This is a genomic window from Streptomyces sp. NPDC086766 (genome assembly GCF_044746005.1).
Lineage (GTDB): Bacteria > Actinomycetota > Actinomycetes > Streptomycetales > Streptomycetaceae > Streptomyces.
Genome location: NZ_JBIVBI010000027.1, coordinates 1 through 42,238, shown reverse-complemented (window position 1 = coordinate 42,238; position 42,238 = coordinate 1). Strand labels below are relative to the sequence as shown.

Here is a 42,238-nt window from a genome sequence, read left to right as displayed (position 1 = left end):
GCGTGACCGCTGCGGCCAGGATCTGCGGCGGCATGCTCGGTCGTCCGTTCGCCGACGGGTACATGTCCGCGAACATCTCCGCCGGGAACAGCGCACCACGGTGCTCGGCCAGAAACGCGAACACGCTTCCGGTCGGGATCAACTCCCGGCAGATCTCCCACACATCCGGCCCGACCGTCTGTCCGGCCCATTCCCCCATCACCACGAAACGAGTCTGGCCCCGCCGCTCACGCGGCGGGGCCAGAACCCCAAGATCTTCATGAGCCTTCTAGGGCCGGAAGCCGGGGCCGGACAGCAGCGACCGGGAGGAAAGATTTCGGGACATGGCGAAGGCCCGGACACCTGGTCCGGGCCTCGGCTCGTTGTAGTAAGGGAGTCGGCAACCCCACGCACACATGGGTTATGGGGCGTCAGCCCTGGAATGTTTGCGTCGGCGGTCTACGTCCACCGCATCCCGATCGCGGACAGCTGTTCCACCCGCTCCGGCGCAGCCCGCGAGCGCTGGTTCCCGATCCACGCCCCGAGCCGGAGCTCCCGCTCCTCGTGGTCCTCGCCGACGATGATCCGTTCGACGTGCTTCCTCGGCACGCGCAGGTGCCCCTCACGCTCGAAGAACTGCTTGGCGGACTCATAGCTCATCGCCCACTTGTCGGCCTGTGTACGGCGCGGTTTGGGCTTCTCGTCCTCGGTCGCGGGCTCGATCCCGAGGACCTGCTCGCACATCCACTGCTGCACGGTGGTGAGGTTGTCCCAGCCGAGCCGGACCGACTGCACCCACACGGTCTGACGGCCTGGCTCTTCGTGGCCGGAGCGGCTTCCATCGGCGCCGTCACCGGAGCTATCACCGCGTTGGTCGCCGTCCTCACGGGACTGGGCAAGATCAACTGGCTTCTCGGACATGGTCGACGAGACGACTCGGTAAGGGAAGGACTAATGTCACGGTCTCAGTAGGCCTCCTCCGGGACCTGCCCGCGGCCTGATCATCCGCGCGCGGTCGGATAGCGGCCCCGGCCCCCATCCCCTGGGCCGGGGCCGCTGTGTGTTTGTTTGAGATCCGTCAAAGGCGTAGTGGCCGGCCGAAGAGGACCTGTTCCATGTCGAGGCGATGGGCACGCAGTTCGTACCTTCGCCGGGCGCGGTGTTCGGCGAAGTGCCGCAGGTACATCTGCGGCACCGTGTGATCGCGGGTCTTGCCGGCCGCCTGCTTCTTCGCTGCGGACTGTCTGCCCACCCGTCTTCCCTCCCCGGTTGTCCCTGCTCAGTAAATGCTGCGCTTCGTGGTGTCCGGAGACCGGGTGCTGGGGGTTGTACTGCGCTGCGAGGTAGGGCCGTTGGGAGGGTGTGCTGCGGCCCGCCCGTTGGGGCACGGAGCGGACGCTCGAAGACTCATCCGGCGATACGTTCTCGCTTCGCCCGGCATGGCAGTGGCGGGCGAAGCGAGAATTGTTCAGCGACCCCAGCGACCCCAGCGGCGCGGTAGGAGCGACCGCCAGTTGAAGCGTCCGCGACGGACGTGGGGAGAGGGTGCCTGCTGGGGTGGGTCGGGGGCGATGGGCGGCCGCGGCGGCACTGCGGCGGCAGTAGGCGGCAGCGGTACCGGCGTCGGCGCTTTGAAGGCGTCGGCCGGTTCGCTGGTGGTGGCTGTGGTGGCTGTGGTGGCTGTCGGGAGGGGGAGCTGGGTGGGAGTGGTCTGTGTGCGCTGCTGGGCATGTTCGCGGGCACGGCGGCGTCGGTAGCGTTCGCGGCCGTGTTCGGCGCGTTCCAGGGCGGACATGGTGGCGTGGGCGCTGGCGGGGCGGAAGTCGGTCCGTTTGCCTAGGGCGAGCAGCGGCTGGGGGACCAGGCCCCACCAGGTGGCGTCGTCGGCGGGCTGTGGGTGGGAGATGATCCAGTCTCGTTTCCAGGAGGCCATGTCGCCGCTCCAGTCCTCTTCGGGCTGGGGGGTGTAGGTGCGCTGGTGGCCGCCGTAGGGGAGGAGCACCGTGTCGTCGTCGAGCCAGCACACGGTGGCGCCTGCGGCGGCGAGCTGCCGCTGGGCTGGGGTAGGGCGCACTTTGGTGTGCGTGATCGTCTTGCCGTAGGGCTGGACGTTGACGGAGCCGGCCACGTCGCAGTGCAGCGCATCGTCGCGGTCGAACACCCACCAGTGCGCGGCCTTGGCTCCGTACTGGGTGCGAGTGGCGGTGAGGCGGCGTGTGACGGCGGCCGGGGTGAGCAGGCGGCGCGGTCGCTCCAGGACGACGACGTGGTCGCCGCGGCGCACGATCAGGGCGGGCGGTATGTCCCAGCGTTGTCCGGCGAGTTCGGCGTCGATGCGCAGGCTCACACTGGCATGGGGCAGGACGCGCAGCAGCTGGTCGCGCAGGGCGAGCATCGTGGTGAGGTCGGCCTGGATGTTGGCCTGGTGCTGGGCGGGGGCCGGGCAGTGGTCGGCGCCGGAGGAGACGGTGTCGTGGCGGAAGCGGGGCGTGAAGCGGGAGGCGGGGCTGGAGGGCCACTGCAGGATTAGCCTGTGGCCGCAGGCCAGGCATCGGTAGCGACCGTTGGCGCGGCCGTGCGGCAGCCGGGCGGAGGTGTCGGGGTCGCGGCGCAGGTCGATGATCCGTCCGTGGTCGGCGACGTCGACGGCGAGCTGGCCCATCCGCGGCAGCTTGCAGCGCGTGCTGCGGCGGGCGGCGCCGGCGGGCAGAGCGAGCGGGCGGGGAGGGGCACTGGGGTTGGTACTGGGGCGGGGCGAGCGGGTGGGGGTGGTGCCGGCGGCGTGGCGGGTCATGCGGGGCGACTCCAGGGTCGGGGAGGGACGGGGCGTTGAGAGAAGCCTTGCCCGGATGGAGTTGTCCGTCAGTTGTCCGGTCGCGTTTGTGCAGGTGGCGGCCGGACATGGCCGGACTGGTCCGGACAGGCAGCTGTGGTCGGACAACGTGGGGTCGCGCTCTATCGCCAGTTTCTGACTATCCGTACGCTGATCGTCGGTGTACGGCGGGGGAGAGCCGGGGGGCTGGGGGGTCATGGCAGAGAAGAAGCCGGGCGGTCGGGGATACGGCGGGTTTCACAAGGACGCGACGCCCGAGAGCATCGAGCTGGCGAAGTTCCTGCGGGGCCTGGTGAAGCGAGCGGGTAAGACGCAGCGGGACCTGGAGCAGCCCACCGGCTACGGAAAAAGCACCATCTCCTCATTCCTGAGCGGCGAGACCGTTCCTTCTCAGGCCTTCGTCCAGAAATTGGTCACCCACGTCACCCATCCCCGCCAGCAAGCGGCGTGCATGAATGAAGCCTTACGCCTGTTCGTCGCTGCCCAACGCCCGAAGCCTGCCCCGGAGCTTCCCGCGCCGCGTGCGGCAGCGGAGAACGACCCATCGGGCGCAGCTTTGGCCAGCGTCGCGGCCACCGCCCAGGACCAGGCCGCAAAAGCCCATGAACAACTCGCGCAGGCCCACGAGCGCAACCAGCAACTGATGGAAGAGCGGGGCCGTACCCAGCAGCTGGTACTGAGCCTCAGCCGGTTCACCGCCGAGCTGCAGCAGCAGGTCACGACTCTGCAGGACCAGTACGACGAGGAAAATGAGGAGAACGAGGCGCGTCTTCGCCAGCTCACCGACCAGTTAGAGGCGGCGCAACGGGAGCTGCGCCGGGCGCGGGCCAGCCGAGACGAGACCGAGGTTCTCCTGGCCAGGCTGCGGAAACGCAGTGACGAACTGGAGGAGGAACTCGCCCAGTCCCGCCGGACCGTCACCTCCTTCGAAGAGCCCAGGCTGCCGCCGCTGCCGGAAGAGCTCCAGGAGGCGTTCTTCCGCGCCGACTTCGACAAGGCCCTGCGCGCCGCAGAAGGGTTCCTCAATGACGGCCAGCAACGGCGGGACGCGGTCAGCGATGAGTGGCGTCTGATCAGGCCCCGCCGGTCGGCGCTGCACACCGTCGATCGTCTGCGGACCGGCTGTCATCTGCTGGGGCGTGCCTTGGGGTGCCTGGCGATGATGTCCGCAGCGGCGCTTTACGTGGCGGCCACCAAGTCCGGCGCGGACGGCTGGACGATCCTGCTCGACGTGCTGATGTTGGTCGGCATCGGCCTCGTCAGTGACCCGTGGAGCCCGATGGCGCAGCTGTGGCCGGCCATCCGCGCCGGAGTGCGCCGGGAGCCGATGACCCGGCCCATCACCATCAGCGCGCGGGCGATGGCCGTACGGGCAGGACGGTGCCTGATCGCCGGGCTGGCCGCGACCGGCGCCGCGTTGAGCGTGGAGTGCTCGGTGCAGTGGAGTGCCTGGTGGCTGGTTCCGCTGTTGCCGGCGACTGCCGCGTGTGCCGGTTACGTAGTGTTCGGCCACGATCAGCGTGTTGTCCTGCTGGTGCAGGAGGCCCTCGGGGAACTGGGCGCGGACTTCAAGACTCCGCCGCATCCGCATCGCTCAACGGCAGCCTCGATGGGAATGACGTCGCCGGTCGTCGTGAGCGATTCCGAATGGCTCGAGGCGCGGCGCAAGGAAATCGGGGACTCCCTGACGGGCGGCTGGCGCGAGAGCGCCGTGTGGATCAAGCTGGTCGTCCTGTTCTCGGTCTTCCTGGTCAGCATCGCCATCGTCGGGGTGCTGGCGAACACCGTGTCGCATACGGCTCGCACGTGGCATACCCCGGGCGGGTGGCACTGGCACGGTGTGGTCGCCACGATCGACGCCCCGGTCCAGGCCTACCTGACTGCGCACTCCGCCGGGCTGCCGCTCCCCGTCACCACGTTGCATCTGCTGTGGATCGCCAGCGGCTCGGTGCTGCTGCTGATGAGCTTCCTGTTCGGCGGCTTCGGGGCGCGGACGACCTGGATCCTGTGGGGTGCCGCCACCATCGTCATGGTGTGGTCGGGCACGCCGGGGGCCGCCCGCCAGGTAGCAGCCGGCCTCGCCACAGTCGCGTGGGGGATGGCGTCGATACTGGCGATGCGGGGCCTCAACCTGCGATCGATCGCGTCACAAAGCGTGGTCGTCTCGAAGGATTCCTAGCGCCCGGGCGGCGCGACCGTCCATCGGACGCAGGTCAGCCCGGTCGACTTGGGTGGGCAGAAGCACTGCGGGAAGGGGACTCTCAGAACTTGGCGAAGGCGATATCCACGCAGTCGCTGCACATGTCGGGCACATCGAAGTCCGCAGCCCGCTGACAGCGGCCGCAGATGCCTTCGAGGGGGTGCGCGCCCCACAAACACATCAGGACCTGGCCGACAGGATCATCGGCAGTCTGGGTCGGTACGACGCATGGTTCGCCCGGCGAGCACTCGGCGCACTCGTAGGCCGGCGGCTCGCCGCCCTGGGTGATTGCCTCGTAGAAGCTGCCCACGCCGTAGGCGTCCACTGCCTCCGCGACTTCGTCGAACGTCTTGCCGCACAACAGGCAGCCGACGGGCCGCTTGTCCCCATTGCCAGCCAGGAGTGCAGCGAAGTGACCGCACGACGTGCAGCGCAGTGCGTGCCCACTGGCGGGCCCGAGCTTCTCGCCTAGCGGGCCGAGCCGGCGGTCGACCAGGCCGCGGATCTGGCCGACCAGCGGCCTGATGGTCTCCATCAGCTCCCAGGCGTCTGTCGCCGCGTCGCTGTCGTCGTGGGGCAGCAGCTCCTCGTCGATGAAGGTCAGCAGCAGGTCGAGGACTGGGATGGCGCGAGCCTCCACGGCGACGGTGGTGTCGGTGGCACCGAAGTGGGTCAGACGGTTACGCAGATCGACCAGGGCCTTGAGGGCGCCGTCGTCCGGGTCGATCGGGTTTGCGATCCGCACCTCGTCACGCAGCCGCCCGAGGGCGTCCCTCGTGCCGACGCTCTTGAAGTTGCCCAGCCGGTGCAGCCGCTCATCGAACTGCCTCGGCTTCACCCAGACCAGAGCCGCGTCGTGCAGTTCCAGACGGGCCTTGAACAGGGTCTCGGCCGCGAACTGCAGGTGCAGAACCGCGTACTTCAGCGCGCGTCCTTCCGGCTCGCCGACCAGGGAGCTGACCGAACTGTGCAGGTAGTCCAGGCCGTTGATGATGACCGGGAAGTGCATGTCCCCCCGGTAGCTCAAAGCTGCCCCCTCGCAGTTCGGTGATGGTCCCCTTCTGCTCCCCGCAGGATCACCGGGACCGGTACCACCCTACGAGACCACCGGCGCCCTGGGCCGGGCGCGCAAGCAGCTCACCGCCGTGAGTGGCGCGGGCGACGTGCTTCCCCTAGGTACCGCATGCCTGCGCCGCCGGTGCCCGCCGTTCTACAGCAGGTCTTCGTCGCCAGCAGGTCTTCGTCGGCCCACACCCATCCGAAGTGCCTGGCGAGGTATGTCAGTGCTCAACGTATGAGCGCTTGGCGTTCTGGGCGGGGCATGCTGGCTGACCTGATGATCATGATGCACATCTCCGGCCCGGGGTTGCTCTCGCCGGGACCGAGGGAGCCAGGTCGATCACGTCTCCGAGAGCGGGAGAGGACCACACGAGCGCACACCCGACCTTTCACCCGTCGCCTCCCGCGCCGGAAGCTCCGGCCGGACTGCTCGCGCAACGGCGCGCCGACCCGCGGGCCAAGAGTGGGTCGCGGTCCTCAAGCGAGAGGAGACGTCAAAGGAACCGCGCCGGCCCATTCCCCTCGCCTTGCCGGGCGAGGGAACGCCGACGGGGCCGCGACGCCTGCTCGTCGCCGCCCCGTCGTCCCGGGAGGTCAGACCTGCCGGGGCCTGCTGATGACGCGCAGCGCGACGTCGTAGGCCATGCCCGCCACGGCCAGGACGACCGCCGGCCAGACGACACCGGGCTGTACGTGCCCGGTCGCGATGGCCGCAGTCAGCCCGCCGCCACTGCCCACCGCGGTCAGAGCGGGGATCGTCGGCATCTTGGGCATCTTGACGATCACCACGTGACCGGTCTCGTCCTTTCGAACCGCGGCGGTCTGTTCCATGTCACTCTGGGGGTGCATCGCTTGCTCCGTAACAGTTGCTGGTCTTGGCGGATCGGTTCGGCGCGGGGCAGTGATCACACAGGTGGTGGCCCGGAGCGTTCCTAGGCACTCGGGGCCACCACCCATCAATCAGACGTCGTCATCGGCGTCTCCTTCGTCTGGGCCGGACCGTGTGGCACGCGGCTCCTGCTGAAGTGCCTCAGCAGACGCGCCGTCTTACGTGCCTCCGAGCGCGCCTTCGTCAGCCGCAGGTTGGTCACGATCATCACAGCGGTGTTCACGACGGTCACGCCGACCGTCGCCGTCGCCGAGGTCAACGTGACCGAGCCGTACAGGAAGAGGGCGACGATCGCACCGGTCAGCAGCATGCTGGCGCCGCAGGCGCCCGCCAGCAGTACGGCGATATGCCGACGCCGCTCCAGCCGCTGCTGGGCCAGCCGCTGCTGGAGCACAGCCCGGCGGCTGCTGCGCGCCACCAGTTGACGCCGGGTCATCGTGGACGCGGGCGCGGAGTAGGCCTCCTCCAGCGCGGCGGTCTCGGCCCACCGGGCACGCAGACGATCGCCCTGCGCAGTGATCCTGCGCAGCCGCTCCGCCCGCACAGCGGCTGGCTCTGTGGCGTAGCGGGGGTCGGGCTCCCGCAGAGCTTCCGAAACTGCGCCGAGCATCAGGTCGTCGCGCTCGCCTGGGATCAGGCGAGTCAGCTCCTCGTTGCTGAAGACCCCGGGAGGGTCATCCCAGCGAGGGGCGGCCGGGGCGTCGGGAAAGCCCTCTTCAGAGCCACTCTGCCGCGGAACTTCACTGTCCGACATCACTTTCCCTCCCCCTCCTCGGCGAGTTCGTCCGGGTTCTCCGGCTCCGTCTGGCTGCCGGCTTGCTTAGGCGGCAGCCCGCGGGCGAGCAGCGCCCGCTCGAACCTGATGCGCGCCCGGTGCAGATGAGAGCGCTCGGTGCCGGGACCCACGCCCTTTATCTCGGCACGCTCCTGGGTGTCGTAGCCCTCCGCCGCGAGTGTCAGGCTCATCCGCAACGGCAGGGGAAGATCGTTCAGCGCGGCGAGGACCAACTGCGTGCCCTCCCGCTGGATGTAGAGAGCCTCTGGCGTCAACATCTCGGCGAACGCCCGCCGTGTCTGTTCGGAGAGCGCCTCCTCGCCGGCGATCTCGGGATCGGCCGTGAGCGTCTCCATGTCCAGACGGCGCCTGATCCTGCGGAACGCGTCAAGTGCGCGCCGCCGCAGGATGGTGAAGAACATCGCCTGCGGAATGGTGGTGTTGCCCCAGGACGCATGTACGTGCGAGAGGGCGTCCAACGTGGCCTCCTCCGCGTCCTGACGGCTCAGGACGGGAAAGAGCCCGCGCACGTAGAAGACACCCCGCGGGAACCAGTAGTCGTAGAAATCCTCGAACGTGAGGGCCGCGGCATGCCGGTCCTCCTGGGGAGGCGGCGTCATGGGCCGCTCCGCGAACTGCACTGCACAGTGGTGCACCCTTCTCCAGTGCGGGACGGGCCCGCTTCGCTGGAGGGGATGTCGCAAGAACTCCTCGATACGCGGCAGTTCCGCCGTGTGACGTGCGCCACATGATGCGTCTGCTCTGGTACCGGCCGGTGTCCAGGACCGCCGACCCTCGTACGGGGGATCTTCAGCGCCCGGCCGTGATGGCTAGGCGAGCGCCGGGAGTTGGCCCGGGATGAGACGACTAACCACCGCCGTGCTCGCAGTCCTGGCCCTCGTCGGCACCACGACTCTGCCCGCACACGCCGAGGCGAACGTCAAGGACAGCAAGGTCAACCTGAGCGTCAAAGGCCGCTCGACGCCCTGCTCCGGCCGGTCGTGGCACCCACGCAGCGGAGAGCCTCCTGTGCCGCCGATTCCGCTTCAGCCGTCTCGACACGTGCCGCGAACCGCGGCATGATCCGCCCCTCCATGGCCCGCACGGCCGGCCAGTCCCGCACGGCGACGCCGGTGCGTGACTGGCCGGCGTCGGCCGAACCGAATGACCGGAGCGGGCACATCGGCCAGCTGCCGGATGCCCACGTCGCTGAGGTCTCCGTGGCGGTGTGTCAAAGGCTGAGCTGAGCTGTCGCGGCGTCGATCTCTTTCTCGGTGATGTTCTCGCTGCCGCTGCGGATCGCGAGGACGGCGGCGGTGGAGATGACGTAGGCGAGGGCTTTGAAGTAGCCGCCGGTGCGCTGGTGCAGTTTGACAGCATGCTTGCTCAGGGCGTTCTCCTCCAGCCGGTACAGGCTCAGGTCGGCCTCGAAGCCTGCCAGGACGCGCCGGAAAGTCTCGTCGTCCTCGGTGTCCAGGGGCAGGGGGTGCAGCCAGGCCACCGGCAGCAGTCCAGTGGAGGAGGGGGAGTCGGGATCGGGACCCGTCGGGCGTCCGGCTTGCTCGAGCCGCCTCCGGTTCTCGTCGCTGACTTGGATGAGGTCCTGGGCCAGGATGCGGGCCTGGTGCAGGCGGTGGCTGGCGCCGGCGCCGCAGAAAATGAGCGAGATGCCCAGTTTGTCGCGCAGGTAGTCGAAGTAGGGCAGCACGTTCGCCAGGTGCTGCGGGGAGGCGCGGTCGATGTCGTCGATGAGCAGCAGACGGGTCTGCGCGTTCTCCAGGACGTAGTTGACCGGCAGGGTCACGTCCTGGTGCCTGCGCATCTCCAGGACTTCCTGAAGGTTCTTCGGCTCGGGGTTGAGACCCAGGTAGGATCCGATCTCCCAGAGCCAGTTCACCCTCAGTTCCGGGTCCGCGGGGGTGGTGATGTGCACCACCGGGACCGTGTTCTGCTGCCTGCCGTTCGTGGCGGCTTCGATCTCCCTCTGGACGGTGCGTCCCACTGCTCGCAGCAGGCAGGTCTTGCCGGTGCCCGGAGGCCCGTCGATGACATGGTCTGTCAGCCCGGCACGGTTCCCGCTGTTGCGGTGGACCGCCTCGACGACCATCTCCTGCACGTGGGACATCGCGTCGGTGGGCACCATCCGCAGATGCCGGTGGTAGGCGATGGCCTGTTCGTCCTTCTTCCTGTCCGCAGGGGGACTGCTGTCCGCCGCCAGGGCAGGTGGCTTCACTTCCTCGTCGACGAAGCTGTTCCAGCCGGTGAGCTGGAACAGCGGCAGAGGCCGCATCGGGGTGTCTTTCAGCTGCTGACGCAGACGGGCTTCACGCTGCTTTCGCAGTTCCACGGTCGCCTTCATCACGCTTCCCCTCTCGTCACGGTCCTGGCCCTCTTCGGCAGACCCGCTTCGGACCGGGAACGCGCCCCGCGCCCCGGCCGGTTTGCCGCCACGTCGTTCACGGTCTTCGCCTTCTCGGCTACGTCTGCCAGGCTTCGGGGTTGTCCTCGTCCTGGTCGCCGTCGGGATCGAGGTCGTCGAGGAGCTCCGCCTCGACGACCTCGTAGGGATCCGCCGTTTCGGCGGTGGAGGCGTCCGGCCGACTACCGTCGCCGTCGTCGGGGAAGAGCGCCGCCAGCGGATGCGGAGCCTGCCCGCTGCCTGTGTCTGCGGGCGGCGCCGGCGGGGGCGCCGTGGGGGAGATGGGCAGCGCCGGGTAGGGCCGAAGCGTCGACAGGTCGAACTCCTTCAGGCCCGCGTAGGGGTCCCGGGACGGGTCTTCCGTATCCAGCTCCAGTCCCTGGAAAGGGGGTTCGGCACCGGTGCGCCGGGGCGGAGGCCTGCGGCTGCGGCGGCGCCGGTCGCGCTGCGCCAGGGACAGGGCGATCGCCTCCTCGTCCTTCTCGCTGCCGCCGGACGTGCAGTGCCGTTCGGCGTGCTCCTGCCACATGTCCGCGGTCCACGGGTCGTTCAGCAGGTGCTGGAGCCGGAAATCGCAGGTCACCCAGGTGTCCGCCGTGTGGTCGTACAGCCACACCCGCTCGGGACGGTAGGGGTTGAAGCGGCACTCCCACCGGTTCGCCCGGCCGGGCAGTTTCGAGCCGCCGCGCAGGAGGATCTCCTGGTAGTGCCCGGCGTCCCGCGCGACGGGCTGATAGATCCGATAGTCGATCATGAAGCCGCCCTTGCCGGGGACGACCCACTGCGGCAGCAGGAAGAAGCGGTTCCGGGCGGGGGAGAGCGGCACTGGCCGGTAGCCGCTGCGGGCCACCTGGACGGCGTACATGTCGTTCGGCGACAGCACGACACGGGGCCGGAACGGGTCACGCAGCCCCGCATCGGGGGTCTGCTGGTACTCCAGCGCCACCCACTCCTGGGCCATCTGCTGGAGCTCGGCGATCGTGAACAGCGGCATCCGGTCGATGCCGCGGCCGCGCTTCTTGTGGCTACGCCCCTGCCAGCCGTGCCGCACATACTGACTGAAGCGGTGCGCGAGGGTGGTGAAGAAGTGCTCGACCAGCGGCTTGTCGGTCGGGGTCTTCTTGCGCGCCGGCCGGCGGGCGATGCGCAGCCGGTCGCAGACCTCGGTGAAATGCTCACTCACATAGGGGCTGCCCTGGTCGTAGACGATCAACTCGGGCCGGATGACAGGGCGGGCGGCAGTGGCCTCGGTGAACCGCTCGTCCGCCGCCCGCAGCGCCCCGAACGGCAGGCTGGACGCGGCCGCCGCGCTCAGCGGGTCCCAGCCGGGCATCATCGGCCAGGGCGCGAGGGCCTGCGCCAGCATCAGGGTCAGGTCGATTGCCCGGGTCGCCCGGCCCGCCCGTCCGCTCTCGGTGTCCCCGGCACGGCTGGGTGTGATCATCAGCGCGCACACGCTGTGGTTGGACACATCGATGAGCGAGGTCATCTCCGTGGCGGTGGGCCGACCGTCGTCGCCGCGGGCCAGGATCCGCAGCGGCGTGGTGTCGGTCTGGGTTACCTCTCCCGGCCGCAGCACAGGCTCGCGCCCGCCGTGAGGCAGAGGCGGGGTGGAGGCCAGGGCGGCCCGGGCTCGCGTCGGCCGGTCCAGGGCATCAGCCAGGCCGGACTCCTTCATCCTGAGGTAGAAGGTGGACCGGGAGGGCAGCAGGGCCGCCACCGCAGCCGGATCGCCGAGTTCTTTGCCGTAGCGCGCGTGCAGGAGATCCTCTACCTCCTCGCGGATCACATCGATGGTCACGTCCGAGTCGTGCGCGCGCCGGGCCACCACCTCCTGCATGGCCGTCAGGCACCGCGGATCGGTGAAGCCTCCCGGCCGTCCCTCCCGCGGCCGAGGCAGCAGGACGACCGGATTCTCCCCGGCCGCCTTCCACTTGCGCCGCTTGTCGGCAAGGGTGTGGGCGGAACAGCGGATGCCCTCGGCGGCCAGCCGCGCCGACATCGCGGCACACCGCTGAGCCAGCGTCGTCCCCGGCCCGAACCCCCGCGCAGGCTCGCTCCGGTCCGGCGCCAGACCGGTGTCGATCTCCACCATCCGCGCCTGCCACAGAGCGGCCTCCTCATCCCGGCCCTCCTGCCGTCCCCACCTGCCAAGGGCCGCATCGTCAGCAGCTGGCGCTCCACCGCCGCTGAGGACAGCGAAATCCTCCGCACCCACCAGCCACCGGTACGACACCGCCCGCGGCGTCTCTTTGCCGTCCTGCGGCACCAGCGTGACCTGCGGCCCCTGCCACGCCACCACCTCCCACTCGCGCTCCTGCCAGCGCACCCGTGCCCCGATGGAGAGCGACCCCGCATGCCTGCCCTCACTCGTTGCCGCCATGCCCGCCCCCTTCCGGTCCTTCAGGCCGTCCAGGCCAGGGCATCGGGCAGCAGCGGCTGCGCCATGTCGAACAACAGTCGTCGCTGCCAGAGCAACCGGTAGGCGAGGTCCAGACCCGTCAGCTCGTCCAGCCCGCTCGCCGCCACCCCCGTCCGCAGACCGGTCGGCTGACTGAACGCCTCCAGCAGCGCCTGTGCCTGGCCCGTCTCGGCGCCCACGGGGAACCGGTAGCCGGCCAGCCATCCCAGGTTCCGCCCGCGCAGCCCCGACGGCTCACGCACCTGCCGCACCCGCCACCCCGCTGCCCGCGCCACCTCCTCGAGCACCTCAAGCCTCGCCGCGGGCAGGCTCTTGTGGCCGGACGGTTTCAGCACCAGCACCTCACGCACGCCCTCGGCCGTGCGCGCCACGAAATCGGGGCGCCACCGGCGAAGGCAGCCTCCCACCCGCCACTGCAGTTCCACCGGGCGTGCGCTGAACGCCGCCCAGGCCGGCTCGAAGTCCAGCTCCACGGCCAGCCGCCACTGCCGCAGGCTGCCGCACACCACGGTCTGCTCCCGGGTCGCCACCGGCCAGTAGGTGATGATGCCCTTGCGGCCCCGGTAGGGCACCGGCTCACTCACCGGCCTGAACTCCTCCAGCGCAACCCCTCGAAGCCCGGCTGCGTCGCACGAGCGGACCGGTCCGTGCGGCTCGCGGTACAGGGCTACGACACCGTGCTCCGCGCCCGGCGCAGTCTCGCCTTTTGGCAGGCCGCCAGGGGACTCCGCCGTGCTCACGGGCCTACCCCCTGCCGCGCTCCCATGCCGTCTCGCGCACTGCTTTCAGCAGCTGTTCACTCAGCCCCGGCCGTTTCTTGGCCGTGACCGTCGCCGCAACTGTCCGGCTCTCCATGTTGTTCCACGTCGTGCTGGGAGAGCTTCCCCGCCTGCTGGATACGCCTGAAAGGGTGAATGGGTCTGCGGTCAGGAGAGGCTGGCCGCCCCTTTCACGTAGGGACCGTGGGGCCCAGGGCGACAAGGGGGAGGGGGCGGACCATATAGGTAACTTCTGCACTGCGGTCATGAACCGCGTGAGGTCAAAATTCAGGCCTCCATCCTGTCGAGTACTTCTCGTACAGGGACAGAGCGGCTGCCAGTTCCTCGTTGGGCTCGATCGTCCCGTCGTCGAGGGACCGGCGCAGGGACGCGACGGCTTCAGCTAGAGGTGTCTCGCCCCCGAATGCGTTCACGAGCGGGTCCCAGGCGAGCCGCTTTTCGGTCCGCACGGCCACGCTGCCCATCGTCTGGCTGTGCACCGGTGACGTCGCGCTCTCCAGCAGGCGCGCGATGACCCGCGGATCGGACAGCGACTCAAGGGGTGAAGGATCGTCTGTGCCGGTTGTCGCCGCGATGAGCGTCCGCAGCAGCATCCTTTCGCTGGCAAGGTCCTCGGGACGAGTTGTGTGAAGCTGGGAGTGAAGCTCCTGCTTCAGGGATTGGGCGGTGTCCTCCGTGATCAACCCCTGGTCGTTCGAGCCGCCCGAGACGATGCCGAGCAGAAGGGCCTTGCCGTAGAGGCTTGCGATGCTGTGGAAGAGGCTGCGGACGGTGGGGTCGACCGCGCCTTCGCTGAGGGTACGGAGCAGAGCGCTCACCGGGCTCAGGACAGCCCATTCACCGCCCAGAGACAGCATCCCGGTAGACCCCAACCGGATACGCGGCAGTTGATGCATCAGCGCCTTGGCTGTGGGCAGCACCTGCTCCTCGGACACGTCGCGGAGGTAAGGGACAAGACGCTTGAGGACATCGTCCAGCAGGGGATCCGGCACCTGGCCCAGCGCCTCGGTGAGCGCGGACTCGTCGCCGATCGTGTCTGCGACGTTGTCGATGCACCGAATCGGTGCCCGGCCTGCGGGAAGCTGTCGGTGGAGGTAGAAGTTCAGCACTCTGCTGCAGGCCACGCGGCGGCCTCGTTCCCAGGTCGGGACCCAGTCAGAGCCGTAGTTGCTGCCACCGAAGAGCCTTGCAGCGGCAGGGAACAGCAGACGGATAACCGACTGGGCGTGGCCGTCCAGGAGACGGCTGAAGTCCTCCACGAATGCCTTCTCGTGCGGATCCTGCCCAGCGTTGCGCTGATGGAGTGGGGTGGTTCCCGTGAGCAGGTCCACCGAAGTGGGCAGCAAGTCGTGTGCTGCGGGATACCGGACGCGGAGCGCCTCGAGCGCCAGGACGTCGACAAGACTCACTTCTGCGCGCAGGCTGCGGACGGTCAGAGGCACGGATGCCAAATACCGCTTCACATCCCGGATGGTGGAGAACATGGGAAGAATGACCTGCACAAACATATCCGGCCACCGCGCCTCGTCGAGCGGTCCGGCGTCGATCCCATCGAGCGCCTCGGCCAGTCCCCGGCCGATGACCGGTGACAGCGCCTGAGTGGGGAGGGGAGGCACGTCCATCGCGATCTTCACGATCTTCTCGAGGTACGCGGATCCCTCGACAGCCCCGTCCGTCAGCGCCCTCTCCACAACTGAGCGGTCAAAGCAGAGGACGTAGACGATGTTCGGGAACGACCCCGTCAGACGCACGAGCCGGAAGAGGTCGCGGATCTCCTGCTGTGACAGGCGGTCAATGTCGTCGACAAAAACCACGATCCGCCCTGGCAGATCCGCGAGGAGCGCAGTGAGCGCCACCCGCTGCTGGTGGATGGTTTCCTGCTCCTCGCCCAGGAGTTTGGACGCTCCGGTGGCGACGGCGTTTGCGCCTTCCAGAACGGCCCCGGCGCCAGGTATGAACTTCAGCGGAGACAGGGCGGACGAGTACCTGCCCAGACGCTCTGCGACTGCGCGGCCTGCGCTTTTGAGTTTGTCCTTCAGCCTGCGTTCGTCCCGCAGTTGTCCGGCGAGTTCGTCGAAGAAGAACCGCATGAGCTGGTCGGTGCCGGAGAAGAACCACGGGTTGAACTTGACGACTTGCACGTCGTCGAGCGCTTCCAAGGCGCTTGAGGTGAGGTTCAGCAGGGAAGTCTTGCCCGAGCCCCATTTTCCTGTCAGCGCGACAACCGCGCCGTGCTTCGCGGAGGTCCTGTGGATCTCCGCCGCGAACGCCTCCGCGAGCCCGGCACGCTGCAGCAAGTCTTCGCTGGCGTCCTCAATCGGGTCGTCCCCGTTGAGGAGACTGCTGACGTTGATTGAAGCGCCGTTGTCCATGCCCACCTACCCTCGGTCACCGTGGAAAGCGAGCGTAGCGGCGCCCACTGACACTGAAACGAGGGTCCGACAACGATGGTGGATCTTCGGCCTGCTTGTTCGGTACGCCTGTCGTCATGGCGTACGGTGGTCTCTACCGACGCGGGGTGGAGCAGCTCGGTAGCTCGCTGGGCTCATAACCCAGAGGTCGCAGGTTCAAATCCTGTCCCCGCTACTGCAAGGCTGCAGGGCCCGGAACCATATGGTTTCGGGCCCTCGCCCGTATGAGACCTACATCTCGGCGGCTGTCATGCCCAGTTGCCAGGGCAGGCACGAGCGCTGGTCCACGGAGCCGGTCCGGGCCGCCGCCCGGTGATGCCCCATCGCCAGCACCAGGCCATCCCCGCCCGCTGGACAGTCCGCGGTGGGCGCCTGCGTACGGTGACGTCCCAGCCACATCAGCAGTGCCTGGCGTCCTTCTGCCGCATCCACTTCCCACTGGGCCATCAGCGGTTCGACACCGGCGAGCCACTGCTCGCGGCCTGACGCGTCCCGCTGTCCCATCACTTCGAAGTCCAGCATGGCCTGTGCCAGCCATGCCGCCTCGGGGTAGATCACCAGCGGGGCCGCCCGCATCTCCCACGCGTCCAGCCCGGCCGTTTGGGCCCGCAGCGTCCAGCAGGTGGCGTCCGGTGTCCGGGTCCACCAGTACACGGCCACCTGGAAGGCGTCGGCGAACAGTTCCTCGCCCGCCGGCCCCCACCGTTCGGCCAGCTGCCGGCGCACGCGGTGCGCAGCCATTGTCTCGGGCAGATCGGCCAGATCCACGACGTCCGGGGCGCGGCCGCGGGAGTCGTCCGTCCAGAAGCCGTGGCGCAGGCACACCTGCCAGCTGTCCGGCGACATCAGCCGGACCAACGCACCCGCCCCCGTAGCGTCCCCGCACCGTGGGCAGCAGCGCACGAGATGCCCTGCCACCGGCTCCCAGGGCCACCGCCACTGCGCCGCGCCCCAGTCTGTCAGCAGCCGGTCCGCGTGCAGGCTAGGCAGGTCCCGCTGCAGGAGATCGGCCGGCAGGCCCGCCAGGACCGACAGGTAGCGCAGTCCCGCCTCGTTCACATACATCTCGGTGCACTGCGGGTACTTCTCCACGCGTCCGGGATCCGCGGACGCCTGGCCCTGCCCGACCCGGTCGAGGAAAGCGGCCAGGCCCAGACCGTTGGCGTGTGCGAGCCGGTTCACGAACGAACCCGTCGACTCGCCCTCCACCGGCCGAACGCGCATCGGCAGCGGCCTGCGGGGCCCGTACAGGCCGGGATCGTTCAGCACCGCCGCCCCCCTTGTGCCGAACCTGCCGTCCCAGCCACCGTGACCGGCCCCGCAGTAGCCGGTCAAGACCGCCCGCACTCATTCGGGTGAACCCGGCCTGACGCCTCGTCACCAGCTCCCGCACCTCTTCCACCCTGGGTGGAGCAGGTGCTCGTGCACACCGCCCCGGGGAGGGCCATGGCCACGACGACGCGCATCCGCCCAGACTCCACCACGGCATCCGCTGCGGTGCCACGGTTGAAGACCCGCCTGCGCGGCCACCAGCAGAGCGCCGCGGACACCTGCGTGAGCAGCTTCATCGAGGGCTACCGCCGCGCCACCATCCTCATGCCCACCGGCACCGGGAAGACTCTGGTGGCCCTGCACGTCGTCCACGAGACCGCACCCGGCGGCGTCTCCCTCGTGGTGGTGCCCTCCCTGCGCCTGCTCGAGCAGACCGCCGCGGAATGGCACCGCGAAGGACGTCCCGGCCGCTACCTCGGCGTCTGCTCCTCCAACGACCCGGCGGACCCGGACCTGGCCGGCATCCTCACCATGGTCGACAACGGCGACGAACTGGCCCGGCAGGCAGCCGACACCCTCGGACCGCTCAACGTGTTCTGCACCTACAGCTCCCTGGACAAGGTCGCCGACGCCCACCGCGACCACCACCTGCCCCGCTGGGACGTCCTGGTCGCCGACGAAGCCCACCGCACCGCAGGCGACTACAACAAGCCGTGGGCCCGGGTCCACGACGACGACCAACTGCCCGCCCGCCACCGCCTGTACATGACCGCCACCGCCCGCATCCTCGACAAGGAGAAGGCCCGCGCCCGCGGCACCCCCGCCGACGTCACCGCATCGATGGACGACCCGAGCATCTACGGGTCTGTCGTCTACCGCATCTCCCTCAGAGAAGCGATCGACCAGGGACTCCTCGCCGACTACCGCATCGCCGGCGTCGTCATCCGCGACGAGGACCTGCGCGGCCTCTTAAACCGGCTCCCCGCCAACACCTGGACCGGTGAAGCCCTGCGTGCCGCAGCCGCCCAGGTCGCCCTGCTGATCGCGCAGAACCGCTACGACCTGCGCCGCACCCTGACCTTCCACCCCTGCATCGCCGCAGCAGAAGTCTGCGCCAAGACCCTCCCCGAAACCGCAGCCCTCCTGCCCCCGGCCTACCAGGACCCCCTGCAGGTCGGCACCATCAGCTCTCGGCAGAGCCCCCTCGAACGCCACACCAACTACACCGCGTTCGCCGCCACCCCCCTCAACACCCCCGCCTCACAGCAGCCGCCCCGCCGAGCCGTCCTGACCAACTGCCGCTGCTGCGCCGAAGGCGTCGACATCCCCGCCATCGACTCCCTGCTGTTCGCCCACCCCAAGACCAGCTCCATCGACATCATCCAGTCCATCGGCCGCGCCCTGCGCCAGACCCCCGGCGACAACAAGATCTCCACCATCGTCATCCCCATCTACATGGCCCCCAGTGAAAGCCTCGCGGAGGCGGTCAAGAAGACCGCCTTCCACCTGATCTACCGGGTCCTCATCGACCTCGACGTCTACGACGAGCACACCTTCCACCTCGTCGACCACTTCCGTTACCCGGCCGACGACACAACCCCCCGGATCGCCCCGCCCCCGGAACGCGCCGACGAGATCATCCCCGTCCTCGACCTGAACGACGTCATGGCCCCCAACCGGGTATGGGAAGCCGGCTTCGAGATCGCCACGGACTTCCACACCCAGCACGGCCACCTCGACGTCCCCAGCCTCCACCTGCACGACGGCTACTTCTACCTCGGCTGGTGGATCGGCGTGCAGCGCTCCCTGCGCATCAACGGCATGCTCCTGCCCGAACGCATCGCAGCACTCGACACGCTCGACATGATCTGGAAGCACCCCCCGCACAGCATCGAATGCAAACTCCTCATCGCCCGCGACTACGTCAAACGCCACGGCCACCTCGCACCCCGCTACGCCGAGCACCACCAAGGCCTGCACCTGGGGCGCTGGCTGGCCGAGCGGCGAAAGGAAGCCCGCACCCGCCGCCTGCCCCACTGCTACCAGCGGGCCCTGAACGAGATCTACCCCTGGTGGAACACCCGAGGCAACGCCGAATGGAAACGCACCTACGCCCGCGTGCACGCCGCCGCACGCGACGGCACCCTGCTCTTCCCCGGTCCGCGCCAACTCACCGAAGCTGCCCCCGAACTCACCCAGTGGCTGGCCCAGCAGATCGACAACCTCGACCAGTTGGAGCCCTACCAGCGCCACCTCCTGGGCGAGCTTCCCATCGAGCATCCTCTGGCCCTTTTGCTGCGCCGCCCCCGCGGCGCCTCCCAGTGGGCCTTCGCCCGGGGCCTCAAGGCCGCCTACACCTACCGGCGCCGCCACCATCACCTCGACGTCCCCTACGACTACATCTGCGAGGACAGTTTCGGCTTCGCCCTGGGACGGTGGATCGCCGAGAGGCGACGCACGCCGCACACTCTCTCCCGGGAACAACTCGACGCGCTGGAGGCCCTCGACATGCGCTGGTCCTCACGCCAGATGGTCACCACCCGCTGAAGCCGCCGTGCGCGCACCAAAGACACGGCCGTCCTTGCGTTCCAGCCGCCGCCCGCCGCCGTACCGGATACTCCCGTCGGCGGCCGCCGCACCCCTTCGGACATCCCGGGAACCCGGGCGCACCGCCGCCCCTGCACCCGCACAACCACCGCATCCAATGGCACGACGAAACGGACACGACCCCCGGTCAGGAGCACCCCGCATCATGACGACATCACCGAAGCCATTCGCCCCGATCCCCCTCTACAACATCAGCCTCAGCCACGTCAGGCTCCCCAGCACCCAGCTGCACATCGACCGCCTGTCCAAACGCTCCACCAAGCTCGCTCTGGGCACCGACGTGGTCCTCGTCGCGCTCAGCACCTCCGCCGGCCCGGCCCCCGACGAGCCCGCCGACACCGACCGAAGCCGCTTGACCTGGCCGGCCTGGAAGGCCAGCACCGTCCCTTCGACCCACCAGGAATGGAAGGCAGTCTTCTTCACCAGGGACCGCACCTTCCGAGGCCTCTACTACGAAGCCCCCGACGCCGGCAGCTCGCAGATCCTCCACGCCGCCCCCGCCGTACTGCCCGATCCCATGTGGCAGATGCTCCAGAACACGTCCTGCGCGGTCCTGTGCACCGGCCTTGTCGGAGACCCTTCCGCCGCCGACATCAGAACCGCCCTGCTGCAGGGAAAGCTCCAAGCGCTCTTGGTGGAGGCCCTGTTCGGTTAGTCGCCGGACCGGCCCACAGACATCCCCTACCGTTGGCGGCACAGCTCACGCCCACCTCTCGGGGCCGGCGCACCGCCCTTGGCGGAGACGGATCCCGCCGCCTGTCGTTCCACCACGCACCGAGGAACCGCCCCCATGTCTTCCTCTCCAGAGCATGCGGCCAAGGCCGAGGCCGAGGCCGTCGCCGTCACGGCCTCCCGCTCCCGCCCCGCCCGGTTGCCGCTGCGTCCAGACCAGCAGCGGGCGGTCGACAGCGCGGTGCGCCATCTCGCGCGCGCCGGCACCCGCGGGCACGCGGTGTCCGCCTGCGGCACGGGCAAGACACTCACCGCGCTGCGGACCGCCGAAGCCCTCGACGCCCGGCACCTGCTGATCGCCGTGCCAACCCTGGACCTCATCTCCCAGTGGGCCCAGGCCGCCCGCGACGACCACCGCCGGGAGGCGATGATGGCCGTCTCCTCGCTGGCCGCGTCCAAGCACCCCGTCCTGGCCGGGGCAGCCGTCCACAGCACCAACAACCCGCAGTTCCTGGCGGACTGGCTGGCTAGGCACGAGCGGGCCACCGTCTTCGTCACGCTCGACTCTCTCCCGAAGATCGAACAGACCCGGCACACCCCCGCTCCCGTGCCGACCTTCGACCTCCTGATCGTGGACGAGGCGCACCGCACCGCGGGCAGCTGGGACAAGGACTGGACCCTCTTGCACGACCGCACCCGCATCCGGGCCGACCGCCGCCTCTACCTGACCGCCACCCCCTACGAATGGGACCCCCCGCGCCTGACGGAAGCACCCACCACCCGCCCCCGGCCCAGACGCACCGCAGCCACGGCTCCCGCATGGGACGACCCCGCCCTCGTCGCCTCTATGTCGGACGCCAAGACCTTCGGCCCCCGACTGCACACCTACACCCACGCGGACGCCATCGATGACGGGGTCCTCGCCGACTACCGACTGGTCGTCCCCACGATCACCGACACCCAACTGCGCACCGTCCTCACCACCCCCGACATCCACTCCGGCTTCGGCCCGACCGCCCGCCGCACCACCGCACTGCACCTCGCGGTCCTCAAGGCGATGACGGAACACGACCTCCACCACGTGATCGTGTACTTCCAGCAGGTCGCCGACGCCACCGACTTCGCCCGCCAGTTCCCCCACACCCTGCGCACCCTCACCGCCGACCAGCGCCCCGCCTGGGCGGACGACCTGATCGTCCAGTCGATCAACGGCACCCACAGCCCCGGCCAGCGCCACGACATCCTCACCGACTTCACCGGCGCCGAACGCGCCGTCCTGACCAACGCCCAGGTTCTGGGGGAGGGCGTCGACCTGCCCGCCGTCGACGCCGTCGTTTTCGCCGACCGCACCGCCAGCGTCCGCCGCATCGTCCAGGCCCTGGGCCGCGCCCTGCGCAAACCTCCCACCCTGGCCGCGAAGACCGCCAGCCTCGTCGTCCCCGCCTACATCCCCCACGGCGCCGACCCCACCGACCTCCTCGGCACCCCCTACGAAGCCCTCTGGCTCGTCACCGCCGCCCTCCGCCACCACGACCAGACCATCGCCGTCCGCGCCCCCCGCACCACCGCCAAACGCCGTCTGGAACAAGGCACCCGCACGCTCCTGGCGCGCCGGTTCCGTTTCGACTTCACCCTTGACCCCGACAGCATCGCCCGGGCGATGGATCTGATCGCCTGGCCCGCCGACGCTGCCGCCCTCTCCGCCCCCCGCAGGGCGGGCCTGGCGGCCGCGACCCGCTTCCACGCCGAACACCGCCACCTGCGCGTTCCCACTGACTATGAAGACGCCTACGGCTACCGGCTCGGCGCCTTCGTCACCGGCCAGCGCACCGCCCGCAGGCAAGGCCTCCTCACTGACGACTGGATCGCCGAACTTGACGCGCTCGGCATGATCTGGGACGATCACGAAGCCGCCTGGCAGGGCAACCTCACCACCGTCACCGCCTTCCATGCCGAGCACGGCCACCTCGCCATCCCCCAGCACGAGCCTGGCGGCCGATTCCTCGTCACCCAACGCGCCCTCGCCCGCGACAACCGCCTCGATTCCGACCGCCTCGCCCAGCTCACCGCCCTCGACCCCCACTGGGCCCTCCCGCACGGCCCCGACTGGCACCGCAAATACCACCTCCTGCGACGCCACATCGAAGCCGGCCACAGCCCCGCCTCACTCCACCGCGACATCGTGATCGACGAGGTGAAAGTGGGAGGTTGGCTGCACCGCCAGCTCTCCACCTGGAACCGGCTCGCCCCCGCACAACGCGACCTCCTCACCCGCCTGCAGCTGACCCCGGCCGCCCCCCTGCCACCCGCGAAGCGCCCGAGCCCGCCCGCAGCGAAGCGGACCCGCCGGTCCTTCGAACAGACCGCGCAGCTCCTCCAGCTCTTCGTCGAGCACTGGAACCGCCCGCCCGGCGCCCGGGAATGGATGGAGGCCGACGGAGAACGCATCATGATCGGACCCTGGCTGTGCAAGGCCCGCACCCGGCGCAAAGCCCATCAACTCACACAGAAACAAGATGAGTTGATGGCAAAGATCCTCCAGGCGGACTGGACAACCCCCACATCCGAGTAACGGCGGCCGGCCCGTACACGGAACAGACACCCCTCGGGCAGGCGTCTCCGCGTCGTCACCGAGCTTTCGCAGGGCGAGGTCACTCGCGGAACACCAAGAGCTGCGGATGCCGACAAGATGCGTCCCGTGCGGTCCCGCGAGGCCGGGTGGATCGGGAGCTGACCCAGGCGGCTCGCCAATGGGCGCGGAAGGCGGGAATCGAGGTCAGGGCCAATGGCTCGTTGGACGCTCGAGTCCTGGCCTTCTACCAGCTCCACGCTGTCGGCATGGCGAGTTTCCTCGCCACCACAGCCTCATTCCCGAGAGCGTCGTACACGGATGGGCCGATGATGAGGAGATCGCACTCGGCGCACGCGGACGTCTGCCCAGCACACCTGGCTCGGCTACGCGGCTTCTGCACTGACCCAGCTCGCGAAGGCTCCGGACGAGGACGCGCAGGATGGCTTTGTCCACGAGATCGGGCAGCACTTCGACATCGATTCGGGAGGTGGGGAGCCCACGAGCCCGGGGCGGAAGGTTCACGAGATTCGACAGCACCACCAAAGGGGCGGTCGGGGAGGCCACCGAGCCCCTGACGTACGTTCGCACCTATGACGCGCACCCTGAAACCCCGGCTGGTGGCCCAGTGAGCGGCTGGTGGGACTACTTGGAGGAACGAACCTGCCGAGAGGTCGATGCCGACGTGCTGCGCGACCGCCGGCTGTCGGCGGTCAGGTCCGTTTGGGAGGCGCTGCGCCCGCTGGGGGTGGGCCTGCACGAAGCCGAACGGGTGGTCAACGCGCGATACGAGGCTCTGGGCGACCGTGTGCAGCGCACGCCGCCCGATCCGCTGGACCTCCCCTCGCTCGCAGCCCGCGCCGCGGCTCTCCCCGGCCGTGTGGCAGCTGTGGAAGCGTTCTGGGACGGCGATACAGTCCACGACTGGTTCGTGCTCCTGGTCGCGGTCGTGGATGCCCCCGAGGGGCAGGGCCACCTGGCTACCGTCTACCACCGACGTGACGGTCCTCCTCCTGGAGTTGCCGCCGCCATGGCTGGCCGGGCGCTGGCCGACCACCTTCACGTGCCCTTCCACTTCGCGTCTCCGGACGTCCCTGATGACGACGCCCCGCGCTGGAGGGCGCGATCCAACGGTTGACGGAAGGGCCGTGACTGGCGGGCATGGACGGAGCGCGGCGACCCCAGGGAGGCCTGAACGCCTGGGCCTCCCGTTCTCATGAACATGGCCCCAGGTCCGATCCGGCTGCCTCCCTAGGCGGTGAACAACTGCTGCCGAAACTCGTGAACAAAGCCACGCAGGACATGGTGGACGGCCCGAACCAATCGTCGCTTCAGTTGCGGTAGCCACGCTTGAAGTCAGCTTCGCGCTGACAATCTTCTTCTTCGAAGATGCCGATGCGGCGTAGGGTCCGTCGGGCGCGGGCGGGCAGGCGGTTGTGGATGTGCTCGTGGTGGCGGAAAGGGTCGAAGGGCTCCCAGTCAGCGATCGCCAGGTCGGCGGCCGTGGGGATGGTGGCGTGCTGCTGGCAGCGTTGGGCGCGCCAGCGCAGTTGTTCGGCGTAGGGGATGCCGCTGAGGTCGTAGAGCGCCATGACGGCAGCGGGCAGGGCTAGCTGGCCGCTCGTGGCGGTGGCCGGAACCAGCTTCCAGATGCCGGCTGGGGCGGTGGGGGAGAGGAGGGTGCTGGTGCAGCGCTGGCGGCGGCGGGTCTGGGCGACGCATTGGATCTTGTCCACTGGGCGGGTGGCGAGGTAGCGCACGTACAGCAGTTGCACGATAGGGCGGGCCGGGCGGCAGACCGCCGAGTTCTCTCCCTGGGGTGCCGGGCCGTCTGGGGAGGCCGGGGGAGGGGCGAATACGCCGGCGTCGACGAGGCGGCGGGTGTTGACGGCCAGCGACCGGCGCAGCTCGGCCAGTTCGGGAGAGGGTGGGGGAGTGTCGCGGGCGGGACAGACGACGGCGTGCGGCACATGGCACCAGCTACTGCCGTCTCCAGCCGGGTAGGCGACACCGGAGCTGACATGCCAGCGGCACGCGGCCGGTACCCGGGCTGCCGGCAACTCGCGGGGATGGAGGCGGACGGGCCGCTGAGTGCCGCGGTGGTACCACTCGATCCGGTTGCCGCACTCGCGGCACCGGTCGCCTTGGCCGCAGCGCAGTAGCCGGCTGACGCCGTCGGGGGTGACCTGCAAGGACCGGCGCACGCGGTGGGCGATCGGACTGCCGTCCCAGTGCCGGCCTGAGGAAGGTGGTGTGGAGCGCATGCGGGCGAACCTGCCAGCCAACACGCCGGATCCACGCCAGCAGTGCCGAGAGGTCGCCCGGCCGACCTCATGTGGTGCGACTGGCGTGCGAATGCGTGTATGCGTGTTCGAGATGGTCTCGCCGGTTCGGGTGGTCCTGCGGTAGCCGCAGGAGCGGGTGTCAGTCCTGGGTGGGCCCGGGTAGGTCGTGCCCGCGGCACAGGGTGCTGAACAGCTCGTCGAACGGGGTCTCCAGGGCGTGGGCGAGAGCGTGCCAGGTCTTCAGCGTGCCGATGGTGCGGCCCTGCTCGATCTCGATGAGAGTGCGCCTGGCCAGGCCGCTGCGGGCAGCCAGCTCGTCGTAGCTCCACCCGCGCGCGGCCCGCAGACGCGCGAGCTCCAGCCGCAGCGCCTCGAGCTCCGGATCGGGCGGAAAGATCGTCACCTGTCCATCCGACGGGGCAGACCCCTGCCCTGTCAGTGCAGACCTCTGCCCTATTTGCCCAGGTGACGCCAAGTGTGGCAGGGCAGACCTCTGCACTACGGTGGGCCGCCACCCCCACACCCGAAGACGCAATGGCGCGGAAACAGCAGGAGGACCACGCGCCCATGAGGCTGCGCACAACATGCCCAGCAACGCCACGCGCCTGGACCGTGGAACTGCACCCGCACACCAGCGGGCTCATCCTCGTATGCCAACAATGCCCCAGCACCCGCATCACCGCAGCCACCGCCCGTACGGCCGCCCTGGCCCACCTCGCACGACACGCACGCGGCGATCTCCGCCCCCCACACCTGCGCATCTGCCAATGCCACGAACGCGGCTGCCACTGGCACCCCCGCCACCGCGGCTGCGCCGGCCCCATCCACCTCCTCCTCGCACGCGAACACGGCGGACGACTCTGGCGACTCGCCGACGCCTGCACCGCCTGTGCCGCAGCAACAGCACAGGCCGCCGTAGTGCCCGACACACCCCCCGCCCGAGCACCGCTGCAGCCGAGAACCGGCCAGCGACACAGACGCCGCCCCAAGGGGCCAGGCGAACAAATCCGGGTACGCGAGATCCTCAGCTACCTGGCCGCCGCACTCCCAGTGAACACCTCGGCCGCCGCACGCCTACTGGCCGTGCAATGTGCCCTTCGCATGAGCAGCAAAATGGAAGCCAGACTCTCCAAAGGCGTGCTGCGCAGCCTCCGCCTCAACACCACTCCAGACCCGTGGCACGAACTGGAATACGCGCGTTGGCTGCGCCCGCTCCCCGAAAACGCGGCCAACGAGATCGCCGTCGCACTACTCGACGCCGCCCTGCTTGGCCAAGCCCCAGCACGCCCCGACCGAATGCAAGCGGCGGACTGGGCGCTACGTGCCTCGCCAGCAGGAGCAACCGGTACGGTGCCGCAACTGGCGCATCTCTACCTCGCAGCACACACCGATCCGCAAGCCGGCAGCGGCCTGTGCGAGTTGCAGCAGATGACACGCGCCTGCGGCATCTCGCCTGCCGTACTGTCCGGCACCTTGGATCAGCTGGCATCAACTGGGTTGCTCAAATCGTGGCAGTTCTGTCCGGCTTCGGAAGACCTGCGCTGGATCCTCCACGCCGCGTCGTGACTTGCAGGACAATCACGTGCTCGACATTGAGAGCCGCCCGCGTGTCCGGCGACACCGTCGACTTCAACACGGCGAGGGGGACTGCTGCATGGTCAGGTGTCACCCAACCCTGCAGCAGTCCCGGGTCAAGGCCCCTTCAATACCCGGACGATGTGACAGGGGATGTTCGTTTTGCCGGATCCCTTGTCCAGGCCTTCTCCCGGGCTTACCGTGCAAGTCAACTGCTGCATGCGTAACGGGGGTATCCATGCACGCTGGGTTGCGCGGCACGGGGGGTGCCGCATTCATCGTCTGCTCATTGTTGCTGACTGCCGGGTGTGACTTCGGGGGCGGCAAGGACACGTCGCAGGACAAGGATGCGGAGGCGCGCTCCGCCTCGCCCTCGGCTTCGCCTTCCGCCTCTGCGACGCCGAGTCCGCTGACTGCCGGGCAGGTCAAGGCCGCCCTGCTGACAGCCGCAGAGCTGCCGTCGGGGTGGCGGAAGGACCGCACGTTCCCGGAGGACGACAACGCCGGCCAGTACGAATTCCAGATCGCCATCGCCGAGAAGGCGGCCTGCCAGCCGGTGCTCGACACCGTGGTCGGCTCCGACGACGGGCCCAAGCCGGAGAACGTCGCGGTGCGGGCCTTCACCAAGGGCCCTGACGGGCCGAACCTGCTGACCGGCATCAGCGCATACCTCCCGGACGAGGCGAGGGAGAGGGTGGACGCGTCCACGATGCCGAAAGATTGCACTGACTTCACGGCGAGGGATCAGGAGCTCGGCAAGGTCAGGGTGCGGTTCCAGAGGCTTAACCTCCCCGACGTGGGCGACGCCTCGCTGGGCACCCGGGTCAGGCTGATCCCCGCCGACAAGACTGTCTTCTCGGTGCAGTTCGACAATGCAGTCGTACGCGTGGGCGGCGCCATCGTCAACGTTTCGATGCTCAGCTACTCCAAGACCGACCAGGCATCGTTCGTGCGGGCCGTGCGGGCGTCCGTCGACAAGGCCACCAAGACCGCAGCGATCTCCTCCCCGGCCGTTGACAGCTGATCGGTCACCCCCGGCGATGCCTGCTCGTGTGACCGAGAGCGCCTCTGAGCCGAGCTGACTGACGAGTACCTTCAGGTGATCCGTAAGACCGGGGAGAACGCGGCCGCCTCCCGCAGCGGGGGAGCCCGCTCTGGATCGGTGGCCACGCCTGGCGCGCCACCCTCTCACTCGGATTGCTCGCCGTTCGGCGTGCGCGGCCCGGCGTGTGCCCCCCGGGTGACCGCCCGGCGGGTGGTGTTGGTGACCTCCACCCACTCCGAGTTCAGGGAAAGGTAGGAGCGGTCATCGCGGCCCGGGGAGTCGCACTGCACTTGGCTGATCTCGACGGCAGGCCGGGGCGCGCGGTGGTCGGCGGGGAAGGCTGGGACAGCGATCGCCGCAGTGATCGCCGCGCAGGTCAGCGTAGCAGCGGTCAGATGGCGAGTGGTCGCGGATACGAGGATGTCCGCGGCCAACAGTCGCTCACGGCTGATCTGGCTGATCTGCCCGTCCTCCGCGTCCAGGACCAGCGTGGCCGGCGGGCGGACACCAGGCAGCAGCGGACCGCCCGCCAGCCCGTACAGCACATTGCCTGGCACCCCCGGATCGAGAGCCTTGGCGAAGGTCCCGCGAATGACCGATCCAGGCGTCACCACCAGCGCCCGCCGCTGCAGGCGTGAGTACCCACCGCAAGAACACCTCCTCCAAGTAGGTCGCGCGCTGCTCATACTTGCGGTGGCCGTGCGCGCACAGTCCGGTCCGGGGACAGGCGGCCTCGCCGTGGAGGGCGGGCCGCGTGGTGCCGGACCGCAGGGGGAAGACGTGTCAGCCGCGTGCGGAGGCGTTCAATGCTGCGGGAGAGCAACCCTAAACGAGTGTCATGAGTCATGCTGGATGTCTCCAGTTCTATTGCTCAGTGCTGGATGGTCAGGGCGGCCCCGATTTCATTGGTGTGAGGTTGGGGGCCGCCCTTGGCTCAGCGGGCCGCGGGAGTGGCTGCTGCTTTTCTCGGGGGCGAGTGGCATGACGGAGCAAGCTAAAGAGTCCGGTGGCGTCTCGGCAGGGTCGTGGGGACGTTGTTGGACGCGACACGTCGAAGCGGTAGGCGAGATCGTGTTTCTCTACGGAGCCATGGCCGTACTCGCGCACCCGCTGTCAGGACTGAGCTGGGATCTGGTGCTGCCGTTACCGTCTGGCTTGGCGTTAGGTGAGATACTGAACTGGTTCCTTCAGGGGCAGTACCAGGCCACGCCTTCCATAAGGCAGCGTCTAATGCGACGTCGCAATTGAGGGTTGGCCGTGGAAGTGGTTCCGCTTGAAGACTGCTTTGCGGATGTTGACCGTGGTCCCGCCCCGACGGCCGTTCGCGCTGAACATCTGCGCGGCGATCCAGCCGCCGAAGATGACGGCGGCGAGGATGACGAGCTGGTGGATGAGCGCAGCGAGCGCGGCGATGAGCGTGGTCAGCAGGACCAGTCCGCCGCAGACGGCGCCGAACCCGATGCCGCCGAGGGCGATGTTCACCGCCGTACGTGAAACGGCCGACTTCGCCGGGGTCGGCACGGTGCCCGGATGGACGGGCACGAGCGACGCCGTGACGGTCGGCGGCGCGGGGGTGAGTGGGGTCGGTTGGTGGATGTCGACGGCCCGCAGTGCGGGCACTCGGGGGGCGTGTTCGGGGTGCATGCGGAATCCCTTCAGCACGGTGGGTAGGGAGGCAGGGACACCTCCTGCCGGGGTGGCTGTGGAGGGGGTTTCGGGGGTGCTGAGCTGGGCGCCTCCCTGGCGATCATTTGAGCTGTTCATGGCGAGGGATTTGGGTCAGGGAGTCGGTCACGGAGTTCTCCCCGCCTCCCTGACCCGTCCGGGGCGCGGCTCCCTCTACTCGGCGGTGGAAGCGGAACCGTCAGCGTCGCGCTTGGCGACGGCGCGGACGACGCGGTCGCGGCCGACGACCATCCGGCCGTCGGACTTGTACGGCTCCGCGCCGGCGGCCTCCGGCATACGCTTGAGGTCGCCGGGCGTCCACCGGCCGTAGGCGTCCTCGTTCAGAGCCGTGAGCCGCTTGAGCACATCCGCGGTGAACACGCGCGGCGCCCGGCCCAGCACGGCGCAGATGTCCGCAAGCGGGTCGCGCTGCTCGCCGCGCTCGATGACGTGCAGGATGTTAACCCCGTCCCGCAGCCGCTTCGCTCGCTCCGCGACCTCGGAGGCCTGGGCGGTGTCGATGCAGGTGATCACCGATCCAGCAGGGCGGTTGCTGTGGGCCGCGCCTGCGCTGCCCGGTGCGGTCCACGACATCAAGGCAGCGGGAACCCACGGCATCAGCGACGCCCTGGCCGAAGCCGGCGTGGAGTGCTGGACCGGACGCGTCCTTCGGGCAAGGACGCGGAGCACGGATATGGAGCCAGGTACTGCTGCAACCTCAGCGGCGACCGGTGAGTCCTAGCCCGTAACGGGGCGAGGAGGCGCAGATGAATGAGCGCAAGTCCGTACAGAGCGACGTCCAGGGAAGATACGACTCTCTCAATGGGTGGGCCTCGCTGGCAGGTGTCGCGGCCTTCGTGGTGTGGTTCGCATTCGATCCGTTTGAGCTGACGTGGCTCCAGTTTTTCGGCTGTGCGGTGGCGCTGTCCGCAGCGAGCGGTATCGCGAGACTGTTGGTACGCCGCCGGGACTGGGCTCGTCGTTGGGCCGGCCGAATTCCTCCGCCGGGCCGCCTCGTGGCTGCGTTGCTCCCCAGGCTCGGTATGCCATCGTCGCTGCTGGCCCCCCGCTGGGCCAAAGCCCGGACTGCGGCCGTAGGTTTCCTGATGGTCGCCACCTTAGCCGGAGTCATGGGATGGGAAGCCGGCCAGGAGGACCAGGTACTGCAGAACCTCCGGGCGCACGGGCACAGGACCGACGCGACCGTGGTCGGCATCGCCAGCGAGTCGGAGGAGGGCTCGGCGACCTCCTTGACCGTGCGCTTTGGTGCACCGTCCGGCACTGTACGCGCGGATATCGATGTCTCAGGCTCGGCAACCGACGCGAAGCCCGGAGCGCACGTACCTGTCGTCTACAACCCGTCGGACCCCACCGAGGTCCGCCACACTGACCATCTGGACGGACACGAGGCCGACGGAATTCGAGAGGGTTCTGTGGTGTTCGGACTGCTCGCGGCAGGAATTCTGGTGGGGACCGCCCGGGAAGTGGTGCGTGCCAAGCAGCAGCCAAAAGGCGGCAGGACGCCGCACACCCACCGACCCGTAGCCTGAAGGCCACGATGCAACTCGTGATCAAGGCCGCCCGGCCGCTCCTGCCTCCGTCCCGCCGCCCTGCGGCCGCCGCGCAAGGGGGGCTCCGAGGAACCGGACCGCGCCGGAAGGTGTGTCGGCGTTGGCAACCGCTCCGCGCATCGTTATCGCCGGCGCGGTGAAGCGTGCGGCGTCAACCGGCGGGTCGTGCGAACCCGCGGGGTGCCCAAAACAGGAACCGTCCAGCACGAGGCCGGGCAGCTGGCTGCCGCACACGCTCAGACCGTCGGGGACGAAGCACTCGACCAGCTCGACCCGCAGATCGCTGGCGATGTTCGCCAGGTCGACGCGGCCAGCGATGCGCGCCCCGCGCAGCCGCAGCCCGTGCGGGTCCGCCTCGATATCCCGGCGGCCGCGGACCAGGTCACGGATCAACGCTGCCGAGAGGTGCGGGTGCTGTCCCAGGACCGCATCGAGGCCTCGTCGACCGGCCCGTCACCGGCCAGGTCCAACATCTCGCCGTCGCGGACCGCGTCGAGCAGGCTCTGCTCCAACCAATCGGCTGCCACCCGAGCATGCTGGCCTGCCCCACCGCACGACGGCAAGCAAGCCGGTACCGCTGCCAGAGCACCCGAACACTCTCCTTGGCTTCCTGCAGGTGCTTTGCTTCTTCGCCTCCGCCGTATGCAACCGGGAGCCTCAGGATCTTCGACAAAATCGGAGTGGCACGCCGACGGGCCGCCGTCCTGGGGAGGCGGCCCGTCGGCGTGCCACAAGTGCGTGGAGGGGGCATGGCGGGCATGACATCTGCTTCAGGTACTTCCTCGCCGGTGGACGTGTTTCGTGTTCTCGCACTTGGTGCGGTCACCCGCTGCCTTCGACGGGCGGACGAACCGACGTCGAAGCCGTTTCGCCGCCTGCGGTTTGCGCGCGGTTACTGGTCAGCAGGTTGGAATGGTGGCTCCGTAGATGTCGTTGGCCTGGTCGTTGCCCTGGTTGGCCAAGTAGTAGGCCGATACGTAGTCGCGTCCGCCGGTGTCCATGTCGGTCAGCAGCCACCAGTGGTTGTAGGTGGAACCGGAGCCGACCTGCGAGCCCCAGACCTTGCAGAAGACGTAGTTGGTGCCCGCGTACAGCGTGCCCCCGTGGTCGCGGCCGGGCGCGCTGGCGAAGGTCTTCACCCAGTATTTGCCGTCGGTACCGCAGTTCGGGATGGTGTTGCCGGAGTTGTCCTTGGCTTCGTCGTTGCCCCAGCGGGACAGGTAGTATGCCGACACCCATCCCTGGCCTCCGGTGTCCAGGTCGGTGAACAGCCACCAGTGGTTGTAGGTGGAACCGGAGCCGACCTGCGAGCCCCACTCCTTGCAGAAGACGTAGTTGGTGCCCGCGTACAGCGTGCCGGCGCCGTCCCGGGCCGGTGCGTTGGCGAAGGTGTCGACCCAGTACTTGGTGCCCCCAGTGCCGCCGCCCGAGCTCCAGGAGCAGGTGGGGATGGTGTTGCCGGAGTTGTCCTTGGCTTCGTCGTTGCCCCAGCGGGACAGGTAGTACGCGGAAACGTAGTCCTGGCCTCCGGTGTCCATATCGGTGTATAGCCACCAGTGGTTGTAGGTGGAGCCGGAGCCGACCTGCGAGCCCCACTCCTTGCAGAAGACGTAGTTGGTACCCGCGTTCAAGGTTCCGCCGAGATCACGGCCGGTGGCGGCGGCGAAGGTGTCGACCCAGTACTTGGTGCCACTTGCGATGGGTCCGCCGCCCGCGCCTCCGCTGGAACCCCCGTTGCACAGTGGATCGCTGGGGTGGTCGTTATACCACTGGGCGGAGCATCCCGTAGTGCAGCCGCCCGATCCGCATCCGTTCACACCATACTTGGCTTCGGCGTTCGCGATGCGGTCGTCGACGCCACTGGCGTACTCCTGCCAGTTGGGGTCGGTGGAGGAGAAGCCGGTGAGGCGGACCGCGCCGGCGTAGCCGGACAGGTTGAGGGTGTCGACGTTGGCAGGTGTCCCCGACTGGGACTGCTGGACGATCAGGCCGTCGCCCAGGTACATGGCTACGTGGTGGATTCCGTTGGTTGCGTTGGGGTTCCCCCAGAAGACCAGGTCGCCGGGGAGGAGGCTTCCGGTGCCCTGCGACGCGGAGAACCGGGCCGCGACATGGCTGGAGGTGTGGAACTGGCTGTCGGCGCCCAACGGCAGGAAGTTCTCAGTCCCGGTGACGGCGTACCAGATCCAGTGCATGAAGCCGGAGCAGTCGTAGCCCTTGACGTTGCCGTCGTTGGCGGCGTACGTGGTCCCGTCGGGCCAGCCGTAGGAAGCGCCCGGATGGGTTCCCCAGCCACCGCCGAAGCTGTAGCGGATCCGGGCATCCACGGCTTTGCAGGCCAGGTCGATCGCCTTCATGGCCTCGACGGTCGGAGGAGCGGTGCTGCGGGCCGTCGGGCAGCTCCCCGACGCAGCACGGGCCGCCCCGGCGCTCAGCTGGACCATCACTGCGGCCAGGAGCACTGCGGCCAGTGACGCAGCCAGCGTACGCAGCGTCCGCGACGGCCGAGCGGCACCGGGCCGCAGCTTTAATCTCATGTACATGGCATTTATTCCTTCGTCGAAGGAGGTATGAATTGAGGCCCTGGGATGCTAGAAGCGCACATTTTTTCGGGCAAGCCATCGCATCGCCGCCACATGCGAATTTCGGCCACTGGCCACGCGCGGGTGACTTGAAGGTATTCCGTCCGGGTTGCCGCGGGATCGGAGAGTCCTGTGCTGCCGGAAGGAGAACGGTGTGCAGGTCGCGGCGGAGGAGGAGGGGGGCGGCAGGCAGACGAGGGTAGAACGTGCCAACAGCACCCCATTAGGGGCGAATCTCTTTATAGCGGCAAAACACCCACAGTGCGACCTTTTGCGTCTTCCTTCAGGCGTGTGAACTGTCCTGAAGTCAAATAGAGTTCTGCTATTTCATTGTGTTGGGTAGGGGTCCGACTCTCATGATCAAAATTCACGCGGCGGATCGAGGCTCAGCCGCCCACGGCAAGAAATCGGCCGAATCGCATAGTTGCCGAATCCGGCCGATGATGCCAACCGTCGGTCTCCGGGGCTCCGTAGCCTTGGCCCGGGGCTGCTGCATCGGGCCAAGGAAAACGGAACCAGCAATACCGCGGACATTCGTGCATTCGACCGGTGTCACTTACGTGATTCGCGGTCAGCGGAAGCACACCCGGAGTGGGTGCTTGCCACGGTGTTGCTCGCTGTGGCGACAAACGCGTTCAGCAGCGGCCGATTTCCTCCGGGGATCCAGGCGAGTGCCGAGGTGCTGGGCGGGATGTCCGCCACGTCGACGTAGGCGATTCCTGGGCGCGGGTAGAGGTGACGGGCTGAGGATGGAAGAAAGGTCATTCCGCGGCCGGCGGCCACGGCCAGCAGTACCGCCTCGATGTCGGCGGCCTCCGGCCCGAACCGTACCGGGGTGCCGTCCGGCCGAGGATTGAGGGCCCACCCGTCCCGCCATGCGCGCGGGACCTCTGGCGGTACGTCCACGACCGGGTGACCAGCGAGTTCGGCGATATGGATCCGTTCCTTAACAGCCAGGGGATCACCGGCGGGCAGACAGGCCACGCGCGGCTCCATGGCCAGGGGCAGGTTTCGCAGACCCGAGGGGAGCGGTGGCCGGAGGAATGCGGCGTCGACGTCGCCCCGCGCCAGGGCCTCGATTTGTGTCACGAAGCCGACACTGCGTATCTCGACGATGATGTGCGGATGCTGGCGGCGCATTTCAGCCAGTATGGCGTGCGCGTGGGGCGTGGCCGCCTCCGCACCGATCGCGCCGATGACGAGGTGGCCGCGTAACTCGCGGGCGAAGGTTTCCGCCGTGGCACGAACTCGATCGAGCGCCCGGATCGCTTCCTGGGCATGGACCACGAGGGCCTGCCCGCATGCCGTGAGGTGTACCCCCTGACCCGCGCGGGCGAACAGCGCCGTGCCGAGTCTGTCCTCAAGGGTCCTGATCTGCTGACTGAGCGCCGGCTGGGCCATGAACAACCGTGCAGCGGCCCTCCCGAAATGCAGTTCCTCCGACAGCATCAGAAATAGGCGCAGCTGGTGCGCCGTCGGATTCCTGCGCCCACTTCCTCCGGGTGCTTCTGCCGCAGTGGTGCCCCCATCTCGGCTCATAGTTAAAATGTTATCGACATGCAGGGATTCTCGCTCCCGGTTTCCCTTTTTCGGCTCGGTTGGCCGCGCTAGCGTGCCGTTCGCGACAGGACGACTAGACATGGGGGTGCCCGAGGGGCATTGATCATGCCTGCGTCCGAAGCCACGGGGGGATTCTTTAGTGAAGGCATTACTGTGGGTGAATGCCGCCACCGTATGGGGAGCGGCGGCGATCATCTCGTTCGGCGCACTGACAGGCTGTGGGCACCACAGCGTCGTCCGGAGTACGCCGGTGATCCACGAGCTCACAGGCGCCCAGCAGGCGCGGATCGACCAGGCCGAGCTCAGGATCGTCAAGGGGTGCATGGCCCGGCACGGCTTCCGGTACTGGGTCACGCCGCCGGTACCCGCCGAGGACCGCCCCGCCTTCGAAGCCGTCTTCGTACGGGACGACATCGCCTGGGCACGCAAGCACGGATTCGGCGGCCTGATCCAGCAGAGGGTCATGGCGGCCAAGGCCCGCGACCCGAATGCGACCTACCGCAAGAACCTCCCGTCGGCAGAGCAGGTCCGCTACTCCAACGCTCTCGGGGGCGGCCCGCAGCAGCACATGCAGATCGTCCGCCTGCCGGCGGGCGGACGCGTCGCCACCTCAACCGACGGCTGCATGGCCGATGCCACGAAGAAGCTCTACGGTGACGCAGCAGCGTGGTTCCACGCGAACAAGATCGTCACAAATCTCAACCCGCTCTACGTTCCAAAGCTCGTACGCGACAAGCGCTTCACCACCGCCCTCACGTCGTGGTCCCGGTGCATGCGACACACGACCGGCCACCCCTACACGGACCCCGACGCCGTTCAATCCGATCTGGTGAAGCGCACTGCGGGAATGAGCCCGGCTCAGTCACACCCCGTCGAGGTGCGCCTGGCGGTCGCCGAGGCCACCTGCGCGCACACGTCGTCATTGTCCGCCACCATCCACAAGCTGGCCCGCGTGTACAGCGCCCCCGTGCGAAAGCGCTACGCCAAGGAGATCGAAACCCGAGGCCGTATGCAGCACGCCGCGCTCGCCCGAGCCGACCAGGTTCTCGGCTGATCACCGGCCGAGAGCAAGCACATCGCCACTCGACCCGCTCCACCAGAGAAGGGGATACCCATGCGCAAAAACCGTGCCGTCCTCGCCGCGGTGGGTCTGGCCGCCGTCCTCGGCGCCCTCGCCCCCGCCGCCACCGCCCAGGCGGCGCCGTCGTCCACGCTGAGCACGGCCTGCGACAACGCCTACAATTCACACAAGGGCGACGGATACGTCCGGGCCTACTACTGGGCAAACTGCGACACGCTCCTCGGTGCGGCCTCGGGCGACGACAGCAATTGGTCCGACACTTCGGGCCCGTTCCAGGGGACGGACAACGACAACGCCAGGTCAGTGGTCAACACGGGCACCTACTCCGGTGGCGTCAACGACGTCCTGTTCTACAGAGACGCCGGCTACACGGGCGGGTACGGCTGCCTGGACTGGAACGAGCTCTACGTGGACGACCTGTCCCGCAACACCTTCACGAGCGGCACGTCCGCGCAGGACAACATCAGCTCGCACAAGTGGGTGAACGGCTGCCCCGGGAACCTCTGGCACTGACCCGCGCCACCGCCCGCCGGGGCCGGTTTCGAAAGTGGACACCGGCCCCGGCCGGCAGCGGTTCCGTCAGACAGACGAGCCGGAGGAGCCCCAGGCGGGCGCTGGCCTGTTCGTACTCGCACAACTCGCCGATACGCCAATCCTCCCGGGCAGTGGCGGCCTCGCCGCCGACGAAGGCGCGAAAGGGGGGCTGTAGAAACGACGCCACCAGCAGGGTCATCCCGCTCACCGTGGCAGAGATTCGCCGGCTCCTGGAATATCACCTGTCCCACCATCGCCCAGCCCGGCGTGTCCACGGGACCATCCCCGCAGGCGCGGGGAGCAGGCGATGATCCGTTCGAGCTCGTGCTTCTTCGGGGGACCATCCCCGCGGGCGCGGGGAGCAGCGGGCAGTCATGGGCGTGAAGCAGGATGGCGTGGGACCATCCCCGCGGGCGCAGGGAGCAGTGGAAGGACGCCCCGCTCATCGCCATCAATTGGGGACCATCCCCGCGGGCGCGGGGAGCAGGGTCGAGGTAGAGGCGCCCGCCGATGACTGTGGGGACCATCCCCGCGGGCAGCGGGGAGCAGACTGCGCGGCCGATGAACGCGTCCTTCGCGTCCGTCTTCGCCTCGCCGGGGTAGAGGTCGGCGATCCGCCGCATCGTGAGACCCGGCAGGTAGGCGACCGGACAGCCCATGTCCCTCGCGACCGCCAGCGGTAAGGCGCCGATCGAGGCCGGCTGATCGACCACGACCAACACTGTTCCGTGCTTGGCCTGGAGTTTCGCGAAGAGCTCGCGGAGCTTGGGCTCGGTGTTGGGGAGGCGCTTGTCGAATGACTTCTTCCCGGCCGGTGTGACGGCAGTGGCGTGGTGTTCGCCCTTGCCGACGTCCAAGCCCAGGTAGACGTCGATGTCGCCGGTGTCGATCACGTGCAGGCGCCTCCATCACGCTTTCGTTCGGCCTGCCAGGGCACCGAGCTGCCACATCCACGTTACGGAGAGCTCTTCCGGCTCGGGTGAAGCCAGTGCTCAAGCCCCTCATCAGCGGTCCGTCGACGCCTCCGGACCCGGTGACACCATCCCCGGGGGAAGTCATGCCGGACCCGAAGGCCGGAGGCCCCGTTGCGGAGCCACGAAAACGGTAACGGGGGGCGTGCCGCACGCCGCTGACCTCTGCGGCCAGCGGCACAATCCGCAACGCCCCTGCCGCAAGGGGCTGTCCTGATGCTCGTCTCTTCCGGTGTCCGCCCCGGGTGCTCCTACAGCTCGAATTCGAGGTGTTCGCGGTGTACTTCGAGGCCGTGGGCGCGGCGGCCGTTGTCGCGGAAGTAGACCTTGCCGAGGGCGTCGGCGGCGACCGGCGGAGCTGGTCCTCGGTGAGACCGGCCTCGTGGGCCTGAAAGAGACCGGCGGTGTGGTGGGGCGGCAGGGCGAGGGTGAGGTGACGCAGCCGGGCGTCGTCGGCGCTGCCGGGGGGCGGCGGTGAAACCGAACCGGGCGTGGGCATTGAGGCGGTAGGTGCCGGTTGATCATTTAGCTCGTTGCCGGGCATCCGAGGGGGGCACCGATGTCTGTCAACGCCTCGCCGATGGCACCCGTGCCGGGGTTGGGTGCGTAAGCCCGTGTATTCTTGTCCGCCACGCTGAGGGACCTAAAGGGGCCTAACTGCTTGTGGAACTGGTGACCGTTGTAGGTGTACTCGATCACCAGACTCCACTCGTAGTTCCCGTGGCAGGCGGTCACGTCGACCCGGATGATGGCCGGGTCTTTGGCGTTCACGGTGAAACCGGACCCCAGGTGATTGGTCGGGGCTGGTTTGTCACCTGGCTGCAGCTCTCCCTGGACGCCACGGTCGACGAGTTGAGGCCTGTCCAAGTTGAGATCGAACACCCGGTCCTGAACGTCACCACAGCCACCCTGGGTGAGTGCCACCCATGTTGGCGGGCCGATACGCTGCGGAACGCGTGCCGAGAGGTGGAGCTCATCGATGGTGACCGTCGTGTCGTCCTTCGTGCCGAGGTCTACATAGAGATGGCCGGCACCCCAGGTACCGCCTTTGTTCCTCGGAGAGGTGACGACGGACCGAAAGTCCTGATTATCGACGTGGAAGGCCGTCAGCGGTTTCCCACCCCTCGGCATGGCTACGGAGGTCGCCCCGTCGCAGCTTTTCATCGTCGGCCACTTGTACGTCACTAGCAACGGGCCGGACGCCTCAGCGTCCGAAGAGTTGCTCAGCCACCAGACCACACCCACGGCGACGCTCACGGCCACAACCAGTGCCCCTGCCGCGGCGCCCGCGATCTGGGCACCGGACCGGCGGCGCAGCACTTCTTGAGGTAGGGGCTCACGTGCGCCTGATGGCAAGCGAATTGGGGTCTTCTTCGCACCGGCTTGCTCCCAGAGCCCGAGCAGCGCCTGCTGCTCGTCTGCGCTCAAACGCAGAGCCTTGGCGATCGCAGCAACGGTAGGCCACGTCGGTCGCTCATGGCCGTCATTAAGCGCTTTGCTGACCGTCGTCCTGCCCAACTCGGCCCTGGTTGCCAGTTGGCTGGTGTTCAAACGTGCTGTGCCCACGTGCGCACGCAACGTCTGCCGCAAGCGTGCCAGCGCCTGTGCTGGCTCGACATCTGCCATTCCTCGCCCCCTACAAGGCGCAGTACCGAAGTGTTCATCTTCGTACGGCTGCACCCTGGCGCACACCCGAATCGGCAAGGTCGCTGCATCCCTCCCCGTAGATGCAGATGAAGGAGCCTGCCATGCCGCCGTCCTACACCGCCGCCGTTATCGTCCTGGGGGTCGCCGTCGCTGTGATCATTTCCCTGCTCGCCGCCGTGACAGCCGCTTTCCTCGCCCGCGCGGAAGGTGCGAGCTCGTCATCTATGGTGAGCCGTGGCGGAATGGCCTTCGCTACCACCCTCACTCTGCTCGCTCTCATCGTCACCACCATCTCCGACCTCCTCACGTGAACAGGTCAGGAGATGTCCCTGGGGGTGCCGGCTGGCAGCAGCCACAGCCCAGCTAATAGGGCGGCACCGCCTTACGGGGCGGACCTCAGCCCTCTACGTTCGCGCTGGTAGATGGCCGATCTCGGAGCAGTGCAACGCCGCACTTGCGGCCTTTAGCGTGTAACACCACCCACTTTTGGCTGAAACCGATCAAAACGGCATGCGGTCTTCGCGTGGCCTGTGCTTCGATGCCGCCAACGCGACGGGGGAGCTGCTGAGTTGACTTGCGCCTCCGTCGGTGACCAAAACAGGGGGTAATACGTGAGGTTGCACAAGCTGCTCACTGTTGGAGTGGTGGGCTTCGGTGTTCTTGCCACGGCTGCGGCTCCGTCGGCCGTGGCCGGCCAGCAGAGCGACGCGCAGTTGCGCGTCAGCATCAGTTCGCCCAAGCGCGAGGCGAGCGCGCCGGCTGGCTCGTCCGCCAGGGCCGCCGCCGCGTCCTGCACCGTCAACCGCATCACGATCAACCGCTTCAGCGAGTGCGAGTGGGTCACGGTCCACGTCGACGTCGTCAAGGTCGTCAACGGGCGGCCGGTCCTGGAAGGCACCGCGGACTTCAGCGTCAAGCACCAGATGACGCTGAAGGCCACCAGCGCCAACTGGAGTGAGAAGTTCACCGTTTCCAAGGCGAGGACCACCGGCAAGGGCAAGGGCGTCCGCGTCAACGTCTCCGCCAAGTCCGGCGGCGGCACCAAGGCCAGCGTGCACTTCCCGCAGGGCCACACCCTCGACAGCGCCGCATCCGGCACCGTCTCCTACACGACCGGCGCCATCGCCCGGAAGAAGATCAACCCCAAGGCGAAGACCACCTACGGCTACACCTTCACCAAACCCGGCTACAGCCCCGGCAGCGTCTCCTACGCCTCCGCCACCTACCGGTGCGACAACTACTACGGCACCACCGGCTGCGCCATCACCGAGGCACCCACCGCGATCAACCTGATCACCCTGCCGCGCATCTCCGAAGGCATCCGAAAGCTGCGCTCCCGCGGCGGCCACTACGGCGACCCCAACGGAGGCAAGCCGCTGCACTGGATGATCAACGCCACGCAGCAGAAGAAGAACCGCCAGGCCGTCTGCTCCGTCCCCGTGCCGGCCGACATGCGGCGCGCCGGCCGGACCTCGTGCGACGAGTACCCCTTCGCCTCCACCTACGAAGGCGGAACCTACTTGCCCACCGGCCAGCGCACCATCACCTGGGTCAAGAAGAACGAGAACGACGCCCAGGGCGCCAACATCACCAACTGGCGCCGCCAGTTCCACGTCATGGACCACGACCCGTTCTACGTGATCGCCTAGGCGTCACACTCGCTGAGCTAGACCAGGGTGTCCCCTCCGGCTCGCCTCCGGAGGGGACACCCTGCCCTGTAGAAGGAGCACCATGCTGGTCCACGAAGCGGCATTCACCATCGAGGTGGGAGAAAGCGGCTACCTCATCGGCTTCACCGAACACGACGACTACCCGGCCCAGATGCCCTACGGCTGGCGGTGCGGCCCAGCCGACCCCGCCAGCGCCGTCGTCCTCACCACCACCGACACCGGCCCCCTCCACCTGACCATCCAGATCCACGACACCCCGCCAGCGCTTGAGACTGGCAACGGATGGGAGCCCGCAGAGGAAATGAGCCTGCTGGCCCACAACCCCCAACTCCGCCTCGAGACACTCGAACCCGGCGACATCCTGAACGCATGGCCACAGGAGGAACCCCCTCTCCAGATGCCACCCACCGACGCTCACGCCTCGGTGCGAATGCGCCTGCACTGCCACGCCGACGACCCCGAACCCGGCATCGGCGACCATGGCGAGCGCCACCTGATCCAACTCTGGCGCGCACCGCACACGCCCCCGCTGCACCCCGACATCAGCGACGCGGATCGCCAGGCCCGCGCCGACTATGCAGCGGACAGGGCCAGGGCCGTAGACGACTACACCACCACGTACACCCACACGTATGGAGAAGAACAAGGCTGACGCCAGCAGCGGGCGACGGTGCTGCGCGAGCCCCTGCTCGAGGGACCATCCCCGCGGGCGCGGGGGAGCAGGGGCGTTCCCTGCTCGGTGACGGTGCCGGCGTTGGGACCATCCCCGCGGGTGCGGGGAGCAGTCGTCGCGCAGTGCGCTGACGGCCGTGCGGGCGGGAGCATCTCCGCGGGTGCGGAGAGCAGGCCACCTACGGCGTGCCCACCACGGCCGCGCTGGGACCATCCCCGCGGGTGCGGGGACGGACGAAATGCGGCTCGCGAGGTGACGGATTGCCGGGTCGCGGAGTCAAGGGGCGGACGCCCGGACCTCTCTCCGGCGGCACTTGCACCACGCGAAATCCTCAGGTCGGGCACGCTTGATTTGACGCGGGATCTCGGGCAGCTCCTGGGGCGTCCACTCCGTCACTTTTAGACGTCGTCTCATTTGGTGAGCCTGCGGTAACAGATGAGGCTGCAGGCGATGGCGGTGAAGGCCAGGAAGTGTTCGGCCTTGCGTTCGTAGC

34 protein-coding genes, 1 tRNA gene, 5 pseudogenes and 1 CRISPR repeat array are annotated in these 42,238 nt (G+C 68.5%); of the genes and pseudogenes, 15 read left to right on the top strand and 25 right to left on the bottom strand.

Annotated elements, in window-relative coordinates; translation table 11 throughout:
• The 4 genes and pseudogenes from ACIPM1_RS31535 to ACIPM1_RS31520 all read right to left on the bottom strand — a co-directional run.
• A pseudogene (locus ACIPM1_RS31535) lies at positions 1-199 on the bottom strand (IS5/IS1182 family transposase); the annotation flags it as partial.
• A gap of 239 nt (positions 200-438) precedes the next feature.
• On the bottom strand, positions 439-900 hold the full coding sequence (locus ACIPM1_RS31530; protein ID WP_402440451.1) for a helicase associated domain-containing protein: 462 nt from the start codon (positions 898-900) through the stop codon (positions 439-441).
• 157 nt (positions 901-1,057) lie between these two features.
• Positions 1,058-1,231, bottom strand: coding sequence for a hypothetical protein (locus tag ACIPM1_RS31525; protein WP_402440449.1), 174 nt, complete (start codon positions 1,229-1,231; stop codon positions 1,058-1,060).
• A gap of 216 nt (positions 1,232-1,447) precedes the next feature.
• A complete protein-coding gene (locus ACIPM1_RS31520) occupies positions 1,448-2,773 on the bottom strand; it encodes a hypothetical protein (protein ID WP_402440447.1) in 1,326 nt (441 codons plus the stop codon).
• Between the two features lie 235 nt (positions 2,774-3,008).
• Here ACIPM1_RS31520 and ACIPM1_RS31515 point away from each other — a divergent pair, with 235 nt between their 5' ends.
• A complete protein-coding gene (locus ACIPM1_RS31515) occupies positions 3,009-4,991 on the top strand; it encodes a helix-turn-helix domain-containing protein (protein ID WP_402440445.1) in 1,983 nt (660 codons plus the stop codon).
• Between the two features lie 82 nt (positions 4,992-5,073).
• Here ACIPM1_RS31515 and ACIPM1_RS31510 read toward each other — a convergent pair whose 3' ends face one another.
• The 8 genes from ACIPM1_RS31510 to ACIPM1_RS31475 all read right to left on the bottom strand — a co-directional run bounded on the left by ACIPM1_RS31510 (position 5,074) and on the right by ACIPM1_RS31475 (position 15,727).
• A complete protein-coding gene (locus ACIPM1_RS31510) occupies positions 5,074-6,021 on the bottom strand; it encodes a hypothetical protein (protein ID WP_402440443.1) in 948 nt (315 codons plus the stop codon).
• A 644-nt stretch (positions 6,022-6,665) separates the two neighbouring features.
• Complete coding sequence (locus tag ACIPM1_RS31505) at positions 6,666-6,920, bottom strand: hypothetical protein (protein WP_402440441.1); 255 nt, start codon at positions 6,918-6,920, stop codon at positions 6,666-6,668.
• Between the two features lie 107 nt (positions 6,921-7,027).
• A complete protein-coding gene (locus ACIPM1_RS31500; protein WP_402440439.1) occupies positions 7,028-7,714 on the bottom strand; it encodes a hypothetical protein in 687 nt (228 codons plus the stop codon).
• On the bottom strand, positions 7,714-8,355 hold the full coding sequence (locus tag ACIPM1_RS31495; RefSeq protein ID WP_402440437.1) for an RNA polymerase sigma factor: 642 nt from the start codon (positions 8,353-8,355) through the stop codon (positions 7,714-7,716). The genes ACIPM1_RS31500 and ACIPM1_RS31495 overlap by 1 nt, the downstream gene beginning before the upstream one ends.
• Positions 8,356-8,966: 611 nt before the next feature.
• Positions 8,967-10,082 (bottom strand): AAA family ATPase, encoded by a 1,116-nt coding sequence (locus ACIPM1_RS31490; protein WP_402440435.1) that lies wholly within the window; start codon positions 10,080-10,082, stop codon positions 8,967-8,969.
• 130 nt (positions 10,083-10,212) lie between these two features.
• Positions 10,213-12,537: a transposase gene (locus ACIPM1_RS31485; protein ID WP_402440433.1), complete on the bottom strand. Its 2,325-nt coding sequence runs from the start codon at positions 12,535-12,537 to the stop codon at positions 10,213-10,215.
• A 20-nt stretch (positions 12,538-12,557) separates the two neighbouring features.
• The gene (locus ACIPM1_RS31480; protein ID WP_402440431.1) at positions 12,558-13,160 is read right to left on the bottom strand and encodes a TnsA-like heteromeric transposase endonuclease subunit; all 603 of its coding nucleotides are present in this window, start codon (positions 13,158-13,160) and stop codon (positions 12,558-12,560) included.
• Positions 13,161-13,615: 455 nt separating this feature from the next.
• On the bottom strand, positions 13,616-15,727 hold the full coding sequence (locus ACIPM1_RS31475; RefSeq protein WP_402440453.1) for a P-loop NTPase fold protein: 2,112 nt from the start codon (positions 15,725-15,727) through the stop codon (positions 13,616-13,618).
• 140 nt (positions 15,728-15,867) lie between these two features.
• Here ACIPM1_RS31475 and ACIPM1_RS31470 point away from each other — a divergent pair.
• Positions 15,868-15,941 (top strand) — tRNA-Met (locus ACIPM1_RS31470).
• Positions 15,942-15,997: 56 nt separating this feature from the next.
• Here ACIPM1_RS31470 and ACIPM1_RS31465 read toward each other — a convergent pair.
• Positions 15,998-17,035, bottom strand: a complete 1,038-nt coding sequence (locus ACIPM1_RS31465) for a TniQ family protein (protein WP_402440429.1) — start codon at positions 17,033-17,035, stop codon at positions 15,998-16,000.
• Between the two features lie 177 nt (positions 17,036-17,212).
• Between ACIPM1_RS31465 and ACIPM1_RS31460 the strand changes: the two genes are divergently transcribed.
• The 4 genes from ACIPM1_RS31460 (at position 17,213) to ACIPM1_RS31445 (ending at position 24,024) form a co-directional block, all read left to right on the top strand.
• Positions 17,213-19,585, top strand: coding sequence for a Helicase associated domain protein (locus ACIPM1_RS31460; protein ID WP_402440427.1), 2,373 nt, complete (start codon positions 17,213-17,215; stop codon positions 19,583-19,585).
• 205 nt (positions 19,586-19,790) lie between these two features.
• Positions 19,791-20,300, top strand: a complete 510-nt coding sequence (locus ACIPM1_RS31455) for a hypothetical protein (protein ID WP_402440425.1) — start codon at positions 19,791-19,793, stop codon at positions 20,298-20,300.
• A 135-nt stretch (positions 20,301-20,435) separates the two neighbouring features.
• Positions 20,436-22,889 carry a Helicase associated domain protein gene (locus ACIPM1_RS31450; RefSeq protein WP_402440423.1) on the top strand — a complete coding sequence of 818 codons (2,454 nt, stop codon included), beginning with the start codon at positions 20,436-20,438 and terminating at the stop codon, positions 22,887-22,889.
• 625 nt (positions 22,890-23,514) lie between these two features.
• Positions 23,515-24,024 carry a hypothetical protein gene (locus ACIPM1_RS31445; RefSeq protein WP_402440421.1) on the top strand — a complete coding sequence of 170 codons (510 nt, stop codon included), beginning with the start codon at positions 23,515-23,517 and terminating at the stop codon, positions 24,022-24,024.
• A 193-nt stretch (positions 24,025-24,217) separates the two neighbouring features.
• Here ACIPM1_RS31445 and ACIPM1_RS31440 read toward each other — a convergent pair whose 3' ends face one another.
• Together ACIPM1_RS31440 and ACIPM1_RS31435 are read right to left on the bottom strand one after the other, a co-directional pair.
• Positions 24,218-25,150, bottom strand: a complete 933-nt coding sequence (locus ACIPM1_RS31440) for a DUF6083 domain-containing protein (protein ID WP_402440419.1) — start codon at positions 25,148-25,150, stop codon at positions 24,218-24,220.
• A 160-nt stretch (positions 25,151-25,310) separates the two neighbouring features.
• Entirely contained in the window at positions 25,311-25,574 is a 264-nt protein-coding gene (locus ACIPM1_RS31435; RefSeq protein ID WP_402440417.1) for a helix-turn-helix transcriptional regulator, read from the bottom strand.
• Between the two features lie 698 nt (positions 25,575-26,272).
• Here ACIPM1_RS31435 and ACIPM1_RS31430 point away from each other — a divergent pair.
• Both ACIPM1_RS31430 and ACIPM1_RS31425 read left to right on the top strand, forming a co-directional pair.
• Positions 26,273-26,737: a hypothetical protein gene (locus tag ACIPM1_RS31430; RefSeq protein WP_402440415.1), complete on the top strand. Its 465-nt coding sequence runs from the start codon at positions 26,273-26,275 to the stop codon at positions 26,735-26,737.
• A 247-nt stretch (positions 26,738-26,984) separates the two neighbouring features.
• A complete protein-coding gene (locus ACIPM1_RS31425; RefSeq protein WP_402440413.1) occupies positions 26,985-27,770 on the top strand; it encodes a hypothetical protein in 786 nt (261 codons plus the stop codon).
• Positions 27,771-27,934: 164 nt separating this feature from the next.
• Here ACIPM1_RS31425 and ACIPM1_RS31420 read toward each other — a convergent pair whose 3' ends face one another.
• The 4 genes and pseudogenes from ACIPM1_RS31420 to ACIPM1_RS31405 form a co-directional block, all read right to left on the bottom strand.
• The gene (locus tag ACIPM1_RS31420; protein WP_402440455.1) at positions 27,935-28,402 is read right to left on the bottom strand and encodes a hypothetical protein; all 468 of its coding nucleotides are present in this window, start codon (positions 28,400-28,402) and stop codon (positions 27,935-27,937) included.
• Positions 28,403-28,457: 55 nt separating this feature from the next.
• Positions 28,458-28,638: pseudogene (locus tag ACIPM1_RS31415) on the bottom strand (DNA primase); the annotation flags it as partial.
• A 380-nt stretch (positions 28,639-29,018) separates the two neighbouring features.
• Positions 29,019-29,435 carry a hypothetical protein gene (locus tag ACIPM1_RS31410; protein WP_402440411.1) on the bottom strand — a complete coding sequence of 139 codons (417 nt, stop codon included), beginning with the start codon at positions 29,433-29,435 and terminating at the stop codon, positions 29,019-29,021.
• Positions 29,436-29,630: 195 nt separating this feature from the next.
• Positions 29,631-29,978 (bottom strand): annotated as a pseudogene (locus tag ACIPM1_RS31405) (ATP-binding protein); the annotation flags it as partial.
• On the opposite strand from ACIPM1_RS31405, the pseudogene ACIPM1_RS31400 reads away from it, so the two are divergent.
• Both ACIPM1_RS31400 and ACIPM1_RS31395 read left to right on the top strand, forming a co-directional pair.
• Positions 29,971-30,120: pseudogene (locus ACIPM1_RS31400) on the top strand (IS5/IS1182 family transposase); the annotation flags it as partial. The pseudogenes ACIPM1_RS31405 and ACIPM1_RS31400 sit on opposite strands and share 8 nt — an antisense overlap.
• 103 nt (positions 30,121-30,223) lie before the next feature.
• The gene (locus ACIPM1_RS31395) at positions 30,224-31,006 is read left to right on the top strand and encodes a DUF3592 domain-containing protein (RefSeq protein ID WP_402440409.1); all 783 of its coding nucleotides are present in this window, start codon (positions 30,224-30,226) and stop codon (positions 31,004-31,006) included.
• 21 nt (positions 31,007-31,027) lie between these two features.
• Here the strand turns inward: ACIPM1_RS31395 and ACIPM1_RS31390 are convergent, their stop codons facing one another.
• From ACIPM1_RS31390 to ACIPM1_RS31375, 4 genes are all read right to left on the bottom strand, one after another.
• Positions 31,028-31,420, bottom strand: a complete 393-nt coding sequence (locus tag ACIPM1_RS31390; protein WP_402440407.1) for a hypothetical protein — start codon at positions 31,418-31,420, stop codon at positions 31,028-31,030.
• Complete coding sequence (locus ACIPM1_RS31385; RefSeq protein WP_402440405.1) at positions 31,417-31,554, bottom strand: hypothetical protein; 138 nt, start codon at positions 31,552-31,554, stop codon at positions 31,417-31,419. The genes ACIPM1_RS31390 and ACIPM1_RS31385 overlap by 4 nt, the downstream gene beginning before the upstream one ends.
• Before the next feature lie 372 nt (positions 31,555-31,926).
• Entirely contained in the window at positions 31,927-33,570 is a 1,644-nt protein-coding gene (locus ACIPM1_RS31380) for a C40 family peptidase (RefSeq protein ID WP_402440403.1), read from the bottom strand.
• 591 nt (positions 33,571-34,161) lie between these two features.
• Complete coding sequence (locus ACIPM1_RS31375; protein WP_402440401.1) at positions 34,162-35,148, bottom strand: LysR family transcriptional regulator; 987 nt, start codon at positions 35,146-35,148, stop codon at positions 34,162-34,164.
• Between the two features lie 160 nt (positions 35,149-35,308).
• Here ACIPM1_RS31375 and ACIPM1_RS31370 point away from each other — a divergent pair, with 160 nt between their 5' ends.
• The gene (locus ACIPM1_RS31370) at positions 35,309-36,223 is read left to right on the top strand and encodes a hypothetical protein (RefSeq protein ID WP_402440399.1); all 915 of its coding nucleotides are present in this window, start codon (positions 35,309-35,311) and stop codon (positions 36,221-36,223) included.
• A gap of 60 nt (positions 36,224-36,283) precedes the next feature.
• On the top strand, positions 36,284-36,763 hold the full coding sequence (locus ACIPM1_RS31365; RefSeq protein WP_402440397.1) for a hypothetical protein: 480 nt from the start codon (positions 36,284-36,286) through the stop codon (positions 36,761-36,763).
• Positions 36,764-37,059: 296 nt separating this feature from the next.
• Positions 37,060-37,333: direct repeats of the CRISPR family, unit length 20 nt; unit sequence GGGACCATCCCCGCGGGCGC.
• Positions 37,334-37,344: 11 nt separating this feature from the next.
• Here ACIPM1_RS31365 and ACIPM1_RS31360 read toward each other — a convergent pair.
• Both ACIPM1_RS31360 and ACIPM1_RS31355 read right to left on the bottom strand, forming a co-directional pair.
• A pseudogene (locus ACIPM1_RS31360) lies at positions 37,345-37,674 on the bottom strand (IS110 family transposase); the annotation flags it as partial.
• Positions 37,675-38,280: 606 nt separating this feature from the next.
• Positions 38,281-39,381, bottom strand: a complete 1,101-nt coding sequence (locus ACIPM1_RS31355) for a helix-turn-helix domain-containing protein (RefSeq protein ID WP_402440396.1) — start codon at positions 39,379-39,381, stop codon at positions 38,281-38,283.
• 122 nt (positions 39,382-39,503) lie between these two features.
• On the opposite strand from ACIPM1_RS31355, the gene ACIPM1_RS31350 reads away from it, so the two are divergent.
• From ACIPM1_RS31350 to ACIPM1_RS31340, 3 genes are all read left to right on the top strand, one after another.
• Entirely contained in the window at positions 39,504-39,713 is a 210-nt protein-coding gene (locus ACIPM1_RS31350; protein WP_402440394.1) for a hypothetical protein, read from the top strand.
• Between the two features lie 300 nt (positions 39,714-40,013).
• A complete protein-coding gene (locus tag ACIPM1_RS31345; protein ID WP_402440392.1) occupies positions 40,014-41,051 on the top strand; it encodes a NucA/NucB deoxyribonuclease domain-containing protein in 1,038 nt (345 codons plus the stop codon).
• A gap of 82 nt (positions 41,052-41,133) precedes the next feature.
• Positions 41,134-41,724 (top strand): hypothetical protein, encoded by a 591-nt coding sequence (locus ACIPM1_RS31340; RefSeq protein WP_402440390.1) that lies wholly within the window; start codon positions 41,134-41,136, stop codon positions 41,722-41,724.
• The last annotated feature ends 514 nt before the right edge of the window (positions 41,725-42,238 follow it).

Coding starts and splice junctions, on each gene's coding strand:
- ACIPM1_RS31530 (WP_402440451.1), bottom strand. CDS start 900: ATGTCCGAGAAGCCAGTTGATCTTGCCCAGTCCCGTGAGGACGGCGAC.
- ACIPM1_RS31520 (WP_402440447.1), bottom strand. CDS start 2,773: ATGACCCGCCACGCCGCCGGCACCACCCCCACCCGCTCGCCCCGCCCC.
- ACIPM1_RS31515 (WP_402440445.1), top strand. CDS start 3,009: ATGGCAGAGAAGAAGCCGGGCGGTCGGGGATACGGCGGGTTTCACAAG.
- ACIPM1_RS31510 (WP_402440443.1), bottom strand. CDS start 6,021: ATGCACTTCCCGGTCATCATCAACGGCCTGGACTACCTGCACAGTTCG.
- ACIPM1_RS31505 (WP_402440441.1), bottom strand. CDS start 6,920: ATGCACCCCCAGAGTGACATGGAACAGACCGCCGCGGTTCGAAAGGAC.
- ACIPM1_RS31500 (WP_402440439.1), bottom strand. CDS start 7,714: ATGTCGGACAGTGAAGTTCCGCGGCAGAGTGGCTCTGAAGAGGGCTTT.
- ACIPM1_RS31495 (WP_402440437.1), bottom strand. CDS start 8,355: ATGACGCCGCCTCCCCAGGAGGACCGGCATGCCGCGGCCCTCACGTTC.
- ACIPM1_RS31485 (WP_402440433.1), bottom strand. CDS start 12,537: ATGGCGGCAACGAGTGAGGGCAGGCATGCGGGGTCGCTCTCCATCGGG.
- ACIPM1_RS31475 (WP_402440453.1), bottom strand. CDS start 15,727: ATGGACAACGGCGCTTCAATCAACGTCAGCAGTCTCCTCAACGGGGAC.
- ACIPM1_RS31460 (WP_402440427.1), top strand. CDS start 17,213: ATGGCCACGACGACGCGCATCCGCCCAGACTCCACCACGGCATCCGCT.
- ACIPM1_RS31455 (WP_402440425.1), top strand. CDS start 19,791: ATGACGACATCACCGAAGCCATTCGCCCCGATCCCCCTCTACAACATC.
- ACIPM1_RS31450 (WP_402440423.1), top strand. CDS start 20,436: ATGTCTTCCTCTCCAGAGCATGCGGCCAAGGCCGAGGCCGAGGCCGTC.
- ACIPM1_RS31440 (WP_402440419.1), bottom strand. CDS start 25,150: ATGCGCTCCACACCACCTTCCTCAGGCCGGCACTGGGACGGCAGTCCG.
- ACIPM1_RS31430 (WP_402440415.1), top strand. CDS start 26,273: ATGAGCAGCAAAATGGAAGCCAGACTCTCCAAAGGCGTGCTGCGCAGC.
- ACIPM1_RS31425 (WP_402440413.1), top strand. CDS start 26,985: ATGCACGCTGGGTTGCGCGGCACGGGGGGTGCCGCATTCATCGTCTGC.
- ACIPM1_RS31410 (WP_402440411.1), bottom strand. CDS start 29,435: ATGCACCCCGAACACGCCCCCCGAGTGCCCGCACTGCGGGCCGTCGAC.
- ACIPM1_RS31395 (WP_402440409.1), top strand. CDS start 30,224: ATGAATGAGCGCAAGTCCGTACAGAGCGACGTCCAGGGAAGATACGAC.
- ACIPM1_RS31380 (WP_402440403.1), bottom strand. CDS start 33,570: ATGTACATGAGATTAAAGCTGCGGCCCGGTGCCGCTCGGCCGTCGCGG.
- ACIPM1_RS31375 (WP_402440401.1), bottom strand. CDS start 35,148: ATGAGCCGAGATGGGGGCACCACTGCGGCAGAAGCACCCGGAGGAAGT.
- ACIPM1_RS31365 (WP_402440397.1), top strand. CDS start 36,284: ATGCGCAAAAACCGTGCCGTCCTCGCCGCGGTGGGTCTGGCCGCCGTC.
- ACIPM1_RS31355 (WP_402440396.1), bottom strand. CDS start 39,381: ATGGCAGATGTCGAGCCAGCACAGGCGCTGGCACGCTTGCGGCAGACG.
- ACIPM1_RS31350 (WP_402440394.1), top strand. CDS start 39,504: ATGCCGCCGTCCTACACCGCCGCCGTTATCGTCCTGGGGGTCGCCGTC.
- ACIPM1_RS31340 (WP_402440390.1), top strand. CDS start 41,134: ATGCTGGTCCACGAAGCGGCATTCACCATCGAGGTGGGAGAAAGCGGC.